This window comes from Bradyrhizobium sp. WSM4874, from assembly GCF_055811835.1.
In genome coordinates this window covers 111590-160705 of sequence record NZ_JBVVPR010000014.1, presented here as the reverse complement: position 1 = coordinate 160705, position 49116 = coordinate 111590, and the positions used below count along the sequence as shown (strand labels likewise).

Sequence of the window (49116 nt, the reverse complement as noted above, 5' to 3'; positions counted from 1 at the left end):
TTGCGAGCCGGGTTGCGATGGACGCGGCAGCGTCGGCATGAGAGGTGCGGGCAGGGCGGGTAGTCCCTGTGAGCCCGCAACCGCGTGCGGACGAGCGGCGCTGCTAGGCTTCGTCTCGTTCTGTAAGTTTCCGGCTCCGTCGACAGGGTCGGGAAAACTGCGGCGAAATGGCGGGCCGCGCGTACGGCAAAACCGTGTGGTCCTGTCGTCCAGTCCTTTCTGGCGGTCGGCGAAAACCCTAAAAACCAAGTTGAATTAAGGACTTAATGGATGGTCGCGACGGCGACCCGCGACGGCGGAAACGCGCCGGGCCCTATTAGGCCCTAGTTTCACATGGCTGGTTCGTTGGGCGGTAGTTAGGGCCGCCCACAGCAGGGCCAGTCGAAGGTCCTCGATGGCCCGGCGGATCGCGATCTCCAATTTAGGACCTGCCTCGCGCGTGGTAAGTTACCCTCCATCACCGGCCACGATGTCAGGGCGTCGGTCGACTGAGAGACGCCACAGCGCTCCCGCCTCAAAGCAGGAGCGCTTCTTGTGTCAGAACGGTTTAGCCCCGAAACTCAGGAACTCTTGGACCGCGCCCAGCGCGCCATAGAAGACGCGATCTCCCTGCGCGAGAACACCCGGGATCAGATTGCCTCAGCAACGCAGCAAAGGCTCCTGCTTGAAATCATGTTGAGCCAATTCCCCCCCCCTGCAAATCAAAGGCCGCCTCAACGGACGGCCTCTCATTTAGCCGCAAAGCAGCATCTGCTGCTTGGCGATGGTGCCTCTGTAAGATGGTCGGCAGGATGATCCTCTGGGGCAGGCAGCGATGGCGGGAGCCGCAACGGACGCGGCGCGGGCCTGTTGGATGCGATGGCCGGGCTCGGCGCTGGCGGCACGCTGTGGGGCCTTCCTGTGGCCTTGACGCTGTCGCGACGGTCGCGCGCTCGACCCGACATCAAGGGCCTTAATTTGCTGAAACGGCTCTAGCGGTTACCGCATCGCGGCGCTGTTGGGCTTCGGCTGCTTCCGCCTGCTTCAACCATTCTTCGGCGAACAACAGCCACTGCGCCTTGCTGGACGGATTGATAGCCTTGGCGGCCTCAGCTCGACATTCCTCATAGTTCACGCGGTAAATCCTGCCCCCATCCATGCACGGATGTTATCAGCGGAAGTGAGGCCGGGACTATGCGATTTCGGCATGGCTTGACGCAGATCAACGCGCGGCGATGTGCAGTTTGTGCCAAGCGGGACGCCAGCCTCGACGGGGATCATCCATCCGGGTCGTGCTGATGCCTGCCGGTGTCGCGAGGGTCGCGCGCCTGCCGCCCTCTATCGGTGCGGTGCCTGCCGTCCGTCGCCTGTCGTGGTGACCATGACACGGTGGCGTGATGTCTTCCCAAGTCCTGTCAGCCGCCGCGATATTCTGGAGCTAACCGACTTGCAGACGATCATCAAATAACTTCTGAGACTATCTGCGCAGCCTTTGTGAGAAACGTATTTTGGTCAGTGCGGGAAAAACGACCGAAGTTGTATATTTCGCCAGATGGCACAATCGCACAAAGCGTGGAGCCAACTGAACTCTCTTCAATGCGAACTATGAGTAGCGGCTGGCGCTCTCTGCTTACTACGACGGACTGCGGAAATTTATAAAAGGCAGGGACGTTCGCACTTACCTCACCTATCGTTTGTGCGTTTTCATAATACATGAACAGCAGTGCCCTAAGCTCGACCATCTTCAAGGGCGTATTTGTTTTTGGATTTGGCAAAGCACTCATGAATGTGATGCTCGGCGCTTCTTGCTCCTCGTTGCTCGGCGAATGTCCGGAGCGGTCTGTGCGTCTCCTTCTTTTTTCGAGCCAATCGGCAACGCCAATAAGCAATAATCCGGGTCCGATACACATTGCCAATTGGAAAGCGTCCGCGAGTGGGTGGTAGAAGCGTTCAGCAATCGCGGAGATGCCTCCTCTGTTATAAGTTAGGAGGTAACTTGCGATGAACAGTGCAACGCCAACAACGATGAAACCGTACCCGATCCATCGGATCAATAATCTCATGCGCCCCATCCCTTGCCGGGTACGTTAATCCTCACAGCAACTAACGTTAGCATGCCCACAGCCTGCAAAGGAGCCGGGCATGCCGCGACCGGTGTCTGCCGCAACTGCTCCCCGATAGGGAGGCGGTGCGCCGGGACCCCGCTGACCGGGGTAGCGGGCTGCTACCCCGATCCCGTCGCGGTGATAGGGACGCGCTCGACGTGACGGTGCGGATGATGCCGGGCCTGTCCGCGCCTTGATGCTGGCGGGCAATGGTGAAACGGCCGCCGAAATGGCGGGGTGTGGTAGCATGCGCGCGAGCGCTGTCGATGGTGGCGCGGTAGCGCTGGCAGTGCGTGCCCGGCAACTTCTTCTGTGCCACGGAAGAAGTCGAGCGACGCGACGGGAGCGCTGGCGGATGGGCGATCCCTCCGCAATCGGTCGCCAAGGTACTGTAAGAAAGATCGAACGCTGCCGGGACCGCGCGACCGCGCCGTATGAATATATTTACAAATCATCATATCGCCTTAAATTATGTGCCATCCGGTACACAAATGCGGCGCTTCAAGGGGCAGAGGGAAGCACAAGCGAAAACTGAGCGGCCTTAGTCTTGGCTCCGGCTTGCGATGGATGTTCGCCTTGCTGGCGAGCGCTGATCAGTTCACTTGTCGCGGTACTGATTTTTTGAGGTCTGCCAAAAGGCGGTAGTCATTCGCCATCTGCAACAGTTTCTCCCTCATAGGCGAACTTGGCGGCAAAGCGGCAGCGTCTTCGCGCATCGCCTTCTCAACCTCGTCGCACTGAGCGGCGGTCAATGGTTCTTCGCACATCGGGTCCCCTCCGAGCGAATTGAGTTGACCAATTCAGGCCGGGTCGCTCCGGATGCTTTTTTTGTGCGCGCGTTGAGAAGCTGTCACACATGCGTCACATGGCCTATGCGACTTCGGCGCACACACAGAACTTTTTTTGCCGTTTTTGCATAGTGCTGCTGCTCCCGCAGAGATAGGATTTTTGGCGATGCACCCTGCGCGTGTACTTGTGCGCCTGTTCGAACGTCGTTCACAAGGCGAGAGATGGAAGGAAGTTGTTGATGCTTACCAAACGGGAGTTGCTCCGCTCTGCTGCAATCGCCGCCCTCGCATCCACCGCGTTTGTGTCCAGCGACGTAAATGCCCAAGGCAAGCCGGAATGGCCCAGCCTTTTTGAGGCCAAGGACATTGCCGAAGAAGGTTTCATCTTCGGCTTGCCGCTCGTTATGAACTATGCGGTCATGCAAGAGTTCGCAGTTGATAGGAACTCGGGGCAATTCAAGGCTCCGTTCAACGAACTCTACAGTATGCACCATGTCGCCACTCCAGCGGATACGGCCATCATCACCCCGAATAGCGATACGCCTTACTCGTTCATTTGGCTCGATTTGCGTGTTGAGCCGATGGTTGTCTCCGTGCCGATGGTGGAGCGGAGCCGGTACTATTCGGTCCAGCTTATCGACGGCAACACCTACAACTTCGGCTACATCGGAACGCGGGCGACTGGTACTGAACCCGGCGATTATCTGGTCGTCGGTCCCGACTGGAAAGGTCAAACTCCGACCGGGATCAAGCGCGTCTTTCGATCAACCACGCCCTTCGTGTTCACAGCTATGCGCACTCAGCTTTTCGATCCAGCCGACATGCCGAATGTCGAGAAAGTTCAGGCGGGGTACAAGGCGCAACCGCTCTCCGCTTTCCTCAAACAGCCCGCTCCGCCCGCCGCGCCGACCATCACCTTCCTTCCCGCCACCACTGCCGGGATCAAGGATCATTTCTTTGAATACCTCGATGCCGCTCTCGCGTTCGTTCCTGAGACGGCCAGAGACAAGGCCGTCCGTGCAAGGCTGGCCAAAATCGGCATTGGCCCCGGCAAGACGTTCGACTTCAAGGAGCTACCACTCGAACACAAAGCCGAGATGCTCATCGGAATGAAGCAGGCTGATGACAAGGTGGACAAGTGGCTGTCCAGCGGAAACAAGACCATAAACGGCTGGAAGGTCGGCTCGTTCTTTGGTGACGAAGCGTTCTTCAAAGGCGACTGGGTGATGCGAGCTGGAGCTGCAAAGGGCGGTCTCTACGGCAACGATGCTGTGGAAGCCATGTACCCCTACACTCGAACAGACGCTTCAGGTGAGGAACTTGACGGCAGCAAGTACAAGTACACGCTCACCTTCGCACCCGGCGAGCTACCGCCAGTCAACGCTTTCTGGTCGGTGACTATGTACGACGGGAAGAGCCAGTTCTTGATCAAGAACCCGATCAACCGCTACTTGATCAACTCTCCGATGCTATCAGGCATGAAGAAAGACGCGGACGGCTCGGTGACGCTCTACCTCCAAAAAGACAGCCCCGGTGCGGACAAGCAAGTAAATTGGCTTCCCGCGCCAGATGACAAGATCTATCTCGTGATGCGGCTTTACTGGCCGAAGCCTACTCCACCTTCGATCCTACCGGCGGGCGAAGGGACATGGCGGCCACCCGGTATAAAGCGGGCTTGATAGAAGCGCCGGTTGCGAGACCAGCCCGCGCCGTCAATTCCCCCGCTGCTTGATCGCCCACAACCGATAAGCCTCGTCCTCGAAAGGTCCGGCTCTGCCGGCGGCGGTACCAGTTTCGCACCCTCGCTGCGAAAGTGGTCGAGGCCCCGGCCCAGCTTGCGACCGGCCAGCGTGTGCTGATCGTTTGCCCAGTCGGGGATCGTCGGCGCGAAGCTCTCCAGCATCGACCGCAGGCCGATGGCCGCGCCGAAGTGACAGGCCGCGCGGGACTTCGGCGCGCGCGCCATCATGCGGATCGCGCTGCCAATCATCAGCCGGGCTTCGCCCACGCTCTTGCTGTAGCGCTCTTTGGACTGCGCGACAGCGGCGGCGACGAACGGCACAACCCACGGTGCCGCCAGTGTGTCGAGGTCTTCATGGCAAATGGTTTCGAGGCGATTGCAGACCATGGTGTGAAAGGCTTTCGACGTGTGCATGAGTTGACGGCGAACTCCATCGCCTCGCGTTCAAGCCCGCGCCTGATGGCCTTCTGCATCGCTGAGACGCAGGCCATCGCTGGAAGGCCGTTCTTGGTGTCGGGGATCATCGGGCCACTCCGCCTTGTGTGACGGCGACGACTATGGTCTCGCCCGCGACCTTTGCCGCGACGAGCGCGCGAGCCTGTTCGAGCGAATAGGCGTGGACGATGAACAGCGGCTTGCCGTTCTGGGTGACGATGTAGGGCTTGGCGGTTCGCATTGTGGCTGCTCCGGTTGAAGCTCGGGCGAACCCCGAGCTTCAACTTCCAGCCAAAGAAACCGGATGCAGGGAAGCCAAGTTTTCGCCGGGAATTCATTGTCCCCGCCAATGTTACGGGTCTGATGCCGGATGGCGCGCGCCGTCCATAATGCTGATTGACCGCCCCGTTGTGCCCGGCGCGCTATCCACCGCAACCCGTAGCGGCTTGCCTGTCCCGCGCGGCCCGGCGATCCTGTCGCACATGGGTACGAAATCGCGAGAGACGATCTATGGCGCGTCGTTCGAGCGGCGGCGGAGCAGGCAGCAGAGGCCCGGAAGGCAGCCGACCGGCTCGCCTGTCAGGCATGGAATGCGCGCATGCTGGGCTTTAAGGGACCTGCCCAGCCATCGCCGACGCTCGGTGACGCACTCAATGCCGGGTACCGCTACCTGGAAGTCCGCTGTCTTGGCTGCGACACCAACCAGGCCGTCGCCCTCGACATCGTGCGGCGACCGAAGGCAACGCCGATCCACGAACTGGAACGGTACATGCGGTGTAAGGACTGCTCGCAAGTCCGGGGCTATCCTTACAAGCGCAGCCATCTGGTCGCGCTGCGTCCGAACAAGATTTCAGCCAGCGATCCGCCATCGACGTGGTGGCCGGGCGAGCGGTAGAGTGAAAGTTCTGTTCGGATCGGAGGACACGACGTGAATGACCCTTGGGCCTTTGGCTGGACCCAGTTGCTGACCATTATTGGTTTCTCGATCACTCTATGCATCGCATTTGGTAGCTTTCGGACATTTGGCCGTTGGAAACGTGAGCAGATCGAAGAACGGAAGCTCGACATAGCACTGGAGGCACTGTCAATCGCATATGAAGCGCAAATGGTGTTTGAGGACATTCAGCGTCCATTCATCGGGCAGCACGAATGGCAAAACATGCCAGATGAGGAATTGAACCAGGAGGAGAAGGATCGGCGGAAATCGCTTTATGCGGTGATCAACAGGTTGGACCGCCACGTCAGCTATTTTGAGCGCGTGCTTTCTCTTCAGCCGAAGTTCATGGCAGTGTTTGGCAGCGAAACCAAGAGCAGCTTCATGAAGCTCTTCCGGGCGCAGCGCGGTATACAGGCGGCAATCGAGGTCTTGATGTTTATGGATCATCCGATCCGGCCCGATGAGAAAGGCACAGTTGCGCAGCTGCGATCCGACATTTGGAATACGAAGGGCCCGGGGGCTGATGAGCCCGAGAGGAACAAGAAGCTGGTGCTGGAATTTCAGAGCGACATCGAGCGCATATGCGCACCGCTCGTGAGTTTGAAGTTCGACCCGTCGAAAACAACGACCCTATCGACGCTTTGACTATGTGCAACCTCTACAGCATCACCACGAACCAAGCGGCCATCGCGGCGCTGTTCCGTGTCGTCAACCGCTACGTCGGCAACCTCGCTCCGATGCCGGGCGTGTTTCCGGATTATCCGGCTCCGGTGGTGCGCAACACCGACACTGGGCGCGAGCTGGCGATGATGCGATGGGGCATGCCGCCGCCGCTCCGCACAGGCGGACCTCCGGTCACGAACATCCGGAACACGTCGTCACCGCATTGGCGCGGTTGGCTGAAGCCGGAGAACCGATGTCTGGTGCCGTTCAACAGCTTCGCCGAATACGCGCCGGAGCCGAACCCAGAGACCAAGAAGAAGGATGTCGTCTGGTTCTCACTCAACGATGATCGACCGCTTACCGCGTTCGCGGGCATCTGGACCACGTTCAACGGGGATCGCGGCACGAAGTCGAAGCCGGTGCCGGGGCCACATCAAGTGTACGGCTTCCTAACGGCATCGCCCAACGCGGTGGTCGAGCCGATCCATCCCAAGGCCATGCCGGTGATCCTGACAACCAATGAAGAGCGGGATGTTTGGATGCGCGCGCCGTGGGATGAAGCTAAGGCACTGCAAAGGCCGCTGCCCGACGACATGCTTAAGATCGTCATGCGCGGGGCCGACAAAGAAGATCACGCGGCGCGAGCCCAACTCACCAACCCCTTCCTCAACGGGCTCGAATGACAACCTGATGCCCTTGCAGCGGCGGCGTCCCTCCGGCTTCATCGAACCTTGCCAGCCGTCGAAGGTGGTCCGGCCACCGTCCGGCCCGGTGTGGGTCCACGAAATCAAGCATGATGGCTACCGGCTGATGGTGCGCCGGGATGGCGCGCGAAACCTAATTGAACCTGAGCGCCTCCACTGCGCGCTTCGATATTTCGGCTGGATCTTTGAGGCCGGTTTCTCCGATCTCTAAGACCTTCTTTGTGATAATCAAGGTCCGTGGATCGTTGCGATCAACCACATCAAGGGTGCGCAGGGTCAATTCGTAGGCCGCGATCAGGTGGCCGGTCTCTCCTAACGGGGCATTTCTTAGCAGGCGATACATAGACATCGCTAGCCTCCAAAACGCGACGGCTATTGCACCGTGACGCGGATGCCGCCGCCGTCCGCGCCAGTCGGCTGTCAATCCGCACGAATTCGGGTGGACGCCGAAATTCTAATCCTCACGATCCCGTGAGACTGGCGACCTTCCGGCTCAGTCGTTCTGTGACATTGATCTATCGCAAGTCTTCGAGCGACCGATCCAACCGTCGAGACGTGGGTCAAGTCGAAGAACCCGGAGAGCGATGCGGTGCGGCGCGAGCGCGAGACGGAGTGGCGGTAGCCGTCATGCCGTCGCCAAGTAGGAAAGCACGACGAAGGCGAGGTAGGCGGCCAGACCTACGCAAATGCCGTTCGCGATGGCCGCAACGATGGACGCCCGTTTCGGATCAAGTTCCGTCCGCCATCCTTGGTGGCGGTCGGCAGCGTTGATCTTATCAAGCCGCGTTATCGGTCGCTGATCCCAAGGGGGCCGGAGCGAGCACCTGTGGATGCGCGCCGTGGGATGAGGCAAGGCGTTGCAGCGCCGTTCCCGACGATGCGCTCAAATCGTCATGCGCGGAACCAACAAAGAGGATCGAGCTACGGGGTGATGCGAGCCAAACAGTTGCCGGCGGGCGGCTCCATGGGCCCCGCGATCACACCGGTCATTGTCCCAGAGGACAATGACCACCACACACGCTTTGGCTGTAAAATGTGGTGCTCAACACTCGGAGAAACCAGCCAATTGAACTGATGATTGTCCAACGCCTGGTGCCGCCCAACGCCGACGCCCGCCAAAAACAACATCGGAGGCGTATCGTGAGAGGTAAAGACTTAAAATCGATGACCACAGATAAACTGTGGAAGCTCCATGAAAAGGTGGCTTTTCAGCTCACACAAAAACTAGAGGGAAAAAAAACCTTGCTCGAGCAACAGCTACGTCGTCTTCAAGGGGCCGACAACATATCGGACGTTCGTCGGTCGCGACGCAGCTACCCTCCCGTTCGACCGAAGTATCGAAATCCAGATAACCCAATGCAGATTTGGTCCGGCCGTGGGAAGCAACCCCGATGGCTTGGGCCGGAAATTCAAGCTGGCAGACAGCTGGATGATTTCTTGATCGACCGAACCCGACGCCACTAAGCCAGTAGCGAGACCTAGGCGCGCGGTTCGCGCTAAAGGTCGCGCGGGAGCAGCCACCGACTGTCCCCGCTGCGCATCCATCCCCTGCTGAGTTGGCACGCAGGTCGGAGAAGCGGATGCGCGTCTCGCTCATCGCTGTCGCCCAGCACCGCGAACCTCGAAACCATGTTCGCGGCTGGTGCCCGGCAATGCGTCTGATCGCCGGGCTGTGACCAGCCTCAGACCAAGCAGCGCGACCGGCGAGATGTCGGCGCGATGATCGCACGGCAGACCTTGCGCCTGCGTCTGCCACACCAGCGCACTTTCGTCGCTTTCGACCACCACCAGGTCGCCCATCAGCTCAGCTTCGGCCTTCTGGCGGGCTTCATGCGACAGTGCCGCCTCCTCATCAGCCTCGCTGGAAATCTTGCGGTCGAGCGCGGCGATCACCAAATCCTTGAGGCATTTCCGGTGAGATGTGCAGACGTCATCGCCAAAAGGCAGCCATAGGTCGGTCAACCCCATCCTCAGCGCGTATTCGAATCACCTCCCACCGGCAACAATTCCACGCCCGCGCCGGCCCTTGCCCCGCGCCCGATGCGGATCAAACTCATCAACCGCATTCTGCCAGTTCACGATCTCGTCTTCATACCAGACGCGCCGGTTTGGGCTGATGTAGGTGCATTTCGGAAAGCGACCTGCCTTCTCCATGCGATACAGCGTGGTGCGGCTCACGGGGATGATCTCGAGCACCTGTGTCTCGGTGAGCATGCGGCGCGCAGCGGTGATGTGCACCACTTCGGTCTCGGCTTCGGCGAGTGCTGCCTTTTTTGCTGTCATCATGTACTTCCATCATCTCGACGGGCCGGTAGAACTGGTCCGCGTCTTCATTACTTGGCCGTGTACTCCAGGGGGGCGCAAACGACCTGCATCACGCGCTCGGACTCGATCTCGATGAACTCGGGGAAAACACCGTGGTCCGAGAGAATCGCGCGCAGTTCGGCATCCAGCGCCGCCTGCCCAACCGTGCCGGTCGCCAGCCGCTCTTCCTCGACTTTGCCCAGATACCACTCCGCGAGCTCGCGGATGAAATGGACGCTCAGGCCCTTCTCGGAACCTTCCGCCGCAAGCCTCGTCGGCCTCTCTGTGCCGCCGGGAAAAGGCGTCACATCCGTCACATCCGTCACAGCGTCTGGAGCCTGAGCATTGTGATGTGACGGATGATCCTTGCCGGTGACGCTGCAACCGTCACAAGCGTCACCGGCTCCCCCCTGAACAGCCTCGCTTGTGACGCTTGTGACGGTTGTGACGCCTTCTCGGGGGCTGAGAGAGACGGGAGGGGGCAAATAGCGCCGCCACGCATCTTCCAGATCGGCGAGGAGGTAGCCCTTGCACTGGTTCGCCCCATGCGGCCGGAGCTTGTCGGACTTGATCCCGTAGCCATGCAGCCGGCTCGCCAGGGAATGGTCGTTGAAGGGCTCCTTGAGGTGGCTCCACGGGGCTGCCTCAAGCGCGTGCAGCGCCTCCAGAATTGCCTTGGTTGGGAGCCCTTTCGGGACGGTCATCTGGATCGCCGCGTCGGCTGCGGCGAAAATCGTCCGCAAATCAGACAGCAGGCGGATGTTCAGGCTCGGTGGTGTATCGGTAGTCGCGGCGGCAACCAGCGCGACGGCTGCTTTGCGCGCCAGTTCAGGCCACTCGCCACCCGCAAGGTCTGCAACTGCCAGCAGCGGCTCCCACAAGTCTGCGGTCCGGTCCTCGATGCCTGAGGGCATTTCCGGCCGCGCTGCCTCGGCGTGGTCTGCGCTGGTTGCCGCCCAGTCTTCGAGCCGGAGGAACAGATTCCTGCCAAAGGGGGCATGGGTGCGGTGCCGGAAAGCCTCGACGTGCTCGTTGGGCGCGCGCCGCCGCATGCGGATGACCACGCTGCGGGTCATGATCGAGTCCGGCAGCCAGCCCAGCCCTGCCAGCGCGACGGCGGCAAAGCTTTGCACGTCCTCGGTCTCGACGCGCTTGCCGTAGATGACGCAACGACCGAAGGTGGCGCCGCGGCGGTGACCGCTGTTGAGGAACGACCGAACGTCCTCATGCTCCCGCGCCTTCGGTCCGAAGATTGCGTCGATCTCGTCGAACAGGATAGTCGGCGGTCCACCTTCGCCCCCGCACTTCCGATACAGGTAGGCGGGTGAAACGTTCGTGGCATGCACGGGCCTCGGCACCAGCATCTCAGTCACCTCCAGGGCGCGAGTCTTGCCCGACCCAGGTTCCGGCGAAAGGAATGCAAGCCGCGCGGTGCTCTCCCATGCGCTCATCAGGTGCGTGTGTACGACCCAGAGGGTATGCGCGATGGCCGCGTGCACGGAGGGGTAGCTAACGAACCGGCACAGGAAGCCACGCACGTCCTCGAGGAGCGTGGCGCCGGCTTCAGCAGGCGCGCCGGCATTGCGACGCACGGGCCTGATAGTGTCGGCCTTCAGCTTCACTGCGCCCTCGACGAGACGCGGGATGTCGGCGAGGCGCTCGTGCCAGCGTTCGTCGTGCGGGGCGCTGGACTGCTCCATCAGCCCGCGCAGGAAATTCACGACGGCACCAGGCTCCATGCCCGTATAGATCATCTTGCAGGAGAGATCGCGCAAATTGTCGTGGAGAGAATGCCCGGCAAGAATGTCGCGCTGCAGCACTTCCCAATCGGTGCTTGCCGGCTTGAGTTCGTGGCCGTTGCGGGGCTTGCGGGACGTCGCCAGCCGGTAGCCGTGCGCCTCGACGAGCACGTGCGCGATTTCGTCCAGCAGGGCTTCCGTTTCTGCCTGATCGATTGCAGGCAAAACGTTGCGCGGGGTGTCGTACAGTGCGGCGCCGAACCAGGAGTAGGGCTTGCTAGTGCCTTCATGGATGCCGTGGACGATGACCTGTCTGCCGTCGGCCAGCATCTCAACCTTCTGCTTCGTGTCGCCGTTCGGAGCAGCAAACTTGCGCTCGGTATGTTTGAACGGCGTTTCCGTCTTGAAGAAGATCGCGCGGCGAGGGGAGCGACCGAAGCGAACGCAGATCGCGCCCCGCTCCTCGAACCGCTCGCGGACGACCGCTTCGACGGCCTTGGCCGCATCTGCATCCTCGATGTCGATGTCGAGGCAGGGGACGGTCGCGCACAGAATGCCCGTATTGGAGTTCGGATAGAGACCTGACCACACTTCGATATCGCCCATCGAGGCCGGATCGCGCTTGGTCCAATTTGACAAAAGCGGCACCTTGCCAGCCGTCGGGATGGGCTGGTAGCCTTGCTTCAGCAGCTTGAGGCGGGCCTCGGTCGGCGTCATTGTCATGCTTACGCGCATAAAAAGGGAGGAAGCCCCGACTGGCATCGGGGCTTCCTATTAAGGACTACTCGAACGGAATGTCGGAGCCGGGGCCGTTGGGTCCCGGCTCCGGTGCCTTCAGCACCTCCAGACGCAGACTGGGCTTGCCTTCGAAGGTGTTCACGTGATCGGCGTAAAGTTTGATGCTGGCGCCGATCCACTTCGCGGGATCCGGTCCGAGTACCTTAGTGAGCGCCTGCTCATTGGTCTTGTTGAGCGCGACCAGCTTGGTGCTCTCCTCGAAGTGCAGCACAACCTTCATTTCCGGCCCATTCTTGCCGCGAAGTTCCTGGAGGGACAACCTGGCGATCGTCAGGATCGGCTGACGAGCGGAGATACCGGACCCGCTATAAAACCGCGAGCCGTAGATGGCGTCCAGGTCAGCGGCCGTCGGCGTCCTGTCGTGATGTTTCATGGCGATTACCTCTGCTTCAGTTCGGCTAGTGAGACCCCGATTTTGAGGTGATCGCCGCGCGGGGTTCAGTTAACGCGGCGCTCAAATGCAAAAGCCACGGTTGACGCCCGTGGCTCTTGCAATTCAGATCATGTATCAACCGGGAACTGCGGCTGGTGCTGGCGCTCTTCCCAAGCCTGCAACACCTCATCATCGAAATATGCGCGATTGTTGATCACCGCCGCCGGCTTCGGAAAACGGAGGCGAGGATCAGCCTTCCAGCGCCGGATGGTTTCATCGCTCACGCGATAGCGCCCAGGCAGCTTCGAATTAGGGATGAGGGTGCGGCACATGTCGACCTCCGTCTTTGAGGAGTCGACGCCCAATGTTCACAAAGTTGGGCTTATTGCACCGGAGATATTTGGTCTGAATGGGATTCTAGAATTCAGATAATGGCAAATTGATTTGATACTCGAATAGGCCATTTCATGAATTAGAATCCAAGTTGGGCATTTTTGATTTCAATTGCCACGCTTTCAGCTGCCTCCATGCCCGCCATACTTGGGAGAGGCGCGCATGTGCGGCATCGAAGCTGTTTGCGATGATCTGCTTCTCCGCCGTAATCTTCGCGAGAACAGCGCGCCGGCTGCCCTTCTTTGTCCCGATAGCCTCAAGGATCTGTTCGCAAAGATCCTGCACACGAGGATTGCACGCGTGGAGGACGTGAGTGGCCGCCCAGTTCCCGTTCTTATCAATCAGACGGCTATTCGTGATGCCGTTACGCAATTCGTGAAAATCCGGCACCTGCGTCAGCTTTCCAAGTTCGTCCAGCGTAACCAGAAAAGGCTGAGCGGCGACCTCGAGCGCGGGAGGGTCGTTCAGCCATTCGTAGCCCTTACCGAAATTCGGTTCATTGCGATGCCGTTCCCATTCGGCCTTATAGTGGTTGTATTCTCCGGCGCTGTACGAGCGCTTTTCGTTAGTCGTTGTACCAGGTGGGCGAGGCACACGCTTCGCGTGGGTACGTGCTGGCTTTTTCATGAGAGCATCTCACGCTGTGTGGCGGTAAAACATCAAAGAACATTTCCTAGTTTGGGCAATATTGGGGCTGTAACGTCGCCGCTCCTTGTTCTCTGCCGAAATCGTGCGGTTCCGCCCCTGGTGATGGATCAATGCTGCCCAGCCGAAGACATGCTTCGCGATTAAGTTCACTCACGCGCACCGGTGATCGATAGCCTTAAGCGGGGTGATGCTTGGTCCCAGGGATCTAGTTCCCTGAGTGAATTGCGAGTATTTTGATGTAGATCGTTTGGCGGATATGGAGCGTGTCGTGGGACGACCCATTGGAAGCGTGAACAAGGAAAGGCCGTTCAATGACGCGCTCCGGATAGCGCTCCGGAGCCGTCCGCTAGCGCTTCGCAGGGTGGCGGACCAACTGCTCGACAAAGCGGAGCAGGGCAGTCTTGCCCACATCCACGAGCTTATTGATAGGCTGGATGGTAAGCCTGCGCAGGTCATCGATCGTCGTGACGTACCGATTGAAGAGCTGACCGACGCCGAGCTCTATTGCATTGCGTCTGGTGGAGATAAGCGAGAAGAGCACAAGATGCTGCTGATCGGGCCGGCGAAAGTCAGGTCAGTCGATCCGGAATAGGGCGCCGCTCAAGCCGACTGAGCAATCTGATCACTTGGATCGCCTGCCAAGTACCGCCTCGCGCTGTAAGGATCTTTTGTTCATTTAGCATCGCGGAGATGCGCTTGGCGGGCAGACCTCGAAGAGGCTCGACGATTGAACGAAACTGCTCGGCGTACACGTCAGCCTGCTCCTGGCGCGCTCTCCCGATCTCGGAGTTGCCGAGCTTTCGACCGCGTGCCTTGGCAGCCGCAAGGGCTTCCCTCGTCCGTTGAGCAATCCTCTCACGCTCTTTTTCGGCGACCGCCGCGTGGATGTGGAGCATGAAAGGGTCAACGTCCGGGCCGAGCTCGGTGACGATGAACGGGATGCGCTGCACCATCAGTCCGCTGATGAAGTGAACGTCGCGGCTCAATCGGTCGAGTTTGGCAATGATGATAGGGGCAGCGCCCGACCTGCCGCCGCGGCCGAGCTTACGGGCGAGCTTCATGGCAGCTGCAAGCTCGGGCCTGCGCTCCAGCGCATCAGCCCCTTTACCCGTCTCGACCTCGCGGTACTCGGCGTCGATGTTGAAGCCATGCTGCGCGCAGAATGCCCTGATCGCAGCTTGCTGCGCTTCCAAGCCGAGACCGCTGCGACCCTGCTTCGGCTTTGACACGCGAATGTAAGAAACGGCTGCGCGCATAGAAGTTTTATCCTCCCGAAAGTTACACGTGATCGTGCGTCCACATGTAAACCGCATCTTGCGACGAAGTCGATCTAACTCTTCGTTAAAAGTTTAGCTCAGCGAAGCAACAGAGCTTGCCATGTGCTGATCGTCCAACGCCGCGGGCCAGTGCTTACCTGCTCGGCGTGTCCGAGCACAACATGCGCAAGAGCGTCAGCATGAAGAGTCTGCGATTCCAAAATGAAGCAGACGAAGACCGAGGTCAGACGCACGTCACCTGTTGCAGTGATGATGATGATGAGAACCTTGAGGGCGAGACGTCGATGATTGATGGGGGAGGGGGCTCGACCATGGGCAGAGGCACCGGGGAGGGAAAAATTTCTCCGGGCAAGCATGCTTTTTATCTGAACCCCGCACGATGTTAGCGCCGAATTCCCAGCTTTGCGGAGCGAACGTTCGCTCTAGTCCACGGCGCGCGCCGCTCCAACCGGCGCGCGGTCCGACCGATATTCCCAAAGAGAATATCCCCACAGACCCGCCCCTTTGCAAAGCCTGCGGCAGGCGTCACTGGTCGCGCCTGTGTTACGATGTCGTCTCGCCGCCGTTACGACGGCCGTAACGCCAACCGTTACGATGCCCGTAACGCCCAAGCTGATCGCGCCATCTGCTGCGCACGCTGGAAGCGGAGAGTGAGGCCCTGCGGGCGGAACGCTCGCTTAAAGCAGTTGCTTTCGGAGGCGAATGGGGCGCCCGCTATCGCGGCCACGGCGGTGGTGTCATCTTCGGAATCGATTGCTCGAATTTTAACAGATCGTGCGGCGCAGGTGCCATCGCTTGATCGCGCCTCGGGCTCTTCTCTCCCAGCCGCTGGTCCGCCTCGCACCATTTTGCCCCATTTCCGGCACCTTTGCCGATCAACAGAGTTACAGTGCCTGTGGTTCGGTCAACCGTTCGACCTCCTGCGCCGGGCCCAAGGACCTCCGATTGGACGTAGCAGCGGCACGACATTCTCGCAGCGCCTCTTTCATACCCGAGGGATCCAGCATGAAACGCATAGTCGCGACCGGCATCATCCTTCTCTCGCTCTCTTCTGTGGCCGAGGCGCATCGTCTCTCCGGGAGCGCCACTTATTACGGCGGGAGCGACCGCCTGTGCGGTCGCCGAACAGCCTCCGGGGGCGTACTAAACTGCGCTGCAATGACAGCCGCTCACCGGACGCTGCCCTTCGGGACAGTCCTGATGGTTCAGAGCGGCGGCCGGTCGATCCAGGTCACGGTGACCGATCGCGGTCCATTCACCGGCGCGTTTCTTGATCTATCGCCTGCGGCTGCAAGTGCGCTCGGCTGTCGCTGCACCCATCGCAACGTGACCGCGACCATTGTGCAAATGGGATCCGGCGGGACTTTGGTCGCGAGTCGTGGTCGCCAACGTCCCGTCGCTGCGGTGGCCATACCGGGGTTCTTCCAACCGATGCAGGACGGCATGGGTTCGTTGGGAACGTTCGGATCTTCGATGGCGATGGCTCCTGCGCCCCGCCATCACCGGCGCCACTAATAGCGGAGCGCCCGTTGGCATGCGGAGAGTAGCTGACGACAGCTCGACGACAAAGGGGCAGGGCCAAGATTAGCCTATTGCATATCGAGGAGCCTGTGGTGCGGATGTCTAGTTTGGCTGTTGTGGCCTTTATCGCGGGAGCTTCTAGCGCCACGTACGTTTCTAACGCGTTGGCAGCTCCGGAATGTTCAAGATCGATGGAACTGGCGGATTGGGGGGAGAATTCGAGTGGCGACATCAACATAGCTTCTGGGGAAAGTTGCAGCTTCCCGATCACGTTGCGCGGCGTGACGAGTAGCTCGGAAATCTTGCAAAAGCCAGCACACGGCAAACTGAAGAAGCTCAACGTTGCGACCTACGAGTACAAGACAGAGGCCAGATACAAAGGAAGTGACACCTTTGCCATCAAGGCAACGGGTAAGGGGCCGAAGGCTTCTGGTACGTCGGTGATCACAGTGCACGCGACGATCAAATAGCGGGCTGTACAGTTGAGCGACGCCGAATGATGCGGATCGCAGTCGGCGGTCAAACGGACGAGGCCGCCCGTCTTGCGCCTGTTGATGCCTCGCCGTGGGCCGTCTCATTGCAAAGACAATGAAGGTCGGCCGGGCGCCAGTTTATCGCGTTTCCGTGGAGTGAGTTGCGGGGCGTTTTTTTCGGCTCCCAAAGCGCTTGCTGCGCCGCCCAGCGCTTCACGCGTCCATAAGGACTGTTTCAAGCAATCTTCGGTCGAGAGAGGGGGAGAGAAAAATCCGCTGCGAAGGCATGCGTAGTTTCAGCAAAGCCCCTTACACGCCGACCGCAAAATCAATCTTCGATCCGCAAGCAAGACCGTGAGGCCCGCTTCGTCTGGCATATGGCGTGAGGCTTGAGCCGCTCATTTGGCATTCGCTCCTGTGGCTGATAGCTGCTGATCGACGCCGCGCAGCTCAGTTTCCCTTGAGTGGGGCGCCGGAAGTTTGCGGGCGAGCGCGAGGCTGGCGCTTATGGCTCGAAGCGGTCACGTCACCCCCTGAACTACTCCCCCTTAACCGTCGGAACGTCTTTTCCGATCCGGATCACCCGTGTTTCTGTCCCAAACAAAATCGGAAGGCTGCGATACAAGGTAGCAATCCAAGCAACTCCGACCAGGAGAACGATGCCCGAGACGCTGACGAGCATCTGGGCAACGATGCCACCCGCAACCTGCTTCAGAATCCAATGTGCAGCGAATGACAGCAGAACACCAAAGCAGAACACGGAGAGCGAGCGCTGACCACACAGGATTAGCGGGCGCAGCCCTTTTGAGGTGAGCCCGGGTAAATCTGGCGGGAGAACACGCAGCAATACGACCATCAGTGCGATGAAATGCGTGAGCCGCAGAGGATCAAGATTGGTTTTGTCGATGGGATAAATCGCGCGAATTAGGGCTTGCGGCACGAACCGCTCCAAGGCTGGCACATGCCATGTCATCACGAAGAGGAATGCAAAAGCGAGCCATGCCGCCGCAACGATCGTGACCGGACGGGACAATGCTGCTGGCCTTATTGTAGGGCCGCCACCAAAGCCACACCAAATGCCGAAGACGAACAAGAACTGCCAGGCGAAGGGGTTGAAATACCACTTGCCGCCTGGAAACGAAGGTAAATTCCAATCGAAATGTCGAGCTGCGAAATAGAGAAGCGCAGAGAAGAGCAGCGTCCAATTCGGCCGACGCAGCAGGCCCCACAGTATTGCCGGCGCTGCAATCACCAGCGCGATGTAAAGGGGCAGGACATCGAGATTGACCGGCTTGTACTTGAGCAGAAGCGCCTGCCCGATCATGATATCCGTACGGTCCAGAAACTGAGCGACGTTGAACTCATCCTTGTACATCGGGTTGTCGAACCGAGCTGCGGTGCGAGCAATCTGGGCCGTGAAGAACAGAAACAGGAAAATGTGAGCGACGTAGAGTTGGGATGCGCGCGTCCAAAGGCGCTTCGCGCCAGCCAGAAACTGGCCGGCCTTGATCGCTGGTCCGTAGGAAAATCCGATCGAATAGCCGGAAATGAACACGAATATTTCGGCTGCGTCGCTGAAGCCGTAGTTGCGAAGGGTGAACCAGTTCAGGAAGTTCTCCGGGATATGGTCCAGGAAGACCATCCACTGGCCGACACCTCGCAACAGATCGAGCCGCAGGTCACGTTTGCCGGGGCCCACCAGGACAGCGGTGCGAGCGTCTCCGAACGTCTCGCGCATGATCTGGACCTTTCGCAGCAGCACGTTATCTCAGCAACGTCGTTCATTCCTCGTCTGACGTGAAATCGAACGTTTGGGTGGGCTGCGCTTTGTGAGCCTTGGCGAACTGCTCGAGTGGCAGACTTATCGCAACAGACGACGAGTTGAGGTCGGTGAGTTCAAGTTTGAGCTGTCGGCCGGCTTCCATCTGAGCAGCCAAGGTTGGTTCGATTGCGCGTGCCGCGATGCAGATGTTAGTGAGACACCAGTTGAAGGGAACCTGGGTAGGGCTGCCCTGATCTATCGTCACTTTGACACCCTGCTGCAGGTTTGCCCCTTGCGGAACGAAAAGCTGCAAGCGAGCCGGACCGTCGGCTCGTTGGATCAGGTCCACACGCACCACTACCTGATCGAGGTCGTCTGTGCCGGTCGAGGTCGTTCGGCATATTGTGGTTCCATCGGATGAGCCGAAACAAAGTTTTTCCCAGTTTGAGTAATGAATGTTTTCAGGTAGGCGCAGTCGCGGCGGCTTCGCCCGATGCTCCTGCTGGGGTGAAGAGCTGCTGACTCCTCCCGACAGCGTGGCGGTTGCTGAATGCTTCTCCAGAAATTGCGCTACCAAAGGCGACCAGATCGGCACTGCGTCCGCCGAATCGATCATGAAGTGCCCGTCACTTCCAAAGGACGGCAGCATACGATATTCGGCATTTCCGCCAGCTTCGACGAAGGCTTGATGCATCCGCTTGGTCAACTCCGGTCCGAAGTAGGTGTCGTTTTCCGCGTAGATCCAAAGCATCGGGATGCGTGCGGTGCGCCCAAACTCGCCGGTGGCGGCAACGAGCTTATCGGGTGCGCAATTGTTGTTGGGTTTGCCATCAACTCGGCCTCCACGCCCGGCCGCGAAGGTAATGATTGCCTGAACCGACGACGGGTTCAGGCTCGCAAGAGCAATCGAGCCCCATCCGCCGCCCGACTGGCCAACGACGATGACCTTACCGGGCTGGATCATCTTCTTCTTGCTCATGTAGTCGATGACCCACTCGTTCAGAGTGGCGATAGCGAGCCCGGGACCGCGGAAGTTTGGGTTGTCACAGCTACCAACGTGAGCAAACACAGCTCCGTAGAGACCCTGATCTTTGTCATCGAGACTGCTGGCACCGTACCTGATAGGCGAGATGACCACATACCCCCGACGCGCAAACCAGCGCGCCGCGTCCCGATATTCGATCATCGGAAACATCGTCCGCTGATTGGCATCGAGAGAAATGCCGTGGTTCATGATCACCAAGGGGAACGGGCCATCTCCGACCGGCCGTACCAGGAAAGCAAGCACAGGTAGCGGAAACGGCAGCGCCCAGATTTCCTCCTGGATTTGCGGTCCCGCTGTTCGGTCGTCTGCTGCGGCAGGGAAATGGACCGCCGAGAGGATAATCAGCAAAAGAAGGATGACCGGCGAACGCTTCAGCATCTTCCTTCTCCGACGACGTGGTCTGGCCTGACGCTAGGTATGGGGGGTGGGCATCCGTTGATCTGAATCAAGCCAAGGCCCAGATTCGGACCCAGGCTGAACGGAGGAGCACGCTCGGATCTCCGGAAAAGGCCCATGCGTGTTCCACACTACCGGTCGACTATTCAGTCGCTGGTCGACGAAACCGTCGCTACGGTTGGGAGGATCAGATGATCAGGTTGATGATGATTGCTGGATTTGCTCTTTCGGTCGCAACCCCGGCGCTTGCTCTGACGCCTGCGCCGATTGCTCAGCCGGACAGCCTGATCACGCAAGTCGCGGCCGCCTGCGGCGCAGGTCGAACACGAGTGGGCGGCGTGTGCGTGGCAAGGACAACAGTCCGTCACGCCCGTCGAGAGGTCCGCAGGTGCCTGAGGTGGAACGCAGGCGTTTGCGCTCGCTACGAGTAAAGATCAGAGGAAGAGCCCCGACCCTGCAGTTGACAGCGCGATGGGCAAGTCACGCAATTGCTTTGGCTTGGCCATGCCAAATCTGGCGTCGTTGGGACGGCTGATCGTGGCCGCTTCGCTGGTGCTGGCGGCAGCACATCCTGCCGCGGCGCTTGATGCCGTATCAATTCAGCTCAAATGGAAGCATCAATTTCAGTTTGCGGGCTACTACCAGGCCCTTGAGCAAGGCTTCTATCGCGACGCCGGCCTCGACGTTACCATTCGCGAAGGCGGCCCCGATATCGACGTCTCCGAGTTGGTTGCCGGCGGCAAGGCGGATTTCGGAGTCTGCAGCGCCAGCGTTCTGCGGGACTGGGCAGCGGGCCGCAGGCTGGTCGTGCTCGCCGCCATTTTCCAGCATTCCGCGGCCGTCATCCTGGTCGCGCGTCGAGCGGACATCAGCAGCGTAGCGGATCTGCGCGGCCGCGGGCTCATGGACACGCCGGGAAGCGACGACATCGCTGCGATGCTGAAGCGCGAGGGGATCGACTATCGATCCATGCTGCGCGTTCCGCACGAGGGAAACCCACGCGACCTCCTTTCCGGCCGGGCCGACGCCATGATCGCCTACAGCACCAACGAGCCGTTCATTCTTGAACAGCTTGGCGCGCCCTACCGCACCTTCGCACCTGCAGCCTCCGGCATCGATTTCTACGGCGATAATTTGTGTACTTCCGAGGCGGAAGTGCAAGCCCATCCGGACCGGGTCGCATCATTCAGGGCGGCGAGCCTGAAAGGCTGGGCTTTTGCTTTCGCGCATAGGGAGGCCACGGCCGATCTGATCCTGCAGAAATACTCGGCGAAAAAGAGCCGAGACGCCCTGCTGTTTGAGGCGGAGCAGACGGCGGCCCTCGTTGGAAGGGATCTCGCCCGGATCGGCGAGCAGGATCCCGGGCGCTGGCAGCGTATCGCCGCGGTCTATCGGCAACTTGGGTTGCTGACCGACGATACGCTGCCCCCTGCACTGATCTGGAATGGAGATGACGATAGCCGTCGGCGCTGGCTGGTTCCTTTCCTGCTCGCAATGGCCGGATCGGCGGGCGCGGCACTGCTCGCGTATCGAAACCGCCGCACCTTGCGGGTCGCGACAGCGCGCCTGAGCACACTGAATCCGTTGGCCGGGATGGGGCGGCCGAGACTGAGTCTGATCATGTCGCTACTGTTCATCGGCCTCAGCATTCCGGTCCTCATTTTCATCCTGATCTATAATTACAACAAGAATTCGACCGGCATTGTCTTGATCCTGGACGAGGCGGTCGCGCAGACCAGCCAGGCCGGCGTTGAACGCACCCAGGACCTGATCGACAACACCGAGAGCTCGCTGCGCTTTATCGCCGAACTGGCTGCCACCGATCCCGGCTATTTCCGCACCGAACAAAGCCGCGACCTCCTTTATCGCGCCCTGACCTCGGCCCCCCATATCGACGGCGTCTACGTCAGCTTCGAGGACGGTTACCATCGGGTGGTCACCCGGATCGACGAAGACCGCCGGCGCGGCGATCCCCGGATTCCCGCGACTGCCAACTGGCATTCCAGCTACATCGATGCAATCACGTATGCGCTGCGGCGGGTGCGGCATCGAACATTCTTCGACATATGGCCCCATGAAGTCGGCAAATATAGTGTCGCCACCGACACCGACATTCGTACCTTGCCGGGCTATCAGTCCGCCAAGACAACGCACACCCTTGCCGTGACGAAACCTTCAATCAATCCCGATACCGGCTCTCCCGTTATTTCGGTGCGCATTCCTATCTTTCGCGGCGTCGAATTCCTTGGTTGCGCATCGGCCAACATCACCATGGACGTCCTGTCGCGCTTTCTCGACAAGCATCGGGCGAGCGCTGGCAGCACGACATTCATCGCGGACCGCAACAACGGTAAGATCATCGCCTTTCCGGATAAGCAGAGGGCCGTTCGGATCGATAATGGAGCCCTCAGGATTGCAACCCTGGCTGACATCGACGACCCCGTGGTGCGCGAGGCCCATCGGCAACACGGTCGCATGGGCAACGACAGGTTCGAGTTTCGATCGCCGGCGACCGGAGAGGATTTCGTCGCGGCGTTCGCCAATTTCCCGGGCGGCTTCGGGCAGCCTTGGCAGGTCATCACGTTGACGCCGATCGACGATTTCGTGGGGACTTTGAAGAGCGCCAATCGATTGATGATGGCGGTGATCTTCGCCCTCACGATGGTCGAATTCTTCTTCATCTACTTCGCTTCGACCAGGCTGTCGCGCCCGGTCGAAAATGTGTCCCGACAACTGCAGGACATAGAAAGCCTCAATTTTGATGCACCCGTCCGTCCACCGTCGCATATCGAGGAGATCGCGAAGTTGGAGTCGGCGGCTTCCCTGCTGCGAACGTCACTGAAATCCTTTTCCTCCTTCGTTCCGCTCGATGTGGTCCGCCAACTGATCAAGTCGGGCATCCCCCTGACGCCGGGCGTAGAGCCGCGATTCCTTACTGTGTTCTTTTCCGATCTGGAGAATTTTTCCAGCCACGCCGAAACGCTCGCGCCTGATGACCTGCTGGTCCAGATCTCGACCTATCTGGAGGAAGTCTCTTCTGCCATCGCGGCGGAAGGCGGTACCGTCGACAAATTCATCGGCGACGGCGTCATGGCGTTCTGGAACGCCCCGGCGGAGCGCCCTGACCACGTTCTGCGCGGATGCACAGCCGCATTGCGGGCTGCGCGCCGCATGGAACGCGTCAACGATGCCTGGCAGGCGGAAGGGAGGCCGCGAATCCGCCTGAGGATCGGGCTCAATTGCGCCAGCGTCCTCGTCGGCAATGTCGGTTCTTCGACCCGGCTGAACTACACGGCCTTGGGTGACGGCGTGAACGTAGCTGCCCGCCTCGAAGGCATCAACAAGCTGTTTGGAACCACCATCTGCATCAGCGACAGCATTTACGACCAGGCGAAGGCGGACATCGTTGCAAGGCCGATGAAGTGGGTTCAGGTGAAAGGCCGCAAGACCAGCTTCATGATCTACGAACTGCTCGGCCTTCGCGCGAGCGACGATCCGGAACTAAGGGTCCGCGATCGGGACCAGCAATTGTGCGCAATGACCTGGCAAGCCTCGCAAATATTCGAGGCCGGAGACTGTCTCGCCGCAGAGTGCGCCTATCGAGACATCCTGAAGGAGTTTCCCGAAGATGCTCTTGCGAGCTTCATGCTCGCGGAGAGCACAGGACAACAACCATCCGATCCTGCCGATGCGCCGCCTGGGTGGCGAGGAGGAGCGGAGAAAAAGCTCGTGTGAATTCGGGTCACATTGTCCGGCGAAAGAAAAGATAGTGGCGGCCGGGTTCGTTGATCTGCGTCAACAAAGCGTCGTGCGCCCGGAATTCGATACATCCAATTCAGCGGCCTCGCGATGATCGCCGCAGCCACGGTTGGGCGTCTACCACGATCAAGATTACGCGCCAGGAATAGCCACATCTTTCTGGAAACGCACTCGATTAAGGGGAGATAGTCATGGCAATCAAGCTTACGCAACCCCGGCAAGACGACGGTCCGATTGAGTCCCAACCCGCGGACTCTGCCCTTGCCGCGATCGATCGTCGTTTGTTCATCGGCGCAGCGGCGGTGATCACTGGAGCTGCCTTGACACCTGACGTGCTCGCAGCTCAGACGCCGAAGGAGACAAAGATCGTGTTGACCGGCATCGCCCGGTCGAAAGGAAAAGCCGCCGGCGAAGCGCTCGTGAACAGCCAACGCATGGGTTGGGCATTCAACCACGTCGGCAATGAGGACGGCATCGTTCTCGTGCCCGGGGCCGACATCCAGGGCAAAAGCGTGATTGGGAAGATCGTGGTCTATCCCACGGTGCTGGGCTCCACCACCGGCGCCATCAGCATGTACTACAAGGTCAAGATTTCACATCACGGCCCTGCGGCCATCATCTGCCGGAAAGTCCACGATATCGACATCAGCGGGACCCTTGCCGCAGAAATCCCTGCCGTGGACAGCCTCGACCGCGACCCGATCACGGAAATCAAGACCGGCGACTGGGTGGAAATCGACGCGCCGAAAGTAGGCCAGAAGGCCACGGTCACGATCACGCGCAAAGCATAGTCCGTTCGAGCGTGACCCGAATTACGCAATCAGTGGAGGGCAGAAGTCATGGCAATGCGACTCACGAAACTCCAGCAAGAGATGCTCGACGGCAAGCATGGCGAAGCCAAGCAGTTCTGCATGGATAAGCTGAACGATTTCGGTGAAGCCGTCGAGGCCAAGGAAATGGTGGACGTCTCCCTCGTCCTCAACTTGTGTCCGATCTACTCGAAGGATCGCACGGCTGCCGAGACGAAGAAGAAACTCGAGGCGTATGATATCGGGCACAGCCCGCTCTACGATCCGATCTTTGCCATGAAGGGCGCCCACGTTGCGGACGAAACAGGCACTCAGGCCGGAAACGATCCGTACCTGCTGCAGTTCGATAAGGTCGACGAGAAGGGCTACCCTTGGAACTTCGAGCTTCCGGGCAAGGGAGGCTTCACGATCGACAAGGAAATGGTGACGGACCTCAAGGCGGGCTACGACAAGCTGATCGAGCATGGCTGGCTCCCCTGGCTCTCGTGCCAGCCTCAAGTCAACGTCTGCATCCCCAAGATGGGCCAATACTGCGCCTGCTCCGAGTCCAGCGCTGCGGCCTACATCAACACCATGCTCGGCGCCCGCACCAACCGGGAATCCCCCATCAACTCGATCTACGCCGCCTACACCGGCTGTCTTCCCAAATACGGCAGCCATCTCGACGAGAATCGGGCGGCCAAATGTATCGTCGAGCTTGATGACGAGACTCGTGACAACATCGTGGGCGCCGCGGACTGGGCGTGCCTGGGCGCCGCCATCGCCGAAAAGGCGGAGAACCGGATCCCGGCCGTGCTCAACCTCCCCAAGAACATGGGCGCGACGGGGACCAAGCAGCTCATCTCCTGCTGCTCCCCGGGCATGAACGACCCGATTCTGCATTTGATGGGCTATACGCCGGAATCGCCGACGCTGGAGGCTGCCTTCAAGGGCAATATGCCGAAGGAACCCGAGCGGTTCACCATCACCATGGACGATATCGTCGAGATGTACCGCCATATCAACAACATCGCGCCAGCGCCCGGCACGGACAAGGGCAAGCCGGTGGACATCATCATCTTCGGTTGTCCGGTCGCGACCTTTGAAGAGGTCCGCGAGGTCGCCCGCCTCTTGAAGGGCAAGAAGGTGAAAGAAGGGGTGATGGTGTGGGTGCAGACGGACACGCCGTCCTACGACTTGGCCCAACGCTTTGGAGACGCCAAGATCATCGAGGATGCCGGTGGCAAGATCTACCACCAGACCTGCATGGCCATGAACCCGGTCCGGCATTACCCGGCGGGCATGACCATCGGCACCACAAGCTTCAAATACGTGAAGCTTGGAGGCGGCTGGGACTTCAAATGGATCTTCGCCAACCCGCCGGCCCTCATCAACGCCGCAGTGACCGGCATGTTCACGCCGAGCGCGCGCTGGGATTACTTTGCTAAGCCACGGAAGGAGCGGTTGGCGAGCGAAAAGGAACGCCCGCTTTACAGCAAGCCATTCCTGGATTGAGCGACCGTCATTTTGAACTGCGAAGATGCCGCCGTTGCAGCGAATGCGGCTGGCTTTTTCGTGCTCGTGTCGCAACCGCAGTGCAGTTGGTTTCCGCTCGCCAATGATAAAGTTGACCAAGATAGAGCCAGCGTTCGCCTCGCCCATGCTCCTGTTCCAGGTCCCGGATTGCGAAATTCTCAACCGGCAGATAGTCGATGAGGCGCAGGCGATGCGCGCACGTGCGCGCGGATTGACCAGAAGCAATCGCGAAGGCTGGCACTCCGAGGACGATTTCTTCGGCCGCATCGAGCCGGGATGCACCGCGTTACGTGCCCACATCTTGGATGCGATCCGCGAGACGACGCTGTTTCTTTCGCCTCAATTCGATTTCGCCGCGAACCAGGCGCTCTGCCAGGGCTGGATCAACGTCAACCCCCCTGGCGCTTTCAACGCGCCCCATGATCATTCAGGCTTCGTGTTATCCGGCGTGTACTATGCGAGCGTGCCATCGGAAGGAAGTAGCGGGGCTATCGAGTTTCTCGACCCGCGCGTCAACGCCAACGCCTACACGATCGAAGGCGCCGCCTGCTTCAATCGCAAGTTTATCATCAACCCGAAGCCGGGGAATCTTCTGATGTTTCCGTCCTATCTGACGCACTGGGTGCAACCGAACGGGGAAGCGGCAGACCGGATCACGGTCGCCTTCAATATCCGCTATCTCAAACAGGAGGATCCCCGAGCGCGCGCGTGACTTGAAGCGACCGTGTCGGTGGCAAGCAACACCGCACTGTGCCGCCGCCTGCAATCATGTTTGTGAAAATAAACGGAAGCCTTCCTGCCGAATAAAAATATCACAAGGGGTAGGAAAAAAGAGCAGGCACGTGAGATGCCTTGACCGGCGACGTGGAATTGCAATGGGATGGAAACGGCTGAAGAAGCAGCACCAGCGTAGGTGAAGGAGGCTTTGGCATGCGGTCGCAACAATCTGGTCGCACAGCACTTGTTTGCACTCGTCGACTCCCCGGTCGAGCGTCGGTCTTCTCGGTGGCTTGGGTTTCGGCGTTCGCGCTATTGCCGTCAGCCGGTTATTCTCAGAGCGTCGACAACGATCCAAAGGTGCAGCAGCGCCTGCAGGAAGTCGAAGCCTTGAAGCAGGACCTGCTTCGCAAGATGCAGAACCTCGACAACCGCATGCACGCGCTTGAAGAAGCCGAGGCGAAACGGCAGAAATCCAGCACCGCGAAAAGCGAAGCCAAGTCGGCACCCGGGCCAAAGCAGGAGCAGCCGCAGACGGTTGCGGCGACAAATCCGCCAGCGAATCCGGGCGTCTCCACAGCACAAGCTTCTGCGCCTCCCGCAAAGGCCTTTCCGCTTGTACCTCCAACCAACCTCAACGTAGGTCCCTTCAATATCACGGTGTTCGGGAGGGCCACGCTGGACATCATCTACAACACGGCGCGTCCCCAGGCGCCCGGTACTCCGTTTTTTCTGGTCCCGACGTTTGCCGGCGGATTTCCGCAGAACACCATCGATCTCAACGCTCGACAGTCGATGTTAGGCGTCACCTTTACCGGACCCATGATCGGGGATTTTCAAACCGGAGGAAGGGTATCGGCAGTCTTTTTCGACAACACGATTCTGGCGGACCGTAACGGGTTCCTGCTGCAGCAATCGTACGGCGAATTGTACAACGATCGTTGGAGGTTCGCCGCGGGGCTGCAATTCGATGTCTTCGCTCCCGGCTTTCCGACGGTTCTGCCGTTTTCCGGCTTAGGTGGCTCGGGCAGCGCCGGTAACAGCATCAAGGGTCAGATCCGGGCGGAGCATTTCGTGCCCGTGGGCAACGACTCCCAATTGACGTTGCAGGTGGCGTTGAGCGAGCCGCAAGGCACCTACAGCATTCCGGACACCAGTCTGGACGAGGACAACGGTTGGCCGAACGTGGAAGGACGTATCGCGCTGGGTTTGGGGAAGAAGGTGCCCCTCGGCATCGGCGTGCTGTCGCAGCGTCCGCTGGAGGTCGGCGTCTCGGGCGTGGTGGGTCAGCTTCGCAGAACCGCCTTTCCGCCCGACGTTCCGCGCCGGGTCGTGTCCGACGTGTGGGGCGCCGCCGTCGATTTTCGTGCGAACCTGGCAGAGTTGTTCGGAATTCAGAGTGAGGCGTTCGGAATCGCAGGTAAGTTCTACACCGGGCAGGCACTGGGCAACTACAATGGCGGCATCCTTCAAACACTCGATGCCGTGACCTGGAAGCCGATCCGCGCAACGGGCGGCTGGCTCGAGGGATTCGTCTACTGGACGCCGAACGTGCATACTCACGGCGGCTACGCGATCGACGATCCCAACGACGCCGACATCACGCCCATCCCCAACAACACCTTCGGACGAACCTACAACAGCACGATCTGGAGCAATGTGATCTGGGATATCGACAAGGCCTATCGCGTCGCCTTCGAGGCCACCTACCGCAAGACGGAGTACAAGGAGCCGACCAACCTGCCGAACAAGGGCTTCGGCTTCCACACCCAGCTCCAGTGGAAATTCTAACATCGTTTCCTGCGTGCGTCTGATACGCGAGATGCTCCCGCACTCGCAGAATAAAGACCGCCCTCATAGGCTCTGTCCGGAACCGGACTTGGCTGAGGCGTTAGTGAGTTGGACCACCGAGCGCTTCAGCGCGACCATGACGCCTGAGCACTGCCGCGAGCGAAAACGTGAATTGATTTGGATTGGGTTTGCTTTCCTTCTTAACTCATCAGTCTCGCTTTTGAGGAGGTTCGATGCGCATTTTGACGTTAACCATCCTGACGGTGAGCATGGCCTTGGCGGCGGACCAAGCCTGCGCTCATCCTTATGGTTATTCACCTGAAGTGACGGGACCGAATAGCTACTGCTTACAGGGGCGCATATGGGGCTATCCCGGCAATTGCCAGTACAGCAGCTACGCCCAATGTATGGCAACCGCGAGCGGCACTAGTTCCTGCTGCGGAATCAACCCGATGTCCGCATTTGCACGACAGCCAAGCCACGCTCGGAACCGATACTGAAAAGCAACGTCGCGGCAAGCAGTGTGGCTCCCTCGGTCTGTTGCCTCGCTCGATCTTGAGGTACCCAAGGCAACGTTGCTTGGCTTGAGTGGCGACAGCTTCCGGTGTCGGCGATCTTTGAGCCCGCTCCGGGGGGCTCTGGGTCGTCTATGCTGTGCTGTTGGTTGTCTCTGTCCCCTCTGCATCGCACTAAGACTCAAAGCAGGACATCGCGTCAGGTCAGAGAATGTCCAAGAGAGGCGACATCGCCCACAGTTTAAAATCTATGCCCACCTTGTACGGTTGACTGCGTAAGTCCGTGGTTCACGTCGAAATTTGGTCACGAGCCAGATCAAGCCCCTTGATCTACGTCAATGTCGGCATCAACCGACGGACCTCCGGATGGAAAGGGGGACGAGACAGCATAGGAGCAAAACGATGAAGCGGATGGTTTTTAGAAATCTCGCAATTGCAACTTCGGCGATCGCGTTCGCAACACTGTTCACCCTTAACTGGTCTGAGATGCGCGGGATTTCGCTGTCAGTTGAGAGCGCCCAGGCGAGGCGACTTTATGTAAGCCCGTATCCATATAATCACTACATTCCCGATCAAACCGGTCTGCCTTGGTACGCAGTGCGGGCCTACTATGCTGGCGGCCCCTGGTGCGGAGTAGGCGGCAGGACTGGGTACGGCACGGCTGTCGGGGTCTTTGGGCGTGCTTCCTACACCTGCTACGACGGTTGGGACAGCTATGCGAAGCTCAACGGCATAAGTTGCACGCCCGGCACTTTGATCAAGGGCGGCGACGGAATCATGTACGTCTGCCAGTAAGCACGTTCACAAGGGGAGGCGACGCAATAGTCGCCTCTTATTCTTCTTGTCGAAATGGGCGCGCGCGGTCGGAGAAAACTCGTAACGTCAATGTTAAGCCTCATCCGAGCTCGCATGTCCCAGCAATCTACCTTCATCTAGCGCGCGATGCGATACCGCGTTGAGCTAATCGTTTTAAATATGGGCAAGCCAATATGCGCGAGGGTCGCCTTTGAGCGGCCCTTCTCGTTGCCCGAGGTTGGCTTGTTTGGCCGTTTCGAGACCTGCCGACTATATGAATATCTGCGTTCGTCCTTCTCCCGGTAGTCGATCAAGTTTTCGGCCGAGTACTACGAGGCACAGGAATGGCAAGCTTCGAATGTGTAGCACACAATGCGGATCCCTGATTACGCGGGCAAGAGCGGCCACGTTCAGTTCCCTGCCACTCCCACATTTGTCCTTTTCTCACGCAATTCTAACCCGATGGCGAAGGCGCGATGTTCCGTCTTCATCTGATCATCGCGTGCGAGAGTTTGCGCATCAGATGGCGATACGGAGGCCGCCCTCTGGAGACGTTTTCTCACAGCAGCGCTACAAAACCGAGTGGCGGCCACCGCAACATTCTGCAAGCTGATGGGTGAACTGCCCTTTGGCTCCAATAGTCGGGCGACTTCTTGGTAGAGGCATTCTTCTCTATCGGTGACATCGGCCGCATCGATAATCGCGGTGGCCTGGATCGGGTCAAGCTGCGCGTCGGTTCTGCATGATGCGCAAAGGATTGCCACCACAATGAAGAGCAATGCTCGTGTCATCTTTTCATCTCGGAAACCGGAAAGCTTGATAGTTACCAGCCTGTCCCGATCAAAAAAGGGCGGTTGCCGAGCGGAAGGTTGATCTAAGTCAACTCTGGCGTGCCTAGAGAAGAGCCGGCAGGTTCAACGTTTCAATGGGCGGACCAAGGGCGGCGTGGTGGCAACATCGATTTCGGCCCATCGAGTTGCCTGTAACCGGTTCTGAACGCGTTGCGGGCCCCACTATCCAGCGTGAAGTGCACAGCTGAAAGGTGTGGCTTGATCTGAATCAATTCTGCGGACAAGCAGAGAGCAACATTGCTGTTGGGCGAGAGGAACTAGGGAACGCTTTCGCCGCACCTGCTACTGACCAGAATAGACGTGGCCGAGACAGACGTGGGAGGAATGCCAGCTGAACTCGGTTTGCTGCAGGGGGACGTGATGCTCGAAGCAGTGCTCGGCAGTGCAAGGTTCTTCCGGCGAAGTGGTCCGCATCCACTCGCGCTCGTCGCTAGCACGGCGCGGGGTGTGGCAGACGATCGTGAGCTTTTGCTGGAAGGTTTGGCCCCTTTACAAGCGGCCGGACCGACTCAAGTGAGCTTTCTAGACAATCGCCGTTACGCTTCGGCCCTGGATCAAACCTCCGCCGGCGCGGTGCTCGTTCATCCTGATATGGCTTCACGAGTACCAGCGGCAACTGTGGCGATCCAAACGAGCGAACCGTATGCGGCTTGGGCCCGCGTTGCTGCGCTGTTCTACCCTGTACCACCGCCACGTCCTGGTGTTCACCCTTCGGCTATAATAGCGGATGGTGCTCAAATTGATTCTTCAACGGAAGTTGGACCGCTGTGTGTGATCGAAAGCGGAGCGGAGATAGGGCCGGGCTGTCGGATCGGTCCTTGCGCAGTGATCGGAAGCGGCGTCACCATCGGTAGGGACTGCCGGATTGGCGCACATGTGAGCCTAAGTTTCGCGGTTTTGGGGGCACGCGTTTACGTGTATCCGGGTGCACGAATTGGGCAGGAAGGGTTCGGATTCGCATCCACCAACGGCGGGTTTCTCTCGATCCCCCAGCTTGGACGAGTTATTCTTGAAGATGATGTTGAAGTTGGCGCCAATTCGACTATTGATCGCGGATCATCGCGAGACACCGTAATTGGCGCTGGCTCCCGCCTCGATAACCTCGTGCAAATCGGTCACAATGTTAGTCTCGGCCGCTGTTGCGTTGTAGTTGCACAAGTCGGGATCTCGGGTTCAACCGTACTTGAAGATTTCGTTCGAGTTGGGGGGCAGGCTGCTATGGCAGGGCATCTGCGAATCGGTCGAGGTTCGGAAATTGGGGCGCAGGCCGGCGTCATTTCGGATCTAGCACCCGGCGCTAAGGTTCTCGGAAGCCCCGCCCAATCGATAAAAACCTTCTTTCGACAGATTGCCACGCTTAAGAAGATGGCGGCGCACAGAAACTGAAGCAGCGGGCCACACTGGCCTGATCTATCTCAACGTGGTGAGCGGCGACCTCTGGAAAAAATTGGCAAGGCGCACGCCAGACAAGCAGCTCGGCCGTTTTTGGCTAGTGTACCTGCGGCCGGAGTCGCTTGTCCGGCTGCCGCCATAACGGCTGACCAAGCGCGTGTCGCGATCCGTCGATGCGTCCGATTCCGCGATCAACCGAACATCCTGCATCGAACGGCCCGCGCAATGCTAGTAACATCGGCATGCTGAGTTGTCAGCGGTTCTGAGCTTACATAGCTTGTCCACTTATGTTGCCGCTCGCGGACGGCCTCTGATTAGTTACAGCCTTAGAAAAACTGCAGCATCCAGATAGCACCGTGCGAACATGTCCTGCAACTTCGGCCCCCGAAGGAAGATCATGCGAGGCGACAACCCACCCCGCGTTGATATCCAATTCCGAACCGGAGCTGGGTACATCAAATACATCGTCCGTGTGGCTTCTGGATTTGTAACATGGCGTCCACCAGGCCCGAGGTCCCAAGCTGCATGGAAGGCAAGGTTTGCCTTCTCGGTAACGCAGATCCTGTTTGATGGGACCTTCGAAAGCACGATCGTGCAGGCGGAGGCGCAGAGCCCATCAATGACCACGGTCTGGCCCGTGTCCTTCAATTGATCATATCGATCGACGTAACGTCGGATCAAGCCACCGCGATCATTGGCAATTCTCAACACGGCGTGGCTCTCGCCGACGCATATAAACAAAAATGCTGAAGCGAGCAGCAAAGTAAGAGATTTCATAATGTGCCTCCCCGACTGAGACATCAGATGCGCGATAGCGTGTTCTCTGGCCGTAGGTCCAGAATTCTCGATTCTGGCTAAAAGCAAGGCTCCTGACGGAGTTTGCCCCGTGCGCGGGAATGGGATTGATCTAAGTCAATAAAATCGCAAGCTGAGGAGACTGATTGACAGCTAATCTTGGAAGCTTCATTGCATGAATTTAAGATACCCGAAATAAAGTGGTCGGACGATACTGTGCGGAGCGCGATGTAAAGCTCGAGGAAAGTGTTCCAGCGGATGGGAGCAACTGTGTTCAGCTTCGATCGCGGCGAGCGAACATGCCGAAGCCCGCTAGGAAAAATTATCCAATTCCAAATCGAACCGTATGACGCGCGCCACAGGTGCTTCTCAACTTACTCCCGTGTGGGGCCGATCTCGATCTTAGCGGGTGGAATTGCTTTCCGTGGATACAAACCGGACTTCGACGTGCGGAGTATTGCCCGGGTGTGGAGCGGAGAAAGTGTGACGTCATGGCGTCCGGGTTTGCAGGCCGCCTCTAATTCTATCACAGTGTACTCAAGGACGATGCCCTTTGGTGCAATTGGGAGTGCCTCTGCCCTGCTGCAGCTTGCTCCAGAGTTGTTAACTTGGAAGAGGGGGAGATCATGTCTTGTCCTGCCTCGATCAGACGGCACTTCCCGGACCCGTCAATCACGACCAAAGACACCCGCGAGACGTCTCTGGTGCAAGAATCGCGGCGAGGTTCTATTTTGATCCTCGCAGGATTCCGAACCGAAGTTGAGACCCAATTGATGATCGATCGACTCTTGAGTGAGTACTTTACGTCCGAATCGCGGCAGCCGTAAGCGCCACTTCGCGGTCTCTTGCGCCAGTGTGCGCCATCCTTAAATTGACGTGACGAGCACTTCGTTACCTTCGCGACGAGGACATACTTTGCTTGAGCCGGGATGGTTGGCAGGGGACATTGCTTCGCCGGCGTTGATCTAGATCAACTAGGCAGTTGCCACGACGCCCGAATACAGATGTGGTCACGGGATGTGTGATCACGCTGTTGCTTGGTCTGGTAGCCAATCGTTGCTCGGGAGGTCATCACAATGAGGTGCAGATTGCTTCTGCTTGCGCTGGTCTTAGTCTCCTCAGCTTTCGCCAGTGAGGCGCGCGCCACGACGACCGATATTCGCAGCATCACCTGTGGCGAATATCTTGCCATGTCGGCTGCACCGTCGAGCAAATTTTCGGCTTGGATGACCGGCTGGTTTAGTTATGAAAGCCGGAGGACGTTTGTAGATTTTGACCTGCATCGGGCAAATGTCTCAAGCGTAAGAGGGTGGTGCCAATCCAACCCAAATGCCAGCGTGATGGCAGGGCTGGAAAAATCGATAGGCGTAACTGCGGTGCCTACTGCTACGTTGGATTTCAACAAGATCACCTGCGGAACTTGGCTGGCATACGGTCCAGCAGATCAAGATTTTGTAAGATACTTCATGAGTGGCTATTACAACGCAGCGGCAAGCAACAGTGTATTGGATTACGACCGCCTGCAGCGGAATTCCAGTGCGGTCGGAAGTAGCTCAAAGCAGCATCACATACACCACGCTAGCCATGATGATCGCGAGGCTGACAATGATTATGCCGAGAAAAAATTTGCCCATCGCTCTGGAAAGACTCTAGGAACAATGAACAAGAAAATGACGTTCCTTGTTCCTAACGCCGGGAGCTGGGGATGCGCAAAGTCTTTGCTAACCTCGACTACGAAACTAGAAGTCAGCTTCTCCTGCTGGTCGATATCGCCATAGCCATCTGTGGCTCCGCAGCAGTGGTCGGTGTTCTTCAGATGGTCGGAAGCTTATTCTGGTGACTGCACGCATCGGCGGCTCATGATTCTATCATGGAAGCATCTCAGCCTTCCGTGATGGCCGCCACGTCGCTGCCGGTCAGCCGAAGGCAGTGGCCTTTATCTGCCGTTCTCCGCGCTGATATAGATGTTGAAGATCGACATTCCGGCCTCGTCGGTGACCTCCAGGTGCCATTCTTGGCCCGGTTCAAGTCGACGATGCATGTTCCTCAGAAGGTCGGCAGCGAAAGCCGTAGCCTCGCGCCAAGTCGCTTCAACGTCCGGCAGTACTTCGCCTTCAGTGTCGGTACTCGGTTCAACAGTCCTGACGTGGAAATAATAACGCGGCATGCCTGAAAATCCTGACGAAAGGCTCCCTGCAAACGCGGCTTAGCAGCGGCGAGCGAAAGTCTATTTCTCCTCTGGTTTGGGATGAAGGGCAGCCTTCTCCGCGTTCATTTCCTCGATGAGGCCTGCGATGCCGTCTCTCGCTATTCTGTCGGTGATACCGGAAAGCAAGTGATTATAATGGGCAATTTTCTCGTCGATTTCGTCGCATTTGCCGCACATGAGAATACCTGCGCCATTGCAGGTCCAGCCGAGTAGGCCACCTGTGATTAACAAATGTTCATTGCCGAGCTTGGTTCCAGCGCTTTCCCGACCTCGCCGACCCATGTGTTCAAGCGCGTGCAATAATCTAAGTTAGCGACTCGCTATCGACGTCGATTGCATGATGAGGCGTCGATTGATCCGGGGCCTAGAATGAATCAGCAGAAAACGGAAGACGTTGATCGTCAACGGCTTGTCGACGAGGCCCGTGCCGCACGAGAGCATGCGCGGGCACTGTCAGACGAAGCTGCCATGGGCGTCTACGAGCTGCGCCAGTCAGTACTGGAAAGCGCTGGAAAGCGAGTTGAGACAAGCGCCCAGCGCGAGAACCAGTCCGTGGAAATGGCGGAGGTTCGGCTGGTAGTGCGGGAATATATCGACCATCAACGTTCGCTCCTGCGCGGCTCTCCACGGCTGCGCTCACTGAACGAGCCACGCGGGCGAAGAACCGAGGACCGGTAGGCCCGCGCTAGTCTTAGCGGCTGGATCATCTCTGGAGGAGAGGCGAGCTGATCGAGGCTGCGCCACGATTTAGCGACTCATTTACCCGGCAGGCCGACCGTGCTTCCCATATCAAGGCGTCCATAGCTGCAGGAAACATGGTACGCTTCCGATCTCTGGAGCAAGGCCCGCGCGCTTTTTCATGCCATGATCAATCCCAACTGCCCCATCTGCTTCGGCTTGGGGTTCGTCTGCGAGAACCACCCGGACCGGGCCTGGAGCAAAGAGCTTGTCCTACTTCAATGGTGCGAGGCCAAGTGCAAAAGTTTTTGAAGTTTCCTGTTGTCCCCGAGAGCGGGAGCAATCGTCCGCAGGCGCGCGAGAGCTTTTCCAAGCGCATATACACTTCCCGGCGCGGCATCGCCAACCACGGCCACCAGCATATCTAAAATCTTAGACGGCGCGGCTTTGTAGAGCGCTTCGTCGGCCTCAGCTATGGAATGCACCGTTGATTGCGAACGCGGATCGTCGGGTTGAATGAAGGGAGTGATAACGTCAGCAGCTTCCGGAAAAGCCGCTCCAGATGCGAGCAGTATTCGTACAAGTGTGAAGGTCGCTGCTGGCGTCTGCATCTCGACATCGAGCGGCCAAATACCTCGAAAGACTGGTCCAACCACATTCTGCCAACGCTCGATCTTTTCTTCCGACTTAGCACTATGCATTTCGACAGCCAAGCGGTGACCCACGCTGGATAGCGATCTCCCGCCGGTCTTGCGTAAAGCCGACCTTGCTTCGGTATCAAGCAATGGATAGCCCGCAGCCTTAGCATGGTTGACGATCGATATCGTCGTCACCCATTCCGCGAACTTTTCGAGGTCCTGGGCCTCCATGTCACTACGGCCAAACATCTGCAAAAATGGTTGTTTAATAAGTCCGAACAGCTTCGGCGACCCGATGAAACTTGAGTATTTGCGTGCCGACCAAACGCTGGCTGCGTCGGGGGACGCCCAATCGAAAAGCGGGATAATTCGGGATGTCGTCCAATTCGGCGCATGTTCGAATAGGAAGGGCACATCACGAGCAAGACGGACGCGCGCAAGCAATCCAGCTTTACCAGGCGTATCGATAAGCCGATCAAGCCGTGAGCGAACGTCATCCGAAAGCTCGCTCCCATGCCGCTTAGTAATCTTGCCGAGCACCAACTCCGCAAGCCGTCCGGATGGAGAATTTATGGCGTCGGTAAATACGTCACGCATCTTCCGCCTCCGGCGTCTCGATCAACGTCGCATCGGCGATGCGGTCCCAGAGCGGCCACAACAAAGTGTCGGAAAGCGTCTTTGCATGGGCTTCCAGCCACGAGGAGGCTGCGGTCGCAATTGTGCCGAAACTATCAGTTGGCCATTGCAACAGCCGCTCTGCAATCTTCTGCTCGGTGTCAACATCCGCATAATTTTTGCGCGACCAAAGTAATTGTTCCCAATAGTCCTTCGGCCAGTCTCCCTTGATTGCGGCAGCATCCAGCCCTCGCAAAGCACGATCCGGATCGCTGAGACAGAGGCCGTGCCATCTATCTTCCTCCATGAAAGCTGCCGTCGCGGCAATGGTCCTCGCCTCTGCGACAAGCTCGGCGTCGGCAACATCCTTAAGTCTATCGGTGTCATCACCGAGTTTGCTATCGCCGCTTTCCTGCCAAACGTGAAATCCGGCTTGCTCCGCTGGTTTTGGCTCCCATTCCGGCCAACGTTCACCGATTGCGACCAACAGTTTCCCTGCTTCGGGACCGATGTCGACGCCGTCCCGAACCATGTCAGCGAGAAGATCGTAGCGGCTCCGATCGATGTGACGATCAACCTCCGGGCCTTCTCGGAACCAACTCCGTGACGGCCCCTCGCAAACCCGCAGAAGAATTCGTTGCTGCTTGTCTATTGGAAAATCGTTCCAACGCGCACGGATCAGGCGATAGGCCTCAACGCTGGAATGGGTAAGGAAGAGTTCTCCAAGGGGGATGCTGATCAGAAAGTCTGCCGCGACGTTGGCCGGGATGGCCGGATCTGCGAGCGCAAACATTGCCAGCCGTCGTATAAGGCGGAACGGGCTATCCCGCCAGCGCTCTGCGATGGCGAGAGCTTTGCCACTGGATTTTTCGGCCAGCCTGGCCCAGATTTCGGCCATCACCCGAACGATTGTTTGAAAGCCGGAGCGATACTCGTTCTGACCATGATGCGCCACCGAAGGAACATCGCTGTCCGATGTGCTGTAGCCTTCGTTCGCCTCCACGCCAGCATCTGTTGCATCCGCCAATGCCCCGCTGAGCGCTGCGGTCAACTGCCTAAGAAGAATCTCGTCGATTTCAGGCTCTGAGTTCTTGGGCCAGGCGGCGAGAACGTCATCCGACCGCACGCCGTCGTCAAGTTCATAGTCGATCGCCATTAGATCAGAGGGACGTTCCAGCACTTCATCTTCAGCGGTCTCGCGCCATGAGAAACGTTTCCCAACCTTCAGCTTCGGGCGCAGCACGTTAGCGAGCCGCTCAATCAAAGGAGCCGAATGATCTCCACGCTTTAGCTGCGGGGCGATTTCGAACCACTCGTTGTGAGCAAAGCCAGCCTTAGCCGTGCGCATGTGACGGATAATCAGAGCCCAGCTCTTGAGTAACAGCGGCGGCAGATCAGCACTCTGAGCGTTCAAGCGAAATTCGAGAAAGTCTGCTGTCTCTCGTCCGAAAAAATGGATGTTGGCGACAACATCGCGCACTGCATCCACGTCAGCGAAATTGCGCTCGACCCATGCTAGTAACTGCCTTTCGCTTTGAATGAGTTTCATCTCCGACAGCAACGGCAGCCATGCCAGTGACGGATTGAACTCAGAAAGCGTCGCAGCGAGATCACCGCCCGAGAGAAAAAAGCGCAACTGTTCACGCTCGAATGGGGTCGCGTCGGCAGGTGTTTTTCTGTTGGGCGATCTTGGCTTCGCATTCTCGGTCATGAGCCAGCCACCGCTGTCGTTCCCAAAATGCCCTGAACGCGCGCACGCCGATATTCGACCGGTTGCCTAGCATATCGTGCCCATTCCGCGAGCGTATCGTAGATGGCATCGTAACCGGTAAACTCAATCGGCTTAATACCCTTTGCCTTCCATATTGACGCTGATTCGGTCGTACCTTTCTCAAGTGCATAAATATCATGTAGATCACGAAAGCGGTCGCGGTCAGCATCGAGCGTTTCAAGCAGCAAACGCATCGCGGCGTCTTCCGCGCCGTATCCGACTAGCACCAAGGTGCCGAGGCGCATGCGGTCCTCGATATAGCGCGATGCCCATCCGCTTCGCAGATATGCCTCGCCGAAGTCGGCGCTGGTCAGGATCAAGTCGGTCGGCTCCAAATCCAACGTATCATCCGCCATCCTTCCATGAAGATGCAGAATGCCGTGGTCGCGCTCACCACCGGCGCGTGGCATCGATACGCCCGCATAACTCGGCACGTTGAGCATCCCTGCGTCTCGCGCCGCCCGTTCGAAAAGCGTGTCAAAATTTGTGGTGAGCAAGCGCGGACGGCCATCGCCATCTCGTGAAAGCTGGAGCAGCGCGAGGTGGTCAGGAAACGCGGCGACCGGCGCAGCTAGTTCATTGGCGACGGCGTCACGGACGCGCGACGGCGTTCCTGGCCGGTGGGTGCGCTTCTCAAGCGAACGCAACGCTCGATCATATTCCTTGCTCTCGATGGCATTCCGCTCGGCAGGTTCATCGTCCGGGGCTTCGCCAAGCCGCGCATAGACGCGTTCGGTCAGCACTTTGAACGACGGCAAGTTGACGCGGAAGGAGACGCCAGCGCCACAGAGGAACGTCGCGCCTCCATCAGTGACAGCCCGGATCAACTCATCCGGAATGTCCGCCCCTTGCTCGACGAAACGCACTGACTTTTCCCTGCGTGCCTGCCCGTGCCCTGTTCGGGGACGAATTCGTGCCCAAAACGCACCGATGGCCGCCCCTGCGAACCTAGGCGATCGCCCGACATTACAACCACAGAGGAGGGGCTGAGAGAAGTTGCAAGCGACCAATGTATTGGCCCGCGTCGCAGTTTTTGCACAGCTATTAGTCGCGCAGCAGATCGAGACACAGCCCTCTACGGGAAGCGTGCCGGCCTAACGCTCATGGGATGACGCCACTCGGTCACGCGGCAAGCCGCGGCCCGTCCTGGCCGCAGGCCTTCGTGACTGGCGTCCCGATGATTCGCCGCAGCTCGGTGGCGATTCCGTCCAGGACCGCACGCTTTTCTTTCATCCGTCGGGAGTGGTTGTAGACCTTGCCCGTGACGGTCGGCACGATGGTGTCGCCCTTCTTTGTCACGGCGTGGTCAAGGCATTTGGCAATGGCAGCATCATCAAAGCCGAGATCGCCCGCCAACGTCGCCGCCGTCCGCCGCAGATCGTGCGGCGTGAACGGCTTGAGGCCGAGCAGTTCGCAAAGTCCGGCGGTCTTCGTCTTTTCCTTGTTTTTCTCGTGCTTGGTGCCGCGCAACGCGTCGGCCATCGCTTTGCGGTGGATCGGCTGGCCCTTGTACATCGGGCTTTCAAACACGAACTGCTGGTCCACGGAGCTCAGCGCTTCCCGGATGATCGCCACCGCAAGGTCCGACAGCGGCTGCTGGATCACACGGCGCTTCTTCACCCTCTTGAGAGGCACATCGAAGCGCGGGTTGTCGCCATCGAGATCGAATAGCTCATCCCGGTGCGCACCGAGTAGTTCACGGGAGCGGAGCATGGTCACGAGTTCGAACTTGAGCGCCAGCCGGGTCCGGCGGTCCCAGGGCAGGTCGTTGCGATTGAGACCGTGCCAGAAGATCCTGATCTCATCCTCCGACAGGACTCGGGTGCGCGGGTGTTCCGGATCGAGCTTCGGCAGGTTGACGCAGGGGTTGGCTGTCACATAGTCGCGGCCTGCCTCCGCCGCCCAGTTGAACAGGCCCGAGGCCGCCTTGCGCATATGACGCGCGTTACTGACTGAGGGCTTGCCGAACTTCCCCGCGACGATGTCGTTCGAGAGTGTCGCAATGTCGTGCTTGGTAACCTCCATCGCCAACTTTTTGCCGAGGCGGGGCCGGATGAAACGGTGGAGGTGGCTTGCCGTGTTCTCCCAGCTTTCCAGCCGAGGCCGCATCTCGCCGTCCGGCTTGCGGACCGGCGTCTTCATCCAGCCAATCCGCTCCTCGATGATTTGGGCGACAGTCTTGCCCCGCCTCGCTTTTGCAGCCTTCTGGTCGCGGAAGGTCTCGGCGAGAGCCTCGGTACCCAGTCCCTTGAGGCCGTAGACCCTGCTGCGGGCGTCCTCGACGGTAAAGGTCTCGGGATTATAGACGCCGAGCCAGCCAGTTCGCTGCTTGCCCGTCTGCCGGTCGGTGAACTTGTACGAGAAGGTCGCCACGCCCGCCGCGGTGATGCTGACATAGAGCCCGGGGCATTTGCGGTCGTAGAGCTTGGCTCGCTTGGCGACCCGCTTCTCGCACAGGCGGTCGGTCAGAATGACGCTGCTGTTGCGGCCGCGCTTGCCGACCGGGGAGGGGGCGATGCTACTGTTCATGTGGTTTCGGCTCCTAAGGCTTGGGACCAAAGGGCTCGGCTTTGAGGCTTTCAGTTTGTCGTGCGGACGCTGAAAGACTTAGGGCCGGGCCCTTAATTTGGTGAAGCCCGCTGAAACAGCCTGCATCAGGGTAGTCCAACGGTGCTTGTTTTAAAGTCTTTTGTTAGTTTCAGCGTGTTTCACCGAATGCCAAGATATAGACGTGTGGTCCTGGCCGTCGTTGCTACGGTCAAGCTGTCGCGGAGGTGTGTGCGAGCCCAACCGGGCAGACAGCATCATCCAATTCGCGTGGCGAGGGAGGCCAGAAGGAAAGTTCGGCTCCCGGGAGAGCACGGCATAAGCCGTCCAACCATCGCGCAGGGAAGGCCGAGTGATTGGCTACACCTGTATGCTGCTGTGCGGTTTTTCTGCGTGTGCTTTTCGCGCAGCGGACCGCGGGTGCCAGCCGGCACCCGGCCTTCCCTGCGCCCTCTTGGATAAGAGGGTGGAATGACGAAGCAAAACTCGGGCGAATTGCGCCGCGAGGACGCGAAGCTGTGTCTGCGGCTACACACTCCCTGTCATCGCCCGGCTTGACCGGGCGATCCAGTACTCCGAGACAGTTATGATTGAACCGCGAAGCCGCGGCGTACTGGATTCCCCGCTTTCGCGGGGAATGACAGTGGTGCTGGGAGGACGAAGCCGTCACCTCATACTCCGTCATTGCGAGCGCAGCGAAGCAATCCAGTCTGCCGCCGCGGAGGGATTCCGGATTGCTTCGCTGCGCTCGCAATGACGATGTAGAGAGAGTGTCCGCCAAACCCACCCTGGGGTAATGGTCCTGGCCTTCGCCAGGACGACGCTGGAGTTGGTGGCGATCAGTTCGACCCAAACCCCATCACAACCAAGTGTCTTTCGACGGTCTTTATTCGGGAATAACCATTCCCTATTATCCCGCAATGCAAAAAGCCGCCCGCAAATCCCGTTCCGTCGTCCGTCCGCCCGGCCGTCCCCGGGAGTTCGACATGGACACTGCGCTCGACAGGGCGGTCCGGGTGTTTTCCGAGCGCGGTTATCATGCCACCTCGATTGGCGATCTCACCGCGGCGATGCGGCTGGCGACCGGCAGCGTCTACAAGGCGTTTCGCGACAAGCATGCGGTGTTTCTCGCCGCCTTCGAGCGCTACGTCGCGTTGCGCCAGGAGCAGACCCGCAGCGCCGCGGCGCAAGGCGGCACTGGCCGCGAGCGGCTCCGCAACCTGCTGCTGTCGTATGTGGAGCACTCCCAGGGCAGCGAGGGGCGGCGCGGCTGCCTCGTGGTCGGCAGCGCGGTCGAATTGTCCGCGGTCGATCCGGTGGTCGCCGCCCTCGTCAGCGCGCGGCTCGAGACCAACGAAGGCTTCATCGCCGGCCTCATTCGCGAGGGGCAGGCCGACGGATCGATTCCGCGCCATGTGGCCGCCGACGACACCGCGCGGCTGATGATCTGCATCACGCAGGGTCTGCGCGTCGTCGGCAAGGCGCGTCTTTCGCTCGACGGCAAACGCCTGGTCGTCGTCGCGATGAAGCTGCTCGCCTGAATTTTTTGTCATATTAGGGAACAATCGTTTCCGATATCTGGAGACCGTGTGAATGACGATGAATGCCACGATCGAGACCGCGCCCGAGCCGGATGCGGTGTCGCAGCGACTGACCTTCGTCCTTGCCGCGGCCTGTGGCATGGTCGCAGCCAACATCTATTACGCCCAGCCGCTGATCGCCCCGATCAGCGCCGCGCTCGGCCTGTCGCATGAAGCGGCGGGGCTGATCGTCACCATGACGCAGATCGGCTACGGCGTGGGGCTTCTCTTCATCGTGCCGCTCGGCGACCTCGTCGAGAACCGTACCCTGATCTGCTCCGTCATCACGCTCGGTGCGGCAGCCCTGCTCGCTGCGGGGTTCTCGTCCCACGCGCTGCCGTTCCTGATCGCCGCGCTGTTCATCGGGCTCGGCTCGGTCGCGGTGCAGATCATCATTCCCTATGCGGCGCATCTCGCGCCGGCAGCCATTCGCGGCCGCGTCGTCGGTAACGTCTCGACCGGCCTGATGCTCGGCATCATGCTGGCGCGGCCGGTGTCGAGCTTCGTCACGGCGATGCTGTCGTGGCACGCGGTGTTCTTCTGCTCGGCCGCGCTGATGATCGTGCTCGCAGCCGTGCTCTGGATGACGCTGCCGAAGCGCAAGCCGGTCGCGCGGATGCATTACGGCGAGTTGCTGCTGTCGATGCCGCATCTGGTGCGGACCACGCCGCTGCTGCGCCGCCGCGCGCTGTACCAGGCCAGCCTGTTCGGCGCCTTCAGCCTGTTCTGGACCGTGACGCCGCTGCTGCTCGCGAGCGAATTCGGCTTCACCCAGCGCGGCATCGCGCTGTTCGCGCTTGCCGGTGTCGCCGGCGTGTTCGCGGCTCCGATCGCGGGGCGGCTTGCCGATCACGGCCATAGCCGCATGGCAACATTGGTCGCGCTGCTGCTCGCGGCCGTGGGCTTCCTGATCACGCATGTCGGCGCGGCTGGATCGGTGTTGAACCTCGCCTGCCTGGTCGTGGCCGCGATCGCGATCGACATCGGCGTGCAGGGCAACGTCGTGATCGGCTTCCGCGCGATCTTCGCGCTGGGGCATGAGCATCGCAGCCGCCTCAACGGCCTCTACATGGCGACGTTCTTCACCGCGGGCGCGGCGGGCTCGGCGGTCGGCGCCTGGGCATTTGCGCAAGGCGGCTGGACGCTCGCATCGGCCATTGGACTCGCGCTGCCCATCGCAGGCCTGATCTATGCGGCCACTGAATAGGGGCCGGGGTCTCCCAAGTCGTGCGATTCGGCCCGTTTACCAAGGCCCTCCCGCCGGCAATTTCCGCCTCGCAGTTTCCCTGCCGGTGTAGTACTTTGGTCGCAAGCGAGCCTGGTTAACGGGCGGCAGGGGGAGGCTGATGAGGCGTGCGGGGCTGGTTGGCGTAGCGCGGGTACGACCGTGGTCGTGGCAGGCGTTCCTGCTTGGATTCGTCGTTGTCGCAATGTCGGCTGCGCTCCAGGGCGTCTGTGTCTCGCTCGGCGCAAAACTCTATTTCGCGGCGTTCCTGCCCGGCCTCTTTGTGCTCGGTCTTGTCGCGGGCGCACCGGCGGCGGCGTTCGCCACGGTGCTCACCATTCCGCTGGTGTGGTGGGCGTTCATGCCGCCCTTCTTCGAGTTCAATTTGCTGACCAGCGCGCATGCCGATTCCATCAAGCTGTTCTGCCTGCTCGCCGTGCTGGTGATCGGCCTTGCCGATCTCTGCCGCGCGACGATGGCGATCATCAGCCGCGGCGGGTTGAAGCCGCGAAGCGAAAGCGCGGCAACGAATTCGCAATAGATCGGCACTGCGCGGCCGCGCGCGTTGCGCGCGGGCAACAGTCCGGAAACCATTCGCGCGCTTGCTGTGCGGCGCTAACTTTTCGAAAAAGATTTGGCCGCAATTTCTCCCCCGGGAATGACGAGGGAGTTTTCGGACATGAACGGCCAAATCACCGGCCAAGTCACCGGTCACGCCATCTTGGAGAATGTGCGCCGCTACCGCGGCATCGCATCGCTCTATCGCCAGACCGCTGCATTCCGCCCGGGCCAGAGCTGGTCGCTGCTGGAGCAGGCGAGGGATTGGGAAGCGCGGGCGCTGCTGGAGCTGGAAGCCTATTTCGCCGCGCGGATGGATTACGCCGCGACGCGTGCGGCCTGATCGTTAACCATCGGCGCGGCCTTGCGCAGGCCCGCGTCGGTCGTGGGGGCGTGCACGGAAAACACGGGGCGATTACGGAGTTATCTCGACGCCCGCTTATGCTAGCAACGTCCCGACCGAGACATCCCAATTCGGCCGGGGCAAGCGATGACCACCTTCAACCGCATCTTCACGACCGAGCGCCTGCTCCAGATCATCGTCATTCTGGCGGCCACGGTCGCGATGAAGCTGATGGGCTGAATTTCGACGGGCTATCGCGCGCCGAATTCGGGCAATTCGGGCAGATAGTTCGCCCCCTCCGAGCCGAGAAAATCGAACATCGCCTGCGCCGGCGGCAACAGCACCTTGTCGCTGCGGCGGATCACGTACCATTGCCGCACGATCGGCAGGCCCGCGACGTCGAGCACGACGAGCCGGCCCTCGGTGAGCTCGTGCGCCACGGTGTGGGCCGAGATGAAGGCGATGCCGAGCCCGGCGATCACCGCCTGCTTGATGGTCTCGTTGCTGCTCATCTCCATGCCGATGATCGGCTCGAGATCCGATCTCTGGAACATGCCTTCCATCAGTGTCCGCGTGCCTGAGCCGGGCTCGCGGGTGAGGAAGGTCTCGTGCACGAGGTCGGTCAGGTTGAGGCCGGAATCCTTCTCCAGCCAGTGCCCCTTGCGTGCGACGATGATATGCGGATTGCGCCCGAGCTGACGGACGTCGACGCTGACATCGGCCGGTGGCCGACCCATCACCGCGAAGTCCAGGTCGTAGCCGTGCATGGCCTCGCGGATCTCCTCGCGATTGCCGATGGTGAGCTTGAGCTCGATCTTCGGATACCGCTTCGAGAACGCCGCGATGGCGTGCGGCACGAAATATTTTGCGGTCGAGACCGCGCCGAGATGCACCGTGCCGCCGGTCCGCCCGGCGAGCAGGTCGAGCGCGCCCTGGCAGTCGGCGATTGCGGCTTCGACGCGCTCGGCGAGGGTAAGCACCTCCTTGCCCGCCTCCGTCAGCAGCATGCCGTCGCCGGTCCGCTGCAGCAGCGGCAGGCCGGCGAGATCCTGAAGCTGGCGCAGTTGCTGGGTCACGGCCGGCTGCGTCAGGCCGAGCTGGGTGGAGGCTGCCGTGACGCTGCCCTTGGCCGCGAGCGCCGCGAGCGAGCGAAGCTGCCGGATCGTCAGATGCCGGAGCTGTGCCGCTGAATGGGCATTATAAGATAATTCTTTGGCGCTCATTATGAATAGAAATTTTCCTTATTAAGCCGCCCCTGTCAATCTCATCTTGTTGGCACTGACCGCACCGACCTCCAGCGGGGAGGGAACTGGATGTGGCGCCAGCAAAGGGATGGACGCAGATGACCGGGCAACTCAGGCTGGACGACCACCTTCAACGGTATTCGGAGACGGCGCCGCATGCGCTGGCCGTGGCGGCCGCGGTCGACGCCATCGCGGCGGCCGCGATCGAGATCGCCGATCTCATCGCCACGGGAGACCTCGCCGACGCCTCGGGCCTGACCACCGGTCGCAATAGCGACGGTGATGTGCAGCGCGATCTCGACGTGCAGGCGGATGCGATTCTGCGCCGCTGTCTCGGCAAGCTGCCGATCGCGGCACTGGCGTCGGAGGAGATGCGCGAACCCCAAATCGGTGACCGCACGGCGAAGATCTGCGTCGCGATCGATCCGCTCGACGGCTCCTCCAACATCGACATCAACATGACCGTGGGCACGATCTTCTCGATCCTGCCTGCGCCGGATGATCTCGCGCTCGCCTTCCACCAGCGCGGCTCGGCGCAGCTCGCAGCGGGGTTCGTCACCTACGGCCCGCAGACCTCGCTGGTGCTGACGCTCGGCGACGGCGTCGACATCTTCACGCTTGACCGCAAGTCCGGCTGCTTCCGTCTCGCCCGCAGCGCCGTGCAGATCTCCGAGACCTGCGAGGAGTTCGCGATCAACGCCTCGAACCGACGGCATTGGGAACAGCCGGTCCGCGCCTTCGTCGACGAATGCCTCGCCGGTGTGGAAGGGCAGGCCAACCACAATTTCAACATGCGCTGGGTCGGCTCGCTGGTTGCCGAGGCCTATCGCATTCTCACCCGCGGTGGCGTGTTCCTCTATCCCTCCGATGCACGGCCCGGCTATGGCGACGGCCGCCTACGCCTCGTCTACGAGGCGCACCCGATGGCTTACATCGTCGAGCAGGCCGGCGGCTCTGCTTCGACCGGTCGCGAACGCATCCTCGAACTCTCGGCGCAGAGCCTGCATCAGCGCGTGCCGCTGATCATGGGTTCGAGCAACGAGGTGCAGCGCGTCGAGGAACTGCATTGCGATCCCTTGCTGGTCGCCAGCGTCTCAGCACCGCTGTTTGCGCGGCGCGGCTTCTTCCGGCTGTAAGCGAGGCATCCCATGTCCAGGAAGCATCCGATCATCTCCATCACCGGCTCCTCCGGCGCCGGCACCACGTCGGTCAAGAAGACCTTCGAGCAGATCTTCTTCCGCGAGAAGGTCAACGCCGCCTACATCGAAGGCGACGCCTTCCATCGGTACGATCGCGCCGAGATGCGCACGCAGATGGCGAAGGAGGCCGATCGCGGCAACAGGCATTTCAGCCATTTCAGCCCCGAGACCAACCTGTTCGAGGAGCTGGAGCGGGCGTTCCGCGACTATGGCGAGACCGGCACGGCGACGACGCGGCACTATGTCCACGATGCCGAGGAATCCGCGCTGCATGGCGCCGCACCCGGCACCTTCACAGAATGGAAACGGCTGCCGGAGAGCTCCGACCTGCTGTTCTACGAGGGCCTGCACGGCGCCGTCGTCACCGACAAGGTCAATGTCGCGCGCTATGCCGACCTCAAGATCGGCGTCGTGCCCGTCATCAATCTCGAATGGATCCAGAAGCTGCACCGCGACCGCAGTGCGCGAGGCTATTCGACCGAGGCCGTCACCGACACCGTTCTGCGGCGGATGCCCGACTACATCCACTACATCTGCCCGCAGTTCTCCGAGACCGACATCAACTTCCAGCGCGTGCCGACGGTGGACACCTCCAATCCGTTCATCGCGCGCTGGATCCCGACGCCGGACGAATCGATGGTCGTGATCCGCTTCAAGAACCCGCGCGGCATCGACTTCCCGTATCTGCTCTCGATGCTGCCGCAAAGCTGGATGTCGCGTGCCAATTCGATCGTGTGCCCCGGCGCCAAGCTCGATCTTGCCATGCAGCTCATCCTGACGCCGCTGATCATGCAGCTGATCGAGCGCAAGCGAAACCTGAAGTGAACGAGGGGAAAATCCGATGAACATCTCCGTCCACGCCGACGCCGACCTCACGGCGGTATCGCATAGCGATCTCGCCAATGCCGTCCGCTTCCTCGCGGTCGACGCCATCGAGACCTCGCAATCCGGCCATCCCGGCCTGCCCATGGGCATGGCCGATGTCGCGACCGTGCTGTTCTCGCGATTCCTGAAATTCGACTCGGCTCACCCCAATTGGCCAGACCGGGATCGCTTCGTGCTGTCGGCGGGCCATGGCTCGATGCTGCTCTACGCGCTGCTGCATCTGACCGGCGGCGATGTCAGCCTCGACGACATCAAGGCCTTCAGGCAATGGGGCTCGAAGACGCCGGGCCATCCGGAATATGGCCATACGCCGGGCGTCGAGACGACGACCGGTCCGCTGGGGCAGGGGATTGCGACCGCGGTGGGCATGGCACTCGCCGAGCGGATGGGCAATGCGCGGCATGGCGACGGCCTCGTCGATCACTTTACGTATGTGATCGCCGGCGACGGCTGCCTGATGGAAGGCATCAGCCAGGAAGCGATTTCGCTCGCCGGCCATCTCGGGCTCGGCCGCCTGATCGTGCTGTTCGACGACAACGGCATCTCCATTGACGGGCCGACGTCGCTTGCGACCTCCGACGACCAGCTCGCGCGCTTCGCTGCC

Annotated in this window: 50 protein-coding genes and 1 pseudogene (1 of these 51 running past the window's edge); 27 read left to right on the top strand and 24 right to left on the bottom strand. The window is 59.8% G+C overall.

The features are described from left to right. Nucleotides 1–952 precede the first annotated feature (952 nt). From AC0L3P_RS17245 to AC0L3P_RS17235, 3 genes are all read right to left on the bottom strand, one after another. Nucleotides 953–1114: a hypothetical protein gene (locus AC0L3P_RS17245; protein ID WP_473303173.1), complete on the bottom strand. Its 162-nt coding sequence runs from the start codon at nt 1112–1114 to the stop codon at nt 953–955. Between the two features lie 325 nt (nt 1115–1439). Continuing rightward, nucleotides 1440–2042 (bottom strand): hypothetical protein, encoded by a 603-nt coding sequence (locus AC0L3P_RS17240; protein ID WP_473303172.1) that lies wholly within the window; start codon nt 2040–2042, stop codon nt 1440–1442. A gap of 635 nt (nt 2043–2677) precedes the next feature. Next, nucleotides 2678–2851 carry a hypothetical protein gene (locus AC0L3P_RS17235; RefSeq protein ID WP_473303170.1) on the bottom strand — a complete coding sequence of 58 codons (174 nt, stop codon included), beginning with the start codon at nt 2849–2851 and terminating at the stop codon, nt 2678–2680. Nucleotides 2852–3111: 260 nt separating this feature from the next. On the opposite strand from AC0L3P_RS17235, the gene AC0L3P_RS17230 reads away from it, so the two are divergent. Next, on the top strand, nt 3112–4551 hold the full coding sequence (locus AC0L3P_RS17230) for a DUF1254 domain-containing protein (protein ID WP_473303168.1): 1440 nt from the start codon (nt 3112–3114) through the stop codon (nt 4549–4551). Here the strand turns inward: AC0L3P_RS17230 and AC0L3P_RS17225 are convergent. Both AC0L3P_RS17225 and AC0L3P_RS17220 read right to left on the bottom strand, forming a co-directional pair. Continuing rightward, nucleotides 4470–5027 carry a hypothetical protein gene (locus tag AC0L3P_RS17225; RefSeq protein ID WP_473303166.1) on the bottom strand — a complete coding sequence of 186 codons (558 nt, stop codon included), beginning with the start codon at nt 5025–5027 and terminating at the stop codon, nt 4470–4472. The genes AC0L3P_RS17230 and AC0L3P_RS17225 overlap by 82 nt on opposite strands. Nucleotides 5028–5133: 106 nt before the next feature. Further along, nucleotides 5134–5289, bottom strand: a complete 156-nt coding sequence (locus AC0L3P_RS17220) for a hypothetical protein (RefSeq protein ID WP_473303164.1) — start codon at nt 5287–5289, stop codon at nt 5134–5136. 241 nt (nt 5290–5530) lie between these two features. On the opposite strand from AC0L3P_RS17220, the pseudogene AC0L3P_RS17215 reads away from it, so the two are divergent. The 3 genes and pseudogenes from AC0L3P_RS17215 to AC0L3P_RS17205 all read left to right on the top strand — a co-directional run bounded on the left by AC0L3P_RS17215 (nt 5531) and on the right by AC0L3P_RS17205 (nt 7331). Further along, nucleotides 5531–5943: pseudogene (locus tag AC0L3P_RS17215) on the top strand (hypothetical protein). Nucleotides 5944–5976: 33 nt separating this feature from the next. Beyond that, on the top strand, nt 5977–6630 hold the full coding sequence (locus tag AC0L3P_RS17210) for a hypothetical protein (RefSeq protein WP_473303162.1): 654 nt from the start codon (nt 5977–5979) through the stop codon (nt 6628–6630). 2 nt (nt 6631–6632) lie between these two features. After that, nucleotides 6633–7331 (top strand): SOS response-associated peptidase, encoded by a 699-nt coding sequence (locus tag AC0L3P_RS17205; RefSeq protein ID WP_473303186.1) that lies wholly within the window; start codon nt 6633–6635, stop codon nt 7329–7331. Nucleotides 7332–7485: 154 nt separating this feature from the next. On the opposite strand, the gene AC0L3P_RS17200 is transcribed toward AC0L3P_RS17205, so the two are convergent. After that, nucleotides 7486–7701 (bottom strand): hypothetical protein, encoded by a 216-nt coding sequence (locus AC0L3P_RS17200; RefSeq protein ID WP_473303160.1) that lies wholly within the window; start codon nt 7699–7701, stop codon nt 7486–7488. A 725-nt stretch (nt 7702–8426) separates the two neighbouring features. On the opposite strand from AC0L3P_RS17200, the gene AC0L3P_RS17195 reads away from it, so the two are divergent. Then, nucleotides 8427–8816: an H-NS histone family protein gene (locus AC0L3P_RS17195; RefSeq protein ID WP_473303183.1), complete on the top strand. Its 390-nt coding sequence runs from the start codon at nt 8427–8429 to the stop codon at nt 8814–8816. Between the two features lie 129 nt (nt 8817–8945). On the opposite strand, the gene AC0L3P_RS17190 is transcribed toward AC0L3P_RS17195, so the two are convergent. From AC0L3P_RS17190 to AC0L3P_RS17165, 6 genes are all read right to left on the bottom strand, one after another. After that, nucleotides 8946–9320 carry a hypothetical protein gene (locus tag AC0L3P_RS17190; RefSeq protein WP_473303157.1) on the bottom strand — a complete coding sequence of 125 codons (375 nt, stop codon included), beginning with the start codon at nt 9318–9320 and terminating at the stop codon, nt 8946–8948. An 18-nt stretch (nt 9321–9338) separates the two neighbouring features. After that, nucleotides 9339–9638, bottom strand: coding sequence for a helix-turn-helix transcriptional regulator (locus AC0L3P_RS17185; RefSeq protein ID WP_473303154.1), 300 nt, complete (start codon nt 9636–9638; stop codon nt 9339–9341). Nucleotides 9639–9685: 47 nt separating this feature from the next. After that, nucleotides 9686–12118 (bottom strand): DUF3631 domain-containing protein, encoded by a 2433-nt coding sequence (locus tag AC0L3P_RS17180; RefSeq protein WP_473303152.1) that lies wholly within the window; start codon nt 12116–12118, stop codon nt 9686–9688. Between the two features lie 58 nt (nt 12119–12176). Beyond that, nucleotides 12177–12566, bottom strand: coding sequence for a hypothetical protein (locus AC0L3P_RS17175; RefSeq protein WP_473303149.1), 390 nt, complete (start codon nt 12564–12566; stop codon nt 12177–12179). 128 nt (nt 12567–12694) lie between these two features. Beyond that, a complete protein-coding gene (locus AC0L3P_RS17170) occupies nt 12695–12898 on the bottom strand; it encodes a hypothetical protein (RefSeq protein WP_473303147.1) in 204 nt (67 codons plus the stop codon). A gap of 133 nt (nt 12899–13031) precedes the next feature. Then, on the bottom strand, nt 13032–13586 hold the full coding sequence (locus AC0L3P_RS17165) for a hypothetical protein (RefSeq protein ID WP_473303145.1): 555 nt from the start codon (nt 13584–13586) through the stop codon (nt 13032–13034). A 382-nt stretch (nt 13587–13968) separates the two neighbouring features. Between AC0L3P_RS17165 and AC0L3P_RS17160 the strand changes: the two genes are divergently transcribed. Continuing rightward, nucleotides 13969–14199, top strand: coding sequence for a hypothetical protein (locus AC0L3P_RS17160; protein WP_473303143.1), 231 nt, complete (start codon nt 13969–13971; stop codon nt 14197–14199). Here AC0L3P_RS17160 and AC0L3P_RS17155 read toward each other — a convergent pair. Then, nucleotides 14177–14863 (bottom strand): recombinase family protein, encoded by a 687-nt coding sequence (locus tag AC0L3P_RS17155; protein WP_473303141.1) that lies wholly within the window; start codon nt 14861–14863, stop codon nt 14177–14179. The genes AC0L3P_RS17160 and AC0L3P_RS17155 overlap by 23 nt on opposite strands. A 182-nt stretch (nt 14864–15045) precedes the next feature. Between AC0L3P_RS17155 and AC0L3P_RS17150 the strand changes: the two genes are divergently transcribed. From AC0L3P_RS17150 to AC0L3P_RS17140, 3 genes are all read left to right on the top strand, one after another. Next, nucleotides 15046–15270 carry a hypothetical protein gene (locus AC0L3P_RS17150; protein WP_473303139.1) on the top strand — a complete coding sequence of 75 codons (225 nt, stop codon included), beginning with the start codon at nt 15046–15048 and terminating at the stop codon, nt 15268–15270. A gap of 619 nt (nt 15271–15889) precedes the next feature. After that, on the top strand, nt 15890–16399 hold the full coding sequence (locus tag AC0L3P_RS17145) for a septal ring lytic transglycosylase RlpA family protein (protein WP_473303137.1): 510 nt from the start codon (nt 15890–15892) through the stop codon (nt 16397–16399). Between the two features lie 197 nt (nt 16400–16596). After that, nucleotides 16597–16875, top strand: coding sequence for a hypothetical protein (locus AC0L3P_RS17140; protein ID WP_473303134.1), 279 nt, complete (start codon nt 16597–16599; stop codon nt 16873–16875). Between the two features lie 541 nt (nt 16876–17416). Here the strand turns inward: AC0L3P_RS17140 and AC0L3P_RS17135 are convergent. Together AC0L3P_RS17135 and AC0L3P_RS17130 are read right to left on the bottom strand one after the other, a co-directional pair. Then, nucleotides 17417–18616: an OpgC domain-containing protein gene (locus AC0L3P_RS17135; protein WP_473303129.1), complete on the bottom strand. Its 1200-nt coding sequence runs from the start codon at nt 18614–18616 to the stop codon at nt 17417–17419. A gap of 43 nt (nt 18617–18659) precedes the next feature. Beyond that, nucleotides 18660–20063 carry an invasion associated locus B family protein gene (locus AC0L3P_RS17130; RefSeq protein ID WP_473303126.1) on the bottom strand — a complete coding sequence of 468 codons (1404 nt, stop codon included), beginning with the start codon at nt 20061–20063 and terminating at the stop codon, nt 18660–18662. Between the two features lie 489 nt (nt 20064–20552). Between AC0L3P_RS17130 and AC0L3P_RS17125 the strand changes: the two genes are divergently transcribed. The 8 genes from AC0L3P_RS17125 to AC0L3P_RS17090 all read left to right on the top strand — a co-directional run bounded on the left by AC0L3P_RS17125 (nt 20553) and on the right by AC0L3P_RS17090 (nt 29982). Next, nucleotides 20553–23816 (top strand): ABC transporter substrate-binding protein, encoded by a 3264-nt coding sequence (locus tag AC0L3P_RS17125; protein ID WP_473303121.1) that lies wholly within the window; start codon nt 20553–20555, stop codon nt 23814–23816. 215 nt (nt 23817–24031) lie between these two features. After that, on the top strand, nt 24032–24631 hold the full coding sequence (locus AC0L3P_RS17120) for an aconitase X swivel domain-containing protein (RefSeq protein ID WP_473303118.1): 600 nt from the start codon (nt 24032–24034) through the stop codon (nt 24629–24631). A gap of 48 nt (nt 24632–24679) precedes the next feature. After that, nucleotides 24680–26143, top strand: coding sequence for an aconitase X (locus AC0L3P_RS17115; protein WP_473303116.1), 1464 nt, complete (start codon nt 24680–24682; stop codon nt 26141–26143). A gap of 25 nt (nt 26144–26168) precedes the next feature. Further along, entirely contained in the window at nt 26169–26876 is a 708-nt protein-coding gene (locus tag AC0L3P_RS17110; protein WP_473303114.1) for a TIGR02466 family protein, read from the top strand. 218 nt (nt 26877–27094) lie between these two features. Further along, complete coding sequence (locus tag AC0L3P_RS17105) at nt 27095–28672, top strand: hypothetical protein (protein WP_473303109.1); 1578 nt, start codon at nt 27095–27097, stop codon at nt 28670–28672. Between the two features lie 88 nt (nt 28673–28760). Further along, on the top strand, nt 28761–28994 hold the full coding sequence (locus AC0L3P_RS17100) for a hypothetical protein (protein ID WP_473303188.1): 234 nt from the start codon (nt 28761–28763) through the stop codon (nt 28992–28994). After that, nucleotides 28906–29172: a DUF3551 domain-containing protein gene (locus AC0L3P_RS17095; RefSeq protein WP_473303106.1), complete on the top strand. Its 267-nt coding sequence runs from the start codon at nt 28906–28908 to the stop codon at nt 29170–29172. The genes AC0L3P_RS17100 and AC0L3P_RS17095 overlap by 89 nt, the downstream gene beginning before the upstream one ends. Nucleotides 29173–29589: 417 nt before the next feature. Continuing rightward, a complete protein-coding gene (locus AC0L3P_RS17090) occupies nt 29590–29982 on the top strand; it encodes a hypothetical protein (protein WP_473303104.1) in 393 nt (130 codons plus the stop codon). 410 nt (nt 29983–30392) lie between these two features. Here the strand turns inward: AC0L3P_RS17090 and AC0L3P_RS17085 are convergent, their stop codons facing one another. Beyond that, a complete protein-coding gene (locus AC0L3P_RS17085) occupies nt 30393–30773 on the bottom strand; it encodes a hypothetical protein (protein ID WP_473303102.1) in 381 nt (126 codons plus the stop codon). A 384-nt stretch (nt 30774–31157) separates the two neighbouring features. Between AC0L3P_RS17085 and lpxD the strand changes: the two genes are divergently transcribed. Further along, nucleotides 31158–32219, top strand: coding sequence for a UDP-3-O-(3-hydroxymyristoyl)glucosamine N-acyltransferase (lpxD, locus tag AC0L3P_RS17080; protein ID WP_473303100.1), 1062 nt, complete (start codon nt 31158–31160; stop codon nt 32217–32219). 324 nt (nt 32220–32543) lie between these two features. Here lpxD and AC0L3P_RS17075 read toward each other — a convergent pair whose 3' ends face one another. Further along, nucleotides 32544–33002 (bottom strand): hypothetical protein, encoded by a 459-nt coding sequence (locus tag AC0L3P_RS17075; RefSeq protein WP_473303098.1) that lies wholly within the window; start codon nt 33000–33002, stop codon nt 32544–32546. A 1106-nt stretch (nt 33003–34108) separates the two neighbouring features. Between AC0L3P_RS17075 and AC0L3P_RS17070 the strand changes: the two genes are divergently transcribed. Then, entirely contained in the window at nt 34109–34798 is a 690-nt protein-coding gene (locus tag AC0L3P_RS17070; protein WP_473303096.1) for an HdeA/HdeB family chaperone, read from the top strand. A gap of 158 nt (nt 34799–34956) precedes the next feature. Here AC0L3P_RS17070 and AC0L3P_RS17065 read toward each other — a convergent pair whose 3' ends face one another. Together AC0L3P_RS17065 and AC0L3P_RS17060 are read right to left on the bottom strand one after the other, a co-directional pair. Continuing rightward, the gene (locus AC0L3P_RS17065) at nt 34957–35187 is read right to left on the bottom strand and encodes a DUF6894 family protein (protein ID WP_473303091.1); all 231 of its coding nucleotides are present in this window, start codon (nt 35185–35187) and stop codon (nt 34957–34959) included. A 60-nt stretch (nt 35188–35247) separates the two neighbouring features. After that, nucleotides 35248–35511 (bottom strand): hypothetical protein, encoded by a 264-nt coding sequence (locus AC0L3P_RS17060; protein ID WP_473303089.1) that lies wholly within the window; start codon nt 35509–35511, stop codon nt 35248–35250. A gap of 87 nt (nt 35512–35598) precedes the next feature. Here AC0L3P_RS17060 and AC0L3P_RS17055 point away from each other — a divergent pair, with 87 nt between their 5' ends. After that, entirely contained in the window at nt 35599–35907 is a 309-nt protein-coding gene (locus AC0L3P_RS17055; RefSeq protein WP_473303087.1) for a hypothetical protein, read from the top strand. 278 nt (nt 35908–36185) lie between these two features. On the opposite strand, the gene AC0L3P_RS17050 is transcribed toward AC0L3P_RS17055, so the two are convergent. The 4 genes from AC0L3P_RS17050 to AC0L3P_RS17035 form a co-directional block, all read right to left on the bottom strand. After that, nucleotides 36186–37142, bottom strand: a complete 957-nt coding sequence (locus AC0L3P_RS17050; RefSeq protein WP_473303085.1) for a hypothetical protein — start codon at nt 37140–37142, stop codon at nt 36186–36188. Next, nucleotides 37135–38871 carry a hypothetical protein gene (locus AC0L3P_RS17045; RefSeq protein WP_473303083.1) on the bottom strand — a complete coding sequence of 579 codons (1737 nt, stop codon included), beginning with the start codon at nt 38869–38871 and terminating at the stop codon, nt 37135–37137. The genes AC0L3P_RS17050 and AC0L3P_RS17045 overlap by 8 nt, the downstream gene beginning before the upstream one ends. Then, the gene (locus tag AC0L3P_RS17040; RefSeq protein ID WP_473303080.1) at nt 38868–39797 is read right to left on the bottom strand and encodes an SIR2 family protein; all 930 of its coding nucleotides are present in this window, start codon (nt 39795–39797) and stop codon (nt 38868–38870) included. The genes AC0L3P_RS17045 and AC0L3P_RS17040 overlap by 4 nt, the downstream gene beginning before the upstream one ends. A 256-nt stretch (nt 39798–40053) precedes the next feature. Continuing rightward, on the bottom strand, nt 40054–41460 hold the full coding sequence (locus AC0L3P_RS17035; RefSeq protein WP_473303078.1) for a tyrosine-type recombinase/integrase: 1407 nt from the start codon (nt 41458–41460) through the stop codon (nt 40054–40056). A 938-nt stretch (nt 41461–42398) separates the two neighbouring features. Between AC0L3P_RS17035 and AC0L3P_RS17030 the strand changes: the two genes are divergently transcribed. The 4 genes from AC0L3P_RS17030 to AC0L3P_RS17015 all read left to right on the top strand — a co-directional run bounded on the left by AC0L3P_RS17030 (nt 42399) and on the right by AC0L3P_RS17015 (nt 45184). Continuing rightward, entirely contained in the window at nt 42399–43019 is a 621-nt protein-coding gene (locus tag AC0L3P_RS17030; RefSeq protein ID WP_473303076.1) for a TetR/AcrR family transcriptional regulator, read from the top strand. A gap of 52 nt (nt 43020–43071) precedes the next feature. Beyond that, nucleotides 43072–44265 (top strand): MFS transporter, encoded by a 1194-nt coding sequence (locus tag AC0L3P_RS17025; RefSeq protein ID WP_473303073.1) that lies wholly within the window; start codon nt 43072–43074, stop codon nt 44263–44265. A 139-nt stretch (nt 44266–44404) separates the two neighbouring features. Beyond that, entirely contained in the window at nt 44405–44824 is a 420-nt protein-coding gene (locus AC0L3P_RS17020) for a DUF4118 domain-containing protein (protein ID WP_354209052.1), read from the top strand. 150 nt (nt 44825–44974) lie between these two features. After that, complete coding sequence (locus AC0L3P_RS17015) at nt 44975–45184, top strand: hypothetical protein (RefSeq protein ID WP_275171812.1); 210 nt, start codon at nt 44975–44977, stop codon at nt 45182–45184. A gap of 251 nt (nt 45185–45435) precedes the next feature. Here AC0L3P_RS17015 and AC0L3P_RS17010 read toward each other — a convergent pair whose 3' ends face one another. Further along, nucleotides 45436–46407: a LysR family transcriptional regulator gene (locus AC0L3P_RS17010; RefSeq protein ID WP_473303069.1), complete on the bottom strand. Its 972-nt coding sequence runs from the start codon at nt 46405–46407 to the stop codon at nt 45436–45438. 119 nt (nt 46408–46526) lie between these two features. On the opposite strand from AC0L3P_RS17010, the gene AC0L3P_RS17005 reads away from it, so the two are divergent. The 3 genes in view from AC0L3P_RS17005 to tkt are tightly spaced (at most 16 nt apart) and all read left to right on the top strand, a layout consistent with a single transcriptional unit that may run on beyond the window. Next, the gene (locus AC0L3P_RS17005; RefSeq protein WP_473303066.1) at nt 46527–47564 is read left to right on the top strand and encodes a class 1 fructose-bisphosphatase; all 1038 of its coding nucleotides are present in this window, start codon (nt 46527–46529) and stop codon (nt 47562–47564) included. A gap of 12 nt (nt 47565–47576) precedes the next feature. After that, a complete protein-coding gene (locus AC0L3P_RS17000; protein ID WP_063993396.1) occupies nt 47577–48452 on the top strand; it encodes a phosphoribulokinase in 876 nt (291 codons plus the stop codon). A gap of 16 nt (nt 48453–48468) precedes the next feature. After that, nucleotides 48469–49116, top strand: partial view of a transketolase gene (gene tkt, locus AC0L3P_RS16995; protein ID WP_473303063.1) — the 5' end (the start) only. Its footprint extends 1374 nt past the window's final position; only the first 648 of its 2022 coding nucleotides appear in the window; the start codon lies at nt 48469–48471; the stop codon falls past the right edge of the window.

Coding starts and splice junctions, on each gene's coding strand:
- AC0L3P_RS17230 (WP_473303168.1), top strand. CDS start 3,112: ATGCTTACCAAACGGGAGTTGCTCCGCTCTGCTGCAATCGCCGCCCTC.
- AC0L3P_RS17020 (WP_354209052.1), top strand. CDS start 44,405: ATGAGGCGTGCGGGGCTGGTTGGCGTAGCGCGGGTACGACCGTGGTCG.
- AC0L3P_RS17175 (WP_473303149.1), bottom strand. CDS start 12,566: ATGAAACATCACGACAGGACGCCGACGGCCGCTGACCTGGACGCCATC.
- AC0L3P_RS17220 (WP_473303164.1), bottom strand. CDS start 5,289: ATGCGAACCGCCAAGCCCTACATCGTCACCCAGAACGGCAAGCCGCTG.
- AC0L3P_RS17205 (WP_473303186.1), top strand. CDS start 6,633: ATGTGCAACCTCTACAGCATCACCACGAACCAAGCGGCCATCGCGGCG.
- AC0L3P_RS17045 (WP_473303083.1), bottom strand. CDS start 38,871: ATGACCGAGAATGCGAAGCCAAGATCGCCCAACAGAAAAACACCTGCC.
- AC0L3P_RS17130 (WP_473303126.1), bottom strand. CDS start 20,063: ATGCTGAAGCGTTCGCCGGTCATCCTTCTTTTGCTGATTATCCTCTCG.
- AC0L3P_RS17235 (WP_473303170.1), bottom strand. CDS start 2,851: ATGTGCGAAGAACCATTGACCGCCGCTCAGTGCGACGAGGTTGAGAAG.
- AC0L3P_RS17225 (WP_473303166.1), bottom strand. CDS start 5,027: ATGCACACGTCGAAAGCCTTTCACACCATGGTCTGCAATCGCCTCGAA.
- AC0L3P_RS17125 (WP_473303121.1), top strand. CDS start 20,553: ATGGGCAAGTCACGCAATTGCTTTGGCTTGGCCATGCCAAATCTGGCG.
- AC0L3P_RS17195 (WP_473303183.1), top strand. CDS start 8,427: ATGATTGTCCAACGCCTGGTGCCGCCCAACGCCGACGCCCGCCAAAAA.
- AC0L3P_RS17180 (WP_473303152.1), bottom strand. CDS start 12,118: ATGACAATGACGCCGACCGAGGCCCGCCTCAAGCTGCTGAAGCAAGGC.
- AC0L3P_RS17065 (WP_473303091.1), bottom strand. CDS start 35,187: ATGCCGCGTTATTATTTCCACGTCAGGACTGTTGAACCGAGTACCGAC.
- AC0L3P_RS17165 (WP_473303145.1), bottom strand. CDS start 13,586: ATGAAAAAGCCAGCACGTACCCACGCGAAGCGTGTGCCTCGCCCACCT.
- AC0L3P_RS17240 (WP_473303172.1), bottom strand. CDS start 2,042: ATGAGATTATTGATCCGATGGATCGGGTACGGTTTCATCGTTGTTGGC.
- AC0L3P_RS17010 (WP_473303069.1), bottom strand. CDS start 46,407: ATGAGCGCCAAAGAATTATCTTATAATGCCCATTCAGCGGCACAGCTC.
- AC0L3P_RS17075 (WP_473303098.1), bottom strand. CDS start 33,002: ATGAAATCTCTTACTTTGCTGCTCGCTTCAGCATTTTTGTTTATATGC.
- AC0L3P_RS17095 (WP_473303106.1), top strand. CDS start 28,906: ATGCGCATTTTGACGTTAACCATCCTGACGGTGAGCATGGCCTTGGCG.
- AC0L3P_RS17190 (WP_473303157.1), bottom strand. CDS start 9,320: ATGGGGTTGACCGACCTATGGCTGCCTTTTGGCGATGACGTCTGCACA.
- AC0L3P_RS17105 (WP_473303109.1), top strand. CDS start 27,095: ATGCGGTCGCAACAATCTGGTCGCACAGCACTTGTTTGCACTCGTCGA.
- AC0L3P_RS17115 (WP_473303116.1), top strand. CDS start 24,680: ATGGCAATGCGACTCACGAAACTCCAGCAAGAGATGCTCGACGGCAAG.
- AC0L3P_RS17185 (WP_473303154.1), bottom strand. CDS start 9,638: ATGATGACAGCAAAAAAGGCAGCACTCGCCGAAGCCGAGACCGAAGTG.
- AC0L3P_RS17155 (WP_473303141.1), bottom strand. CDS start 14,863: ATGCGCGCAGCCGTTTCTTACATTCGCGTGTCAAAGCCGAAGCAGGGT.
- AC0L3P_RS17110 (WP_473303114.1), top strand. CDS start 26,169: ATGCCGCCGTTGCAGCGAATGCGGCTGGCTTTTTCGTGCTCGTGTCGC.
- AC0L3P_RS17140 (WP_473303134.1), top strand. CDS start 16,597: ATGGAACTGGCGGATTGGGGGGAGAATTCGAGTGGCGACATCAACATA.
- AC0L3P_RS17000 (WP_063993396.1), top strand. CDS start 47,577: ATGTCCAGGAAGCATCCGATCATCTCCATCACCGGCTCCTCCGGCGCC.
- AC0L3P_RS17085 (WP_473303102.1), bottom strand. CDS start 30,773: ATGACACGAGCATTGCTCTTCATTGTGGTGGCAATCCTTTGCGCATCA.
- AC0L3P_RS17120 (WP_473303118.1), top strand. CDS start 24,032: ATGGCAATCAAGCTTACGCAACCCCGGCAAGACGACGGTCCGATTGAG.
- AC0L3P_RS17060 (WP_473303089.1), bottom strand. CDS start 35,511: ATGGGTCGGCGAGGTCGGGAAAGCGCTGGAACCAAGCTCGGCAATGAA.
- AC0L3P_RS17200 (WP_473303160.1), bottom strand. CDS start 7,701: ATGTCTATGTATCGCCTGCTAAGAAATGCCCCGTTAGGAGAGACCGGC.
- AC0L3P_RS17025 (WP_473303073.1), top strand. CDS start 43,072: ATGACGATGAATGCCACGATCGAGACCGCGCCCGAGCCGGATGCGGTG.
- AC0L3P_RS17030 (WP_473303076.1), top strand. CDS start 42,399: ATGCAAAAAGCCGCCCGCAAATCCCGTTCCGTCGTCCGTCCGCCCGGC.
- AC0L3P_RS17050 (WP_473303085.1), bottom strand. CDS start 37,142: ATGCGTGACGTATTTACCGACGCCATAAATTCTCCATCCGGACGGCTT.
- AC0L3P_RS17090 (WP_473303104.1), top strand. CDS start 29,590: ATGAAGCGGATGGTTTTTAGAAATCTCGCAATTGCAACTTCGGCGATC.
- AC0L3P_RS17150 (WP_473303139.1), top strand. CDS start 15,046: ATGCGCAAGAGCGTCAGCATGAAGAGTCTGCGATTCCAAAATGAAGCA.
- lpxD (WP_473303100.1), top strand. CDS start 31,158: ATGCCAGCTGAACTCGGTTTGCTGCAGGGGGACGTGATGCTCGAAGCA.
- AC0L3P_RS17145 (WP_473303137.1), top strand. CDS start 15,890: ATGAAACGCATAGTCGCGACCGGCATCATCCTTCTCTCGCTCTCTTCT.
- AC0L3P_RS17170 (WP_473303147.1), bottom strand. CDS start 12,898: ATGTGCCGCACCCTCATCCCTAATTCGAAGCTGCCTGGGCGCTATCGC.
- AC0L3P_RS17135 (WP_473303129.1), bottom strand. CDS start 18,616: ATGCGCGAGACGTTCGGAGACGCTCGCACCGCTGTCCTGGTGGGCCCC.
- AC0L3P_RS17035 (WP_473303078.1), bottom strand. CDS start 41,460: ATGAACAGTAGCATCGCCCCCTCCCCGGTCGGCAAGCGCGGCCGCAAC.
- AC0L3P_RS17055 (WP_473303087.1), top strand. CDS start 35,599: ATGAATCAGCAGAAAACGGAAGACGTTGATCGTCAACGGCTTGTCGAC.
- AC0L3P_RS17005 (WP_473303066.1), top strand. CDS start 46,527: ATGACCGGGCAACTCAGGCTGGACGACCACCTTCAACGGTATTCGGAG.